43 protein-coding genes, 1 CRISPR repeat array and 1 other annotated feature are annotated in these 54,066 nt (G+C 43.5%); of the genes, 41 read left to right on the top strand and 2 right to left on the bottom strand.

The features are described from left to right. Positions 1-997 precede the first annotated feature (997 nt). From BLP57_RS12440 to BLP57_RS12240, 41 genes are all read left to right on the top strand, one after another. Positions 998-2,560 carry an alanine/glycine:cation symporter family protein gene (locus BLP57_RS12440; RefSeq protein WP_044962034.1) on the top strand — a complete coding sequence of 521 codons (1,563 nt, stop codon included), beginning with the start codon at positions 998-1,000 and terminating at the stop codon, positions 2,558-2,560. A gap of 100 nt (positions 2,561-2,660) precedes the next feature. Further along, on the top strand, positions 2,661-4,238 hold the full coding sequence (guaA, locus tag BLP57_RS12435; protein ID WP_021652384.1) for a glutamine-hydrolyzing GMP synthase: 1,578 nt from the start codon (positions 2,661-2,663) through the stop codon (positions 4,236-4,238). Positions 4,239-4,688: 450 nt separating this feature from the next. Beyond that, complete coding sequence (locus BLP57_RS12430) at positions 4,689-4,958, top strand: DUF3892 domain-containing protein (RefSeq protein WP_092072115.1); 270 nt, start codon at positions 4,689-4,691, stop codon at positions 4,956-4,958. 157 nt (positions 4,959-5,115) lie between these two features. Next, positions 5,116-7,569 (top strand): CRISPR-associated helicase/endonuclease Cas3, encoded by a 2,454-nt coding sequence (locus tag BLP57_RS12425; protein ID WP_092072112.1) that lies wholly within the window; start codon positions 5,116-5,118, stop codon positions 7,567-7,569. 14 nt (positions 7,570-7,583) lie between these two features. Beyond that, a complete protein-coding gene (gene cas5c, locus BLP57_RS12420; RefSeq protein WP_092072109.1) occupies positions 7,584-8,321 on the top strand; it encodes a type I-C CRISPR-associated protein Cas5c in 738 nt (245 codons plus the stop codon). Further along, positions 8,318-10,222, top strand: a complete 1,905-nt coding sequence (cas8c, locus tag BLP57_RS12415) for a type I-C CRISPR-associated protein Cas8c/Csd1 (protein ID WP_092072106.1) — start codon at positions 8,318-8,320, stop codon at positions 10,220-10,222. The genes cas5c and cas8c overlap by 4 nt, the downstream gene beginning before the upstream one ends. Positions 10,223-10,225: 3 nt before the next feature. Continuing rightward, a complete protein-coding gene (gene cas7c / locus BLP57_RS12410; protein WP_092072103.1) occupies positions 10,226-11,083 on the top strand; it encodes a type I-C CRISPR-associated protein Cas7/Csd2 in 858 nt (285 codons plus the stop codon). After that, a complete protein-coding gene (gene cas4, locus BLP57_RS12405; protein ID WP_334292743.1) occupies positions 11,073-11,741 on the top strand; it encodes a CRISPR-associated protein Cas4 in 669 nt (222 codons plus the stop codon). Before cas7c ends, cas4 begins: the two co-directional genes overlap by 11 nt. Beyond that, positions 11,738-12,769 (top strand): type I-C CRISPR-associated endonuclease Cas1c, encoded by a 1,032-nt coding sequence (cas1c, locus tag BLP57_RS12400; protein ID WP_092072098.1) that lies wholly within the window; start codon positions 11,738-11,740, stop codon positions 12,767-12,769. The genes cas4 and cas1c overlap by 4 nt, the downstream gene beginning before the upstream one ends. 8 nt (positions 12,770-12,777) lie before the next feature. Beyond that, positions 12,778-13,068, top strand: coding sequence for a CRISPR-associated endonuclease Cas2 (cas2, locus tag BLP57_RS12395; protein WP_092072094.1), 291 nt, complete (start codon positions 12,778-12,780; stop codon positions 13,066-13,068). 168 nt (positions 13,069-13,236) lie between these two features. Further along, positions 13,237-13,668: a CRISPR direct-repeat array (repeat unit 32 nt; unit sequence GTCAGCCTCTTCGTGAGGCTGTGAGTTGAAAT). Positions 13,669-13,690: 22 nt separating this feature from the next. Next, positions 13,691-13,936 (top strand): glycoside hydrolase family 113, encoded by a 246-nt coding sequence (locus tag BLP57_RS12390; protein ID WP_442855623.1) that lies wholly within the window; start codon positions 13,691-13,693, stop codon positions 13,934-13,936. A gap of 243 nt (positions 13,937-14,179) precedes the next feature. Further along, a complete protein-coding gene (locus BLP57_RS12385) occupies positions 14,180-14,953 on the top strand; it encodes a NifB/NifX family molybdenum-iron cluster-binding protein (protein ID WP_092072091.1) in 774 nt (257 codons plus the stop codon). Positions 14,954-15,161: 208 nt separating this feature from the next. Beyond that, positions 15,162-15,872 carry a sulfite exporter TauE/SafE family protein gene (locus BLP57_RS12380; RefSeq protein ID WP_092072088.1) on the top strand — a complete coding sequence of 237 codons (711 nt, stop codon included), beginning with the start codon at positions 15,162-15,164 and terminating at the stop codon, positions 15,870-15,872. Positions 15,873-15,916: 44 nt separating this feature from the next. After that, positions 15,917-17,110 carry a PucR family transcriptional regulator gene (locus BLP57_RS12375; protein ID WP_175442983.1) on the top strand — a complete coding sequence of 398 codons (1,194 nt, stop codon included), beginning with the start codon at positions 15,917-15,919 and terminating at the stop codon, positions 17,108-17,110. A gap of 241 nt (positions 17,111-17,351) precedes the next feature. Next, positions 17,352-18,689 (top strand): aminotransferase class III-fold pyridoxal phosphate-dependent enzyme, encoded by a 1,338-nt coding sequence (locus tag BLP57_RS12370; RefSeq protein ID WP_015525486.1) that lies wholly within the window; start codon positions 17,352-17,354, stop codon positions 18,687-18,689. Between the two features lie 18 nt (positions 18,690-18,707). Beyond that, a complete protein-coding gene (locus BLP57_RS12365) occupies positions 18,708-19,835 on the top strand; it encodes an iron-containing alcohol dehydrogenase family protein (protein ID WP_092072082.1) in 1,128 nt (375 codons plus the stop codon). Positions 19,836-19,948: 113 nt separating this feature from the next. Next, positions 19,949-20,284 carry a P-II family nitrogen regulator gene (locus BLP57_RS12360; protein WP_015525489.1) on the top strand — a complete coding sequence of 112 codons (336 nt, stop codon included), beginning with the start codon at positions 19,949-19,951 and terminating at the stop codon, positions 20,282-20,284. Between the two features lie 27 nt (positions 20,285-20,311). Then, positions 20,312-21,847: an APC family permease gene (locus tag BLP57_RS12355; RefSeq protein ID WP_092072079.1), complete on the top strand. Its 1,536-nt coding sequence runs from the start codon at positions 20,312-20,314 to the stop codon at positions 21,845-21,847. 373 nt (positions 21,848-22,220) lie between these two features. After that, the gene (locus tag BLP57_RS12350; protein ID WP_092072076.1) at positions 22,221-24,839 is read left to right on the top strand and encodes a cation-translocating P-type ATPase; all 2,619 of its coding nucleotides are present in this window, start codon (positions 22,221-22,223) and stop codon (positions 24,837-24,839) included. A 2-nt stretch (positions 24,840-24,841) separates the two neighbouring features. Then, positions 24,842-26,056 carry an AI-2E family transporter gene (locus BLP57_RS12345; protein WP_242827006.1) on the top strand — a complete coding sequence of 405 codons (1,215 nt, stop codon included), beginning with the start codon at positions 24,842-24,844 and terminating at the stop codon, positions 26,054-26,056. A gap of 60 nt (positions 26,057-26,116) precedes the next feature. Further along, positions 26,117-26,530, top strand: a complete 414-nt coding sequence (locus BLP57_RS12340) for an EamA family transporter (RefSeq protein ID WP_015525494.1) — start codon at positions 26,117-26,119, stop codon at positions 26,528-26,530. Positions 26,531-26,567: 37 nt separating this feature from the next. Continuing rightward, the gene (locus tag BLP57_RS12335) at positions 26,568-28,541 is read left to right on the top strand and encodes a bifunctional metallophosphatase/5'-nucleotidase (RefSeq protein WP_092072073.1); all 1,974 of its coding nucleotides are present in this window, start codon (positions 26,568-26,570) and stop codon (positions 28,539-28,541) included. A 170-nt stretch (positions 28,542-28,711) separates the two neighbouring features. Next, positions 28,712-29,134, top strand: coding sequence for a MarR family winged helix-turn-helix transcriptional regulator (locus BLP57_RS12330; RefSeq protein WP_015525496.1), 423 nt, complete (start codon positions 28,712-28,714; stop codon positions 29,132-29,134). Between the two features lies 1 nt (position 29,135). Next, the gene (locus tag BLP57_RS12325) at positions 29,136-29,396 is read left to right on the top strand and encodes a hypothetical protein (RefSeq protein WP_330389450.1); all 261 of its coding nucleotides are present in this window, start codon (positions 29,136-29,138) and stop codon (positions 29,394-29,396) included. Continuing rightward, complete coding sequence (locus tag BLP57_RS12320) at positions 29,393-30,070, top strand: hypothetical protein (protein ID WP_092072070.1); 678 nt, start codon at positions 29,393-29,395, stop codon at positions 30,068-30,070. The genes BLP57_RS12325 and BLP57_RS12320 overlap by 4 nt, the downstream gene beginning before the upstream one ends. Positions 30,071-30,205: 135 nt before the next feature. Next, positions 30,206-30,973, top strand: coding sequence for a class I SAM-dependent methyltransferase (locus BLP57_RS12315; protein ID WP_330389449.1), 768 nt, complete (start codon positions 30,206-30,208; stop codon positions 30,971-30,973). A 100-nt stretch (positions 30,974-31,073) separates the two neighbouring features. Next, positions 31,074-32,045, top strand: coding sequence for a hypothetical protein (locus tag BLP57_RS18315; protein WP_242872623.1), 972 nt, complete (start codon positions 31,074-31,076; stop codon positions 32,043-32,045). A gap of 4 nt (positions 32,046-32,049) precedes the next feature. Further along, positions 32,050-32,982: a DMT family transporter gene (locus BLP57_RS12305; RefSeq protein ID WP_021652647.1), complete on the top strand. Its 933-nt coding sequence runs from the start codon at positions 32,050-32,052 to the stop codon at positions 32,980-32,982. Between the two features lie 232 nt (positions 32,983-33,214). Next, positions 33,215-33,751 carry a nitroreductase family protein gene (locus BLP57_RS12300; RefSeq protein WP_092072068.1) on the top strand — a complete coding sequence of 179 codons (537 nt, stop codon included), beginning with the start codon at positions 33,215-33,217 and terminating at the stop codon, positions 33,749-33,751. Positions 33,752-33,963: 212 nt separating this feature from the next. Further along, the gene (locus tag BLP57_RS12295; RefSeq protein ID WP_015525502.1) at positions 33,964-34,992 is read left to right on the top strand and encodes an alpha/beta fold hydrolase; all 1,029 of its coding nucleotides are present in this window, start codon (positions 33,964-33,966) and stop codon (positions 34,990-34,992) included. 201 nt (positions 34,993-35,193) lie between these two features. Continuing rightward, positions 35,194-36,591 (top strand): alanine/glycine:cation symporter family protein, encoded by a 1,398-nt coding sequence (locus BLP57_RS12290; RefSeq protein WP_092072065.1) that lies wholly within the window; start codon positions 35,194-35,196, stop codon positions 36,589-36,591. A gap of 86 nt (positions 36,592-36,677) precedes the next feature. After that, positions 36,678-36,924, top strand: a binding site (T-box leader). Between the two features lie 85 nt (positions 36,925-37,009). After that, positions 37,010-37,513 (top strand): TRAP transporter small permease, encoded by a 504-nt coding sequence (locus BLP57_RS12285; protein WP_015525504.1) that lies wholly within the window; start codon positions 37,010-37,012, stop codon positions 37,511-37,513. Then, positions 37,514-40,846 (top strand): TRAP transporter large permease subunit, encoded by a 3,333-nt coding sequence (locus tag BLP57_RS12280; RefSeq protein ID WP_092072062.1) that lies wholly within the window; start codon positions 37,514-37,516, stop codon positions 40,844-40,846. It abuts the gene before it with no gap. A gap of 225 nt (positions 40,847-41,071) precedes the next feature. Continuing rightward, complete coding sequence (locus BLP57_RS12275; protein WP_092072059.1) at positions 41,072-42,004, top strand: GTP-binding protein; 933 nt, start codon at positions 41,072-41,074, stop codon at positions 42,002-42,004. Next, positions 41,988-43,100 (top strand): DUF3878 family protein, encoded by a 1,113-nt coding sequence (locus BLP57_RS12270; RefSeq protein WP_021652868.1) that lies wholly within the window; start codon positions 41,988-41,990, stop codon positions 43,098-43,100. Before BLP57_RS12275 ends, BLP57_RS12270 begins: the two co-directional genes overlap by 17 nt. A 136-nt stretch (positions 43,101-43,236) precedes the next feature. After that, complete coding sequence (locus BLP57_RS12265) at positions 43,237-43,470, top strand: hypothetical protein (protein ID WP_015525508.1); 234 nt, start codon at positions 43,237-43,239, stop codon at positions 43,468-43,470. A gap of 212 nt (positions 43,471-43,682) precedes the next feature. Further along, entirely contained in the window at positions 43,683-44,879 is a 1,197-nt protein-coding gene (locus BLP57_RS12260; RefSeq protein WP_092072055.1) for a CobW family GTP-binding protein, read from the top strand. A 122-nt stretch (positions 44,880-45,001) separates the two neighbouring features. Continuing rightward, positions 45,002-45,952 carry a TIGR03943 family putative permease subunit gene (locus BLP57_RS12255; RefSeq protein WP_092072052.1) on the top strand — a complete coding sequence of 317 codons (951 nt, stop codon included), beginning with the start codon at positions 45,002-45,004 and terminating at the stop codon, positions 45,950-45,952. A gap of 79 nt (positions 45,953-46,031) precedes the next feature. Continuing rightward, positions 46,032-46,610 carry an aminoacyl-tRNA hydrolase gene (gene pth, locus BLP57_RS12250; RefSeq protein WP_015525511.1) on the top strand — a complete coding sequence of 193 codons (579 nt, stop codon included), beginning with the start codon at positions 46,032-46,034 and terminating at the stop codon, positions 46,608-46,610. A 7-nt stretch (positions 46,611-46,617) separates the two neighbouring features. Beyond that, positions 46,618-49,944: a transcription-repair coupling factor gene (gene mfd / locus BLP57_RS12245; protein WP_092072049.1), complete on the top strand. Its 3,327-nt coding sequence runs from the start codon at positions 46,618-46,620 to the stop codon at positions 49,942-49,944. A gap of 213 nt (positions 49,945-50,157) precedes the next feature. After that, on the top strand, positions 50,158-51,414 hold the full coding sequence (locus tag BLP57_RS12240) for a hypothetical protein (RefSeq protein ID WP_092072046.1): 1,257 nt from the start codon (positions 50,158-50,160) through the stop codon (positions 51,412-51,414). A 105-nt stretch (positions 51,415-51,519) separates the two neighbouring features. Here BLP57_RS12240 and BLP57_RS12235 read toward each other — a convergent pair whose 3' ends face one another. Then, positions 51,520-52,317: an HAD family hydrolase gene (locus BLP57_RS12235; protein WP_242872622.1), complete on the bottom strand. Its 798-nt coding sequence runs from the start codon at positions 52,315-52,317 to the stop codon at positions 51,520-51,522. A 10-nt stretch (positions 52,318-52,327) separates the two neighbouring features. Further along, positions 52,328-53,542: a DUF4317 domain-containing protein gene (locus BLP57_RS12230; protein ID WP_092072040.1), complete on the bottom strand. Its 1,215-nt coding sequence runs from the start codon at positions 53,540-53,542 to the stop codon at positions 52,328-52,330. Positions 53,543-54,066 lie beyond the last annotated feature (524 nt).

Genomic DNA, 54,066 nt, shown 5'->3' with positions numbered 1-54,066 from the left:
GTTGACAGTTGGAGAAAAAACAGATAAAGTTTTATTAAAATATAAAAGGATTATACTATATAATCAGGAAGTCTAAATTAACAAAATCTGATAAAACCCTTTGTGACTTCAGAATTTAGCATGAATGGAAGCCGATGTGCGACTCTTAATCAGGGTGTCCAGGGTTCGAACCCCTGAAGACGCACTAAAGGCACTGTTTTTGCAGATATAGAGCTGCGGGGACGGTGTTTTTTTGTTGTGTTTATTCGGGTTTCAGGGGGGATAAGGATATCTGGGCGTGAAGTGATGCGGAGTAAATGGACCGAGATGAAAATGTCGATCATCAGATAGAATCAGAATGTCTAATATAGACACCATGATTATAGGTATAGATCCTTTTAAATAAAGAAAGGATGGTATACTATGGGAGTTTGTAAGAAGATAAAAAGGAGGGCCGGGTCTTGGAAGGGACCCGGCAGAGTATGAAAAGAAAAATAAGTAATGATCTATAAGATGAAAAAGCTTTGTGCTTTATTTGATTAATAATATACCGTCAAAATGTGATGGAACTGTGAGAAGCGTTTTAAAAATTTGTGAGGAAAGTCTAAATATCTTATAAAGTCTGACAAACTGTGAAGCAGTTATTCGGTGTAGAGCCGCGTAGCGAAGCGGATTGCGAATATCCGCTTGACTCGAATCAAGTAAGTCCCCTGCGGGGGGTGCGAAAAGCAATAGCAGTCGGTGGGGCTTGTAAGAATAGAAAATTCTGAAATTTGTACAAAAATAGTGAAAATAAATAAGACTTTTTTAAGCCGATACGGTATAATAAACCATAGCATAAAAATCCGGAGGGGAAATGAACGAGGATGGATGTGGTACACATGTTATATGAACAGGTGCGGAAATTTTTCTGAGGGGTATAAATGAATATATCTATATTTTATGTCCAGCGGAAAATGTGATATCCGGAAAGATGGTTCAATTCTGAGGTATTCAGATGAAAAGGGAGGAGATGGCTATGGAGAAAGTGTTTGAGGCGATCAATGGAGTGTTCAGCTTTATCGGTCCACTGTCTGATTTTCTGTGGGAGTTCCCCACGAATTTTGACTGGTACAGCAGTATCCCGATTCTGGGAAATATATCCTTTGCGATCATACTACTTCTTGGGTCCGGGATTTTTTTCAGTTTCAGGATCGGTTTTATGCAGGTGACTTACTTTAAAAAAGGAATCAGGACCATGACGGAGAAACGTGTTGTGGAAACAGGAATTTCGCCGCTTGCATCGTTTTTTCTGAGTTCAGCTATGCGTGTAGGACCGGGAAATATCCTGGGCGTAACAGGTGCTATTGCAGTGGGTGGACCGGGGGCCCTGTTCTGGATGTGGATATCTGCGTTTTTCGGGATGGCAGTTGCATACATGGAGGGTGTCCTTGCTCAGATTTTCAAGGAGAAGAAGGACGATGAGTTCGTAGGAGGTCTTCCTTTTTATGGGAGAAAGCTTCTTGGAAATAAGGTATGGATCGGTGTTTTTCTTTCGGTATTGTATATTCTGTATGCGCTTTGCTGTCTGCCGGCACAGGGCTTTAACGTTGTTTCATCAGTAGGACGCATGGCAGAGATCGTAACCGGAAAAACCATCCCAAGCGGATCAGCCTTCTATTATATAGTAGGTACGCTGATCGTAATCCTCACAGCAGCTATCGCATTTGGCGGAATCAAAAAAGTATCCAAATGGACAGATATGATGGTGCCGGTGATGGCGGTGCTCTATATGGTAGTAGTGTTACTTCTTATCATATTGAATTTTACCCGTATTCCGTATTTCTTCGGAAGCGTGTTTGCAGGAGCCTTTAAGCCGGATGCATTTTTTGGAGGTGTTTTTGGAACGGTTCTTGCACAGGGCGTAAAACGAGGCCTGATGTCCAATGAGGCTGGTCAGGGAACGATCACCATGTCAGCGGCAGCAGCTGACGCAAAGCATCCATGTGAGCAGGGTGTGATCGCTTCTCTGGGAGTTTTTCTTGATACCATTGTGATCTGCACACTTACCGGATTTGTGGTAGTTATGGCACATTGCTGGACGGGAGCAGATGCGGAAAGCTGGCAGGCTCTTGATAAACTTCCCAAATATACGGAGTCCATTGCTGTGCTGACTCCGGGAACTGCAATGAACGGGATCGTTACATTTCTTGTAACCTTATGTTTCTGCCTGTTTGCATTTACCTGTCTGCTTGGAATGATCAGCTTTTCGGAAATCGCAGCAAACCGTATCCGCAAGGATAAGATCTGTATTAATTTTGTACGCTGTATCGGTCTTTTTGTTGCCGCATTTGGTATCCTCTGTAATATCGCAGGACTGGAGCTTGGAAATCTCTGGGCATTTTCTGATCTTGGAAATATTCTGATCGTATTTTTCAACGTACCGATCGTTTATGTCGGTGCGAAATATGTTTTCCGGGCGACCAGACATTATAAGAAGAATGACGGTACTCCGTTTACATCGGAGGTAATTGGAAGAAATGACTGCGCTTACTGGGATGAGCAGGCAAAAAAAGTAGTGAAAAATTTTTCCGGAAAATAAAAATTCCGGCGGGAGATAAAATTAGCATTGTAAAAGTGCATGTACTCATTTATAATGAGTAACAGATTCTAAAGATGTTATAAATAACAGGAGGAAAGCCTTGAAAAGAGAATTAGTTATTGTCATTGATTTTGGCGGTCAGTACAATCAGCTGGTTGCAAGACGTGTCAGAGAATGCAATGTATATTGCGAAATTTATTCTTACAAGACAGATCTTGAGAAGATTAAAGCGATGAATCCTAAGGGAATCATCCTTACCGGCGGACCAAACAGCTGCTATGAGGCAGATTCACCGACTTACCAGAAGGAATTATTTGAGCTTGGTATTCCGGTACTTGGACTTTGCTATGGAGCACAGCTTATGATGCATGTCCTTGGCGGAAAAGTTGAGAAGGCAGATGTCAGCGAATACGGTAAGACAGAGCTTCTCATCGATAAGAAAGATTCCAGGATCTTCAAAAATGTATCCGACAAAACAATCTGCTGGATGAGCCATACAGACTATATTTCCCAGACTGCACCGGGATTTGAGATCGCTGCACATACTGCAGACTGTCCGGTAGCAACTGCACAGAATGAAGAGAAGAAACTGTATGCGATCCAGTTCCATCCGGAAGTACTGCACACAGTAGAAGGAAAGACAATGCTGTCCAACTTCGTACTTGGTGTCTGCGAATGTGCCGGAGACTGGAAGATGGATGCCTTTGTTGAACACACGATCAAAGAGATCCGCGAGAAAGTCGGTGATGGAAAAGTTCTCCTTGCCCTGTCAGGTGGTGTAGATTCCTCCGTGGCAGCAGGACTTCTTTCCAGAGCGATCGGCAAGCAGCTTACCTGTGTATTTGTAGATCATGGCCTTCTTCGTAAGGATGAAGGTGATGAGGTTGAAGGTGTATTCGGACCGAATGGTCAGTTTGATCTGAACTTTATCCGCGTGAACGCACAGCAGAGATATTACGACAAGCTTGCCGGTGTTACAGAGCCTGAAGCGAAGCGTAAGATCATCGGTGAGGAATTTATCCGTATTTTCGAAGAAGAAGCCAAGAAGATCGGTGCTGTAGATTTCCTTGCACAGGGAACCATTTATCCGGACGTTGTAGAGAGCGGTCTCGGCGGAGAATCCGCAGTGATCAAATCCCACCACAACGTAGGAGGCCTTCCGGATTTCGTTGATTTCAAAGAAATCATTGAGCCGCTTCGTGACCTGTTCAAAGATGAGGTCCGTAAAGCTGGCCTTGAGCTTGGAATTCCGGAAAGACTGGTATTCCGTCAGCCATTCCCGGGCCCGGGACTTGGAATCCGTATCATCGGTGAAGTCACCGAGGAAAAAGTACGCATCGTACAGGATGCAGACTACATCTACCGTGAAGAAGTCGACAATGCAGCCGCCGACTACAAAAAAGAACACGGAGAAGATCCGTCCTGGATGCCGAACCAGTACTTTGCAGCCCTTACAAATATGCGAAGCGTAGGTGTAATGGGAGACTTCAGAACATACGATTATGCAGTGGCGCTTCGCGCCGTTAAGACCATTGACTTCATGACTGCGGAGTCTGCTGAGATTCCTTATGCAGTACTTAATAAGGTGATGAACCGTATTATTAATGAAGTTAAGGGTGTAAACCGCGTATTCTATGATCTTACAAGTAAGCCGCCTGGAACGATTGAGTTTGAGTAAAGGCAAAAAGGCTGAAAAATAGAAAAATTTACAATAAAGGCTGCAGAAATGGATAATTCTTGCAGCCTTTATTTAGTGTCAGATGGAAGTCTGTGAGTTGAAAAATATTATTATATATTTGTTAAGGAAAAAGCAATTGAAAATAGTTCAATTGCTTTTTGAGTTTATATTGTTATTCATTTGGTTATATCTTTATATTATTATTAATTTGTTAAAAACTATTGACACGGAAAGATAAAAGGAATATTATAAAGCTGTAATGAAAAAGAGCTACCTAGTACTGGTAATACTAAGTAGCTCATCATAGGAAATGCAATCCAAATAATTTGAATAGCATCCAGCACATCTATTCTAAATTATTTCTCGATTTTTGTAAACCCTTTCTATGATATTTTCATTACAACAATGAATCTGCGGATTCAATAAAAATATCATAAGGAGGCTTTTATCATGAAAGCAATTAAAATCAAAATGAAGCGTAACTGTGGTAATTCTGGAAATGTACAGGACATTGATTCTATCTATATAGATCAGACAAGTACATACTGGAAGAAATCAGAAGTTTACGACTATCTGCAAAAATTTCCTAAAACCATTACCGTAAATATTTCACCATATCCATATCTTATTCCAGCAGTAAGTTCACAGGGTGAGAAATATGTTCGTTCTGTGGCGAATAGTACATCGAAAGATAATCTGATGATGTTACCACGGGAATAATGATTAACGGTTTGGCAGCAAGGCAGATATATAAATCGAACATTTTTTCGGTATATGTCTTGCGTTAAGGCTATAATCCTGATAAAATATAGTAAAAATATATAAAAAATACAAATTTAATACTGCAAAAATAGGCATATAACACAAGGAGTACTGAATGAAAGATAAAGAAATAAGTATTCCGGAAACGGAAGAGTGTACACTGGCCCATGTAGACTATGAAACACAAAGAATCCAGTCTATGCAGGAACACGCAGGAAATGTTGTTCTTTTTTTAAGTAATGTCTGTGAACTTCCAGAATTGAAAAACCTTGTAGAATTAGCTGGAATTCTTCATGATGCAGGAAAGCTTGGCACAAAAAATCAGGATGATTTTAAGAATATTCGGAAGTTGGGTGATAAGGTACATAAACATGGACTGGATCATTCTACTGCCGGTGGAAGACTTGCGCTTGAATTAATAAAGGAATGGCCTGTCTCGGAATTTATCAGTACATTGATTTATTTTCATCATGGAATGGAAGATTGTATTAATCTGGAAAATGGCCAGAGTTTACAGGAACGACGTTTGAAAAAAGAAATTGAGTATGCATACATTAAAGAAAAATTTTTCCGGATTTTTGATATAAAAACGTTGAAGAAATCCGGAGAGGAGGCAATTCAGTCATATCAAAAAATCTTTAATAATATAAATGAATTTGTTAAAAAACAAGATTCTTCTGGAAAAAAATATGGAAGCAGATATTTTTATCTGGGAATGTATCTGAGAATTGCGTTGTCTTTGCTGATTGATGGTGACTGGACAGATACAGCATGTTTTTTTCAGAATATCCCTTTATCGAAAAGAATTTCGCAGGAAGAGACTCAGGAAATATGGCAGAAGTGTATATATAATTTTGAACAGTATTTGAAAAATGAAATTCAGAATAATCCGGACAATGGAAATCGGCTGAACAGTTTTCGACAGGAGATATCTGACTCCTGTCGGAAGGCAGCAGAAACGAATCAGAAACTATATCGTCTAACGGTGCCAACTGGTGCTGGAAAAACGCTCAGTAGTCTTCGATTCGCACTCTATCATGCGAGGAAAGAACAAAAAAATCGTATTATTTATATAGCCCCCTTCACATCTATTTTGGAACAGAACGCAGAGGAAATTCGAAAAGCAACGGGATTGCCCTCTGTTGTATTGGAACATCACTGTAATGTGATCTGTGAAGAAGGAGAAGAGGAAAAATATCGAAATCTTACAGAGACCTGGGACTCACCAATTATTGTAACGACAGCAGTGCAGATTTTAAATACGTTATTTTCTGATCAGAAGAGTTGTATTCGTAGAATGCATAATCTATGCAACAGCGTTATTATATTTGATGAAGTGCAGGCAATTCCGGTTAAATGCACAGAACTTTTTAATCTGGCTGTGAATTTTCTTTCTCAATTTTGCGGAACAACAGTGGTATTATGTTCTGCTACACAGCCGACACTGGCTTCTCTTGAAGAAAATAATATCTGCAGGTGTGTGGAGATGTCAGGAGAATCTGAAAAATATGCAAAAGCTTTTAAACGAGTTGAGATTATCGATGAAACAGAAAGATACTCTGGAGGGATGGAAACAGAAGATTTAAGAGATTTTGCATTAGAAAAAACAGAGGAATATAGAAGTACTTTAGTGATTGTGAATACTACAAAATGTGCATTTGAAGTATTTCAAAAACTGGAAGACAGCTGTACGGAAGAATATGAGATTTTTCATCTGAGTAATAATATGTGCCCACAACATAAACTGGATACTTTGAGAGAAATAAGAAATGCATTAAGAGAAAGAGCAAAGAAGATTATTTGTGTCAGCACACAGGTTGTGGAAGCGGGAGTGAATTTTTCTTTTGGATGTGTGATCCGGTCAAAAGCTGGTCTTGACAATGTTATTCAGGCAGCAGGAAGATGCAACCGACATAAAGAGCTGGGAAGAATGGGGGCAGTTTATATTGTGCAGATGTCCCGGGAAGCGGAAAAACTGGAACATTTGAGAGAAATAAGAAACGCACAGGCGGCTTTGCAAAAGGTGCTTGATGATTTTAAGCATGATAAGAAAAAGTTTAATTATGCATTGGACTCAGAAATAGTTATAAAATTTTATTATTCAGTGTATCATACACAGTTAAGAAAGTCAGAAACGAAATTTCCGGCTGAAATATATAATGTGCCTGTAACTTTAGTGGATCTGTTGGGAAAAAATCAAACAGGTCAGAATCAATACAGACGAAAACATGAAGAAAAAATGCATATAAAACTTCCGCAGGCTTTCCAGACAGCAGGACATGAGTTTGAAGTGATTTCTGATACTTATAAAGTAAGTGTTGTTGTTCCATATGAAACTGAGTCGCATCAGTTGTTGGAAGAACTATTACAAGTGCGAACAGAAACAGAAAAGAAAAAGATATTGAGAAAATTACAGAGATATACGGTCGGCATCTCGGAAACCAGAAAAAGCAAACTGGGAAATGCCATATATGAAAACAGCGAAGGGATTCTGGTATTGAGTGATGGATATTATGATAAAAATATAGGGGTTGTAGATGAACCAAAGATGAGTTATTGCAGCATATAAAGGTGGTGAGAAACATGAAAAAATATAGAAATACAATAGAGTTTGAAGTATATGGACCATATGCACTTTTTTCTGATCCCGTTATGCGTGTCGGTGGAGAAAAGACAAGTTATCATATTCCCACATATGAAGCCTTGCGAGGAATTGTGGAAAGCATTTACTGGAAACCTACGATCATGTGGATCGTAGATGCAGTAAGAGTAATGAATCCGATTCAGACAGAAACAAAAGGTATCCGTCCGATCGCATATAATGGTGGCAATGAGCTTGCATACTATACGTATCTGAAAGATGTTCGTTATCAAGTGCGTGCGCATTTTGAAATAAATTATAATCATACAGAATTGAAAGATGATCGAAATGAGTATAAACATCATAATATTGCCAAAAGGATGGTCAAGCGAGGCGGACGCAGAGATATTTTTCTTGGAACAAGAGAGTGTCAGGCTTTTGAAGAACCTTGTACATTTGGCGAGGGAGAAAGCTTTTATGATACGATGACCGGAGAAGTAGATTACGGTTTTATGTATCATGGCATAACATATGCGGATGAAGCTGTTTTGGAAGAAGATAAGGGTAAAATGACAGTGCGTTTCTGGAAACCGGTTATGAAGAAGGGGGGAATTATAGAATTTATAAGACCGGAAGAATGTACACAGAAAAGACATATCAGAGAAATGGAACGTAAAATTTTCGGAAAAGATAATTTCACAGGTTTAAAGGAATTTACCAGTGAGGAGGTGGGAGAGTGAGCTGGGTAAACGAACTCATTGATCTGTATGAGATAAACAGTGACAAAATAGGTGTCATTGAGTATCGGGGAGAAATGCCATACGTTCTTTTGCCACCGTTTCATACTACTGTGACTGCACAGATAACAGTAACTATTGATCAGGATGGTAATTTTATGAATGCAGAACCGGTAGATCTTAATGATAAATTGACAATCATACCGGTTACAGAAAAATCGGGAAGCCGTACAGCAGGAAAGGAACCACATCCTTTGTGTGATAATCTGAGATATCTTGCAGGAGATTATACCAAATATTATAAGGATGATGGAATCTGTCATGAACTGTATATTTCTCAGCTGAAAGAATGGGTAGAATCGGAATACTGCCATGAGAAGGTTCGGGCAATTTATTTATATCTGAAAAAAAATACTCTGATCTCTGATCTGGTTGATAAAAAGATTATAAAATTGGATGAACAGAATCAGATTGATGACAAAGAAAATATTCAAGGAATTGTGCAGACGAAAGCATTTGTACGTTTTATTATTCGTTCGTCAAATTCAGATCTTTTTGAATTAAAAACAGATGAATGCTGGAAAGACAGAACACTTCAGGATTGTTATATAAATTATGTGCGGTCCCGGGAAAAAGAGAAAGGCTTGTGCTATCTTACCGGAAATATGGAGGCTATTTCTTATCTTCATTCTAAAAAAATCCGTAATGAAGGTGACGGAGCAAAGCTGATCTCATCAAATGACAGTCAGAATTTTACTTATCGGGGACGGTTTGTAAGTAAGGAAGAGGCTTTTGCAGTAGGAAATGAAACCTCTCAGAAAATTCATAATGCATTGAAGTGGATCATTCGGAAACAGGGAACGTTTTTTGATACGTTGGCAGTTGTTACATGGGAATCTAATCGACTGTGTATGCCAAGATGGAATGTAGATACAGAGATGATTACATCGGAATATGCCTGGGATGATGAAGAACCTGAAGAAGAAACCATATCAGATGGAAATGCAGTCACAGCTGAAAAATTTTACAAAGCACTTCGAGGATATGGAAAAAAGGTAGATAATACATCCGCAATGATCTTACTTGGTTTTGATGCGGCCACACCGGGAAGATTGTCCATGGTTGAGGAGATGACGCTGGATTCTGCGCGATATCTGGAGAATATAAAGAAATGGCATGAGAGCTGCAACTGGATTCATGAGAAATGGAAAGGTAAAGAAAGAATAGAGTTTTCCGGAATGGTTGGTGTTAAAGATGTAGCAGAGATTCTGTTTGGCATAGAAAGTAAAGGCGGACTTGCGATTGCGGACGCAAACGGAAAGAAAATGTATGCGGAAGTTGCGAGAAGATTAATTCCATGTATCTGGAATGGAACCGAAATCCCGCATGATTATGTGAACAGAGCTGTGCTTAAGGCGTCCAATCCATTAACATATAAAGATCGCAAAAATTGGGAAAGGGTTTTAACGTTAGCATGTTCGCTGGTGAAAAAAGATAGAAAAATGGAGGAATGGAATGTGGCATTAGATAAAAATCAAAAAGACAGAAATTATTTATACGGACGTTTACTGGCAGTGGCAGATCGGATTGAATATCGTACTTATGATGATGGAGATAAAGCAAGGGTTACAAATGCAAAAAGATACATGAGTACTTTTTCCCAGAGACCTTTTGAAACATGGAAGGTGATTGAAGAAAATATCCAGCCATATATGAATAAATTGGGGATTGCGGAGAGGCGTTTTTATGAAAATCTGTTAAATGATATTTATGAATTATTTGAAATAGATAGTTTCAAGGATAATAAAAAATTGGATGGTTTATATCTTCTTGGTTTTCACAGCCAGGCTTATGATCTGAAACTGAAAAAGGAAGATTCCAAAGAGAAGGAAGAGGAGGAATAAACGATGAGTGAATTAAAAGGAAAAATTGATTTTACTTTATTTGTAAGTGCTGATAATGCGAATCCAAATGGAGATCCGTTAAATGGAAACCGTCCAAGAATCAACATGGATGGATATGGTGAAATATCGGACGTGTGTATCAAAAGAAAGATAAGAAATAGACTTCAGGATCTTGGACAGAAAATTTTTGTACAGTCAGATGATCGTACAGATGATCCTTATACCAGTTTGAAAGACCGTGCAGATGGATGTGAGGAACTGAAAACTCAGATAGGAAATAAGAAAAATGCAAATCGCGATGCTTGTGCGGCGATTGCCTGCAAAGAGTGGCTGGATGTCAGAGCTTTTGGTCAGGTTTTTGCGTTTAAGGGAATTCCTGTATCATTTGGAGTAAGAGGCCCCGTTTCCATTCATCAGGCGATCAGTCTTTCGCCAATTGATATCATCAGCATGCAGATTACTAAGAGTGTGAATAGCGAATCCGGAAAAGAAAGCAAGGCCTCAGATACCATGGGGACGAAGCATAGAGTAGGTTTTGCAGTATATAAAGTAATGGGAAGTGTAAATGTTCAGCTTGCTGAAAAAACAGGATTCAGTCAGGAAGATGCGGAATTACTGAAAGAGGCATTGAAAACCTTATTTGAAAACGATGCTTCTTCTGCAAGACCAGAGGGAAGTATGGAAGTCTGCAAAATGTACTGGTGGCAGCACGATGAAAAAACGCCGGCTGTTTCCAGTGGAAAAATCCAGAGAGGCTTTGATATTAAATGTAAAGAGGAACATCCAAGAGAATTTAAAGATTACAAAATTTCATGGCATGTAGACGGATGTAAAGAACCGGAGGAGTTTGATTTTGTATAAGGAAGAAGATTTTCTTCAGTTATCCGGAATCCAGCATTTTGCATTTTGCCGAAGACAGTGGGCATTGGCTTACATAGAGTTGCAGTGGCAGGAAAATGTCAGAACAGTAGAAGGGAAAATTTTTCATGAAAACGCACATGATGTAAGTATGAAAGAAAAAAGAGGAGATCTTTTGATCGTACGTGCAATGCCGATTCACTCCTGGGAAATGGGAGTGAGCGGCGAATGTGATGTAGTGGAATTTCATAAAGTAAAAGATGGAATTCAACTGGCAGGGAAAGAAGGGCTTTATAAGGCTGTTCCGGTAGAATATAAAAGAGGCAGGCCGAAAACAGATGATTCGGATATTCTTCAGGTAGCGGCACAGGCAATGTGTCTGGAAGAAATGTTATGCTGCGATATATCTTATGGCTATATCTTTTATGGAGAAACCAGGCATCGCATGAAAGTAGAATTTACAGACGAAGTACGGGAAAAGGTTCGGAAGATATTTTCGGAGATGCATAAATATTATGAGCAGCGCTACACACCGAAGGTAAAAACAAGTAAAAAGTGTAATGCCTGTTCATTGAAGGATATTTGTATTCCTGCTTTGAATAAAAAGAAGTCTGTTTCCAGATATATCGACAGTATAATTGCAGTAGAGGAAAAAGAATGAAAAGGCTTTTGAATACATTGTATGTAACAACTGGGAATAAGTATCTGTCTTTGGATGGAGAAAATGTAGTTGTTTTGGAAGAACAGAAAGAAATCGGCAGAGTTCCTTTGCATAATCTTCAGGCAATCATTACATTTGGCTACACGGGGGCCAGTCCAGCACTTATGGGAGCATGTGCGCAGAGAAATATAGATCTTTCTTTTATGTCCAGAAATGGAAGATTTTTGGCCAGAGTTACTGGTGAGGTAAAGGGAAATGTAACATTGAGAAAGCAGCAATATCGAATCAGTGACAACAGGGAAGAAAGTATACATATAGCCAGAAATTTTATTCTCGGAAAAGTGTATAATTCCAGGTGGGTTTTGGAAAGAGCTACAAGAGACTATGCAATGCGTCTGGATGTAGAAAATATAAAAAAGAAATCTCTGTTTCTTGCACAGAACATGGGGAAAATAAGAGGATGTGAAAGAGAAGAAGAATTATTAGGGCTAGAAGGAGAAGCTGCTTCTGTATATTTCTCTGTGTTTGATGAACTGATATTACAGCAAAAGGAATTTTTTTACTTTCATGGAAGAAATAAGAGACCGCCTTTGGATAACGTTAATGCCATGCTGTCGTTTGGATATTCTTTGCTGGCAGGAATGTGCGGATCTGCGCTGGAAGCAGTGGGCCTTGATCCGTATGTTGGATTTTTTCATACAGACAGACCAGGACGTATGTCGTTGGCCCTGGATCTGATGGAAGAATTCAGAAGTGTTATGGTAGATCGTTTTGTTTTGACATTGATCAATAAAAAAATTATGAAGGAAAAATATTTCATAAAAAAGGAAAATGAAGCGGTCGTTATGACAGATGAAGGTCGAAAAGCCTTTTTGTCAGCTTGGCAGTCCAAAAAACAGGAAACTATTAAACATCCATTTCTGGATGAAAAGATAGAATGGGGAATGGCTCCGTATGTTCAAAGTATGTTGCTGGCGAGATATCTAAGAGGAGATTTGGATGAATATCCGCCATTTTTCTGGAAGTAGGTGAGATAATGCTGGTTTTGATAACATATGATGTGAATACACAAACGGCAGCAGGAAGAAAACGTCTGCGTAAAGTTGCGAAAGAGTGTACCAATTATGGACAGAGAGTGCAGAATTCAGTATTTGAGTGCCAGATGGATGCGACAAAATGCAGACAGGTGAAGAATATTCTGGAGAATATTATAGATAAAGACGTGGACAGCCTGAGATTTTATTATCTGGGTGAAAAGTACAAAAATAAAGTAGAACACATTGGTGCAAAGCCTGGATTTGATGTTACAGATACTTTAATATTATAGTGCGAAAGGTAAGCTTACAGAAATACTTCAGGACATTCGCACCAGAAAATGTGTGTATTTTACTAGAAAAAAATTTACAATATAATGATTTGAATAAAAAACAAGATTGATATGTGCAATAAGCGTAAAAAACAATTTTAGATAAATGTATTTTTGTCTAAAATTGCCGTCAGCCTCTTCGTGAGGCTGTGAGTTGAAATTGTTTCCGGAACATCCGCCTGTAAACTTGATATTGTGTCAGCCTCTTCGTGAGGCTGTGAGTTGAAATGTTGGTGCTGATTGTTCCGGCGAGAAGATCTGCGTCAGCCTCTTCGTGAGGCTGTGAGTTGAAATGAACCCGATACAAAGGTTGGCCCACTCTCCTTAGTCAGCCTCTTCGTGAGGCTGTGAGTTGAAATACAAAAATATTGTTCTTCCGATGTTGACATGGATTGTCAGCCTCTTCGTGAGGCTGTGAGTTGAAATAACGGTGGAAAAATTCAGTATGTCAGATATCCGATGTCAGCCTCTTCGTGAGGCTGTGAGTTGAAATAAGAAACACGACAACTACTATGTAGCAGGACCGGTCGTCAGTCTTTTCGTGAGGCTGTAAGTTGAAATACGAACAATCTTACGGCTATAAATTCCAAATAACTGGGAATTGCAGGGAGAACTTCGCCTGGAAGAACAGTGTGAATGGTATCGTGCAATGTTTGAGGCCTGTAAGAAACGACCATGGCTTTGTGGCTTTGCTTTATGGGAGTGGGCACCAAAGCTGCCTTCTGCTTCCGAGGCATGGAAGGACGACAGCTATGAAATATGTGAGAAACCGGTGCAGGAGATAATAAAGAGATTCTATGAGCATGAGGCAGGAACCTCATTAATGTAATATTTGTAAAGGAAAAAGAACAGTCTGTTTTGATGGGATTAATTTCTGTTATGACAGACTGTTTTTTCTATTCCATTATCAATAGTTGATTTGCGGAAAAACATCGAAATATATGTGTCGTGAGGAGAAGTTTATGCTGTATATAATACTATTAGCTGAGTTATATGGGCATATGTCAAAAACATTATTGACATATGCCTTTTATAGAACTATTATATAAGAAAAGCAAGAAAGGAGCAGTTTATGCCGAGACCAGTAAAATGCAGAAAAGTTTGCCATTTCCCCAATGTTTTAGAATTCTTTCCGGCAGATGATACTGAGAAAAAAACACCTATTGTTCTGACGGTAGATGAGTATGAAACCATCCGTCTTTTGGACAAGAAAGGTTATAGTCAGGAGCAGTGCGCAGCATCTATGCAAGTCGCAAGAACAACCGTTCAACGAATTTATGAGATTGCCAGGAAGAAAATAGCAGATGCACTCATTGATGGATATCCGCTTAAAATTGAAGGTGGAGATTTCAAAATCTGTGATGGTCAGAGCGGTAACTGTAGGCTTGGAGGATGTTATAAGCAGGAGCTTCATCAAAAATATGCAGCAGAAAAAGGAGAAGGTATCATGAGGATAGCAGTAACATATGAAAATGGACAGATTTTTCAGCACTTCGGACACACAGAAACATTTAAGATTTACGATGTAGAGGAAGGAAAAGTAGTACATTCAGAAGTAGTAGATACCAATGGAAGCGGACATGGCGCATTGGCAGGAGTTCTTAAAGCATTGAATGCAGATGTTTTGATCTGTGGCGGAATCGGAGGCGGTGCACAGACAGCGTTAGCGGCAGCCGGCATTAAGCTTTTCGGAGGAGTTTCCGGAGATGCGGATGAAGCAGTAGAAGCTTTTATCAATGAAACACTGGAGTATAATCCGGATGTGAAATGTTCTCATCATGAGCACAGCCACGGGGAAGAACATACATGTGGCGAGCATGGATGTGGAAGCCATAGCTGTCATTAAGAAAAATAGCAAAAAATAATAATACAAAAGAATGTGTTAAGGTAATGGAGAAAGGCAACTGTTGACTTTTGACTTTTAGCGTGTTAAAATCGAGAATGTAGAAAAACAAAGGCGTTTTGCAGTCATTATTGCAAAGCGTCTTTTTATTTTATCAGCAGTGATAAAGAGTGTGCGGTAAACAGATAATACAGAAAAGGAAGAATGCTTTATGAAAGAATTGTTATTTTTGTTTGTATTGTTTGTTTCTAATGTTATTCAGGCTATCACAGGGTTTGCCGGTACGGTATTGGCGATGCCGCCTTCCGTTTATTTGCTTGGGCTGGATCATGCAAAGGTGGTCCTGAATGTTATGGCCTGGCTGTCCGGACTGATGATCGCAGTGACCGGATATCGACATATAAACTGGAAAGAATTGCTTAAGATGTCTGCGGTCATGTTGGTTGGAATGTTTGCAGGGATACAGATCTGCCGGATCGTGAAATCTGAAAATATTCTTCTGACAATATATGGAATCATAATCGTCGTAGTTGCATTAAAGAATCTGTGCATCCATACAGAGAAAAAACTTCCGGATCTCATTTTGTGGATAGTTCTGATCCTGGCAGGGATAATTCATGGTATGTTTGTATCAGGAGGGGCTTTACTTGTGATCTATGCAACACAGGTACTGAAAGAAAAAGAAGAATTTCGTGCGACAGTGGCCCCTGTATGGGTGGTGCTGAATTTTTTTCTGATGGTTACCCAGTTCAGGAGCGGCCTGGTTGGAACGGCAGATATTCGACTGATCTGTATCAGTATCTTGCCATTACTTATAGCTACATGGTTAGGTAAAAAGCTGGTATGTAAAGTATCTCAGAAGGTATTTCTGAATCTGACTTATATACTGCTTCTGATATCTGGAGTATCTTTGACCGTCTGATGCAGTTGATCACAGGAAGCTGCGGTGGAGAAAGGTGTATAAATATGGCAGTAACATTGCGTGAGATCATAAAACAGGTACAGCATCTGGAGATGAAGCTGGTAGCAGGTGAGACAGGACTGGATCATGAAGTGTCATGGACGCATATGGTAGACAGCGACACGATTTCTGCATTTCTGCAGGGACAGGAACTTACCTTTACAACAGGATTAGGATTGAATGAAAATCTGACTCTTCTTCGTCTGGTAAAGGAAGTATGGCGAAACAAAGCCAGTGGAATCGTGATCAATACAGGGCCTTATATCAGTGAGATCGGACAGGATGTTATTGATTTTGCAAATGAAAAGGGATTCCCGGTATTTGAAGTACCGTGGAGGGTTCGAATGGCTGAAATCATGCGGATCATATGTTTTGCAATAACAAAAGAGCAGCAGAACGCAATTGAGGTTGCGACGGCACTGAACAATGCCTTTTTATGTCCGTCCCAGGAAGAACTGTATGTTTCGGCACTGATGAGAAAAGGGTATTTTACAGACAGTGCATATACGGTTGTGAATGTGTGTGTTCTGGAAGACAATGATCGTGTAACAGGAACAAGGCTAGAGCAGATTTTATCTAAACTGAGCAGTCATATCCGCTGTAATTATAATGGGATTTTGTGTTGTGCCCAGGATAAGCAGATTCTTCTGGTTTTGTGTGATTATTCTGATGAAGCATGCAGAAAAACTACAGAGAGGATTTTTCAGATACTATGCAGGATGGTATGTCAGAAGGAACAGATTTTTGTAAGTGTAAGTAAGCAGATTTCCGGGATCAGGCAGATTTATAAGAGCTATCAGTTTGCGGAAAAAATGTCTGATCTATTATGTGTCTGTCAGGTTCCGGGCGAGCAAAGCACAGATGGCGGAAAGATTATTTTTTACAAAGATCTTGGGATTTACAGGGTACTGCTTACACTTACAGATAAGGAAGCAATAAAAGAATATCTGGCAGATACAGTAGCTCCATTGTATGAATATGATGAGATGAACCACTCAGATCTGGTCAGAGTACTTCAGTGCTACCTGGCTAACGACTGCAGTGTCAAAAGTGCGTCACAGGAATTGATCGTACATCGAAATACAATTAATTATAAGCTTGGAAAGGTTGCTGAGATACTTGGAAAAAATCTTTCTGATTTTGATGTGCGTTTTCAGCTGAGGCTGGGTTTCCTGTTATATCAGATGAATGAAATGTAAAAGGAAAATGCGGCAGCAGAATAATAACGATTGTGCTGCAGCACAAAAATAATTGGATAGATGTCTATTGCAGACAGCCAGTGTCGAGAGTAATATATGACTCAGATAAGACAAAGGCGTCTGGTTCACAAATGAATGTGGGCCGGGCGCTTTTCTTATTCTACAACAAATAATAAGTTTGTTTACCGCAAAAATGAACAATATTTAAAACTGAATTACAGATAAAGAGGAGGAAGTTATTATGAGTTTAACAGGAAAAGAAGTAGCACAGATGCACAAAGATTATGTGATGCAGTCATGGGCAAGATCAGGAGCAGATACTTTACCGGTAGAAAGAGCTGAGGGAATTTATTTTTACGATTATGATGGAAAAAAATATGCAGATATGGCTTCACTTCTGGTGTGTTCCAACCTCGGACATGAGCTTCCGGAGATCGTTGAAGCGATCAAGGAACAGGCTGATAAGATGTGCTTCATGGCACCGGCATATGCATCCGAGCCTAAGAGCATGCTGGCAAAAATGCTTGTAGAAGCAGCAGGAGCAGATACATACAAGAGAGTTTTCTTCACAAATGGTGGAGCAGAATCCAATGAGAATGCTATAAAAATGGCACGTATGGTAACCGGAAGAACCAAGATCTTTTCCTGCTACAGAAGCTATCATGGAGCTACACTTGGAGCATCCAATGCTTCTGGTGATTGGAGAAGATATGCAGCAGAGATCGGTGGTGCAAATGGGTTCGTACACTTTATGAACCCTCAGATGTATCGTGACGGATATACAAAAGGAGTTGATGATGCAGAGGTAACGAAAAAATATCTGGATGCGCTGGATCTGCAGCTCAGATATGAAGGCCCCGGAAATGTGGCAGCGATCCTGATGGAGTCTATAGTAGGTGCAAACGGTGTCATTCTTCCTCCAGACGGATATATGGAAGGTGTTCGTGCACTTTGTGACAAATATGGAATCCTTCTGATCTGTGATGAGGTTATGGCAGGATTTTACCGTACAGGAAAAATGTTTGCATTTATGAATTTCGACATGAAACCGGATATCATTACATTTGCAAAAGGTGTTACCTGTGGTTATGTACAGCTGGGCGGATGTATTGTAAGTAAAAAGGTTGCGGAGTATTTTGAGGAAAATGTTCTTCAGTGCGGACTTACTTACAGTGGACATACACTTGCATGTGCGGCTGGTGTAGCAGCAATGAAATATTATAAAGAACACGACATCGAGGGCCATGTAGCTGAGATGCACGAGATCGTTGCTCCGTTTATGGATGAGATGGTAAAGAAGCATAAATGTATTGGTGAAGCAAGATGTATCGGTTTGTTCGGTGCACTTGAAGTAGTCAAGAATAAAGAAACCAGAGAACCGATGCAGGAATACGGCGTACCCGGACCGGTAATGCCGTGGATATTTGCAGAATTAAAAAAACGTGGCTTTGCAACCTTTGGACGTGAGAACTTTATTGAAATCTGTCCGCCACTGATCATCACGAAAGAGGAGCTGGAAGAGTATCTCCCGATCCTTGATGAAGTGCTTACAATGGTCGATGAAAAATTTTGTGACTGATAAAGCAGGAGGTAGCCTATGAACTGGGATTATCTACAGCCGGTAAAAATTCATTTCGGCAAAGGCAGAGTAAAAGAAATCAAAGAAATAGCCAGAGAGCTTGGCTGCGAAAGAGGCCTTCTGGTGGCAGGACCGTTTTTCTTTAAAAGCGGTCTTGCCGAAAAGGTCATAAAAGAGTCAGAAGGAATGATCGTTGCTTCTTTTGGAGATGTTTCTCCAAACCCGGACGTTGCAGAGGTAGATGCCTGTGCGGAAGTGATCCGGCAGAAAAATATCGGATTTGTGGTAGCACTGGGTGGAGGCAGTCCCATGGATTGTGCCAAAGCAGCTGCCAGTGTAGCTCTGACTTCGGATTCCATCCGTAAGTATCATGGAACCGGAGTAGCAATGCCGGAGAAACATCTTCCACTGATCGCAGTTCCTACGACTGCAGGAACAGGAAGTGAAGTGACCTGTGTATCAGTTCTTTCGGATCATGCAAATGGAAAAAAAGCGCCGATCGTATCAGAGGGATTTTATCCGGCAGCAGCTATCATTGATCCGGAACTTACTTATACAATGCCACCGCAGGTTACGGCAGGAACAGGAATTGATGTTCTTTCCCATGCGATCGAAGGCTATTGGAGCAAAGGTCATCAGCCGATCTGTGATGTACTTTCGATGCATGCAGCAGAACTGGTATTTAAATATGTTTACAGAGCATACAGGAAGCCCGATGATGAGGAAGCAAGGGAGAAAATGTGCGAAGCATCTTTGATCGCAGGATTGGCGTTTACTTTACCGAAAACCACTTCGTCCCATGCATGTTCATTTCCATTGACCAATATTTATCACATCCCCCATGGCGAGGCGTGTGGCCTGACCCTGGATTATTTTATAAGAATCAATGCAAAAGGCGAAGGTGGTGAACGTGTAGAGGAATTTGCCAGAAGGATTGGATTCAAAGATGCAGAAGAGATGGCGGATGCAGTTCTTGAATTAAAGAAAAAAATAGGATTGCGGTGTGATCTGAAGGATCTGGAGCTTGATGATGATCAGATTGCGGAGCTGGTTCGCATCAGCAGACACCCGAACCTTTATAACAATCCGGTAGAGATCACAGACGAGATGCTGGATGAGATGTATCGATATCTGGCCGGAAAGTGAAAGATTTTGATTGAATATTGAAAAAAATAATGATAATATAGAGAGAGACGATGGAGTCCGGATACTTTGGTATCTGGGCTCTTTTTGTATTTGTGGATGGGAGATGAAGGATTATGAAACTGATCACAGCAATCGTAAGACCTGAGAAAGTGATGGACGTCATCAAAGCACTGGAGCAGGAAGGATATTTTGCTTTTTCAAAATGGGCAATTTCAGGAAGAGGTAAGGAAAAAGGAATTCAGGTAGGGGATGTCCTTTATCAGGAAATGGCAAAAAACATGCTGTATATTACTGTTGGGGACAAAGAAAAAGATGAGGTTGTAGATATTATCATTAACAGTGCAAAGAGTGGGCAGTATGGACATTATGGTGATGGAAAAATTTTTGTTTCCGATATCAGTGAGGCATATACGATCAGTGAAGAAACCAGAGAAGATGATGATGAATGATATGATTGATGAAGCAGGAGGATATATATGGGTGAAAGAAATAAAAGAACAAAATTAAAAAAATCCATGGGACCTGGTTCGATCTGGGCAGTTGCAGTCGGTTCCATCATTGGATGGGGATGTTTTATACAGGGTGGTCTCTGGACAGAACGTGCAGGTGGACCGCTCCCGCTGTTTCTGGGATTTCTGGCAGGCGGTCTTTTAATGATCGTGGTAGGCTACAGCTATTCTTATATGATCGCAAAATTCCCGGTAGCGGGTGGTGAATTTGCCTATGCATATAAAGGCTTTGGAAGAACTGCTTCGTACATATGCGGATGGATGCTGTCGCTTGGATATCTGTCTATTGTAGCTTTGAATGCAACGGCACTTCCGGTATTGGCATCCTATATTTTCCCTGGAGTTTTTAACAGAGGTTACCTGTATACAATTGCAGGATATGATGTATATATGGGTGAAGTCGGATTATCCCTGTTCTTTATCGTACTTTTCGGGATCATGAATTACAAAGGTGCGAAATCTGTAGGAAATCTTCAGCTTGCGATGGTCCTTATCATGTGTGCAGCGGTTGTTGTATCAGTCATTGGTGTGATCGCAACAGGACATTTTGATGCTTCAAACTTGCAACCGGCATACGGAGCCGAAGGCAAGTCTCTTGGAAGCGGTTTTGTATCTATCCTGGCATTGGCTCCGTTCCTTTACGTAGGATTTGACTGTATTCCACAGGCGGCAGAAGAATATGATTTTCCACCACAGAAGTGCAAAATGCTGATCATTTCAGCATTGATCGTAGGTGCTTTGATATATGGTGCAATGGCACTGGTGACAGATTGTGTTGTTCCCTGGCAGCAGGTTCTGACTATGACAGATGCGAATGGAACTCTTGTAAAATGGCATACAGGTGCAGTTCTTGATCTTGCAATGGGAAAAGTTGGTGTGTGCTTTGTGGCACTGGCAGTGTGCATGGGGATTTTTACCGGTATGAACGGATTCTTTATGACATCCAGCCGTCTTTTATTTGGTATGGCAAGAGCAAAAATGCTTCCGTCAGCTTTTGAAAAGGTTCATCCGGAGCATAAAACTCCGTCCATATGTGTTGGGTTTACCATGATCATCTGCTGTATCTGCCCATTTTTCGGCAGAGAAGTGATCGGCTGGGTTGTAGATATGTGTTCCGTAGGTACTGCGTTCGGATATTTCTTTACCTGTGCAGGTGCTTATATTCTTCTGAAAAAATATGGCGATGATACAGATACAAATAAAATCCATCCGGCAGTAGCAATGGGTGGCTGCGTGATCTCTGTTGTAATATTGCTGCTCCTGATCGTGCCCGGTTCTCCAGCATTCATGGCTCCACAGTCCTTTGCAGCACTGATCGTGTGGGTGTTGATGGGAGTTACCTTCTATTTTGTTTCAAAGAAAAATTTTGCGAAAATCACTAAGAGAGAAATGGATTATCTGATTCTTGGAAATGTGCAGGTAGTTCGAGGACTGAGAAAAGGAAAAGATCAGGGAAGAGTTGTACAGGGAAATATTGTGGCTGATCAGAGTAATAAATCTTAAAAGGTAATAAAACGGCTGCAGGCCTATAATACTTTCAGGGTAACAGAAAAACTTCCACTCAAAAAATGGGAGTTTTTCTGTTACCGGAGTATCATATTTGCAAGGTGTGATTTATAAAGTATCTTGACAGAGGTACCAATCCTGTTATACTATTAAAACTGATAAAGGGGAGTAACCTACGTTTGGAAATCTGCGTTTGCAGTGTCGTCAGTACGGTGGAAACATCCGGCGCTGCAGGGAAATGGTGAGACTTTTATTGCATTTTTTGTTGTGCAATAAGGGTTTCTTTTTTTATATCCTTTTATCAAAAAAATCCTTTATTGCATAAAAAAATTACAGTTGGTGAATATTTGCAAAAAAGGAGGCAAAGGTAATGAAAGAAATTTATCAGCAGACAGCAGAAGAAGTTCTCGAGCGTGTGGAAAGCAGGGAATCAGGGCTTACCGATGAACAGGTCAGACGGTCCAGAGAGAAGTGCGGATGGAATGAGCTTGCAGAAGGAAAGAAAAAAAGTATTTTGCAGATCTTCTTTGAACAGTATAAGGATTTTCTGGTGCTGATCCTGATCGCATCGGCAGTGATATCCGGTATGCTTGGAGATGTGGAAAGTGCAGCAGTTATCGTGATCGTTATTACGATCAATGCGATTTTGGGAACTGTGCAGACAGTAAAGGCTGAGCAGTCCCTGCAGAGCTTAAAGAAGCTTTCCGGACCGGAGGCAAAGGTATTACGTGATGGTGTGGCGGTACAGCTCCCGGCAAGAGAACTGGTTGTAGGAGATGTGATCCTTCTTGAAGCAGGTGATATGATCCCAGCCGATGGAAGACTGATTGAAAATGCAAGTCTTAAGGTCGATGAAAGTGCCCTTACCGGAGAAAGTCTTGCGGTTGAAAAGAGTATGGACACTATTTTGGAGGAAGCATCGCTTGGTGATCGGACAAATATGCTGTTTTCCGGAAGCTTTGTCACATATGGGCGTGGCAGAGCGGTTGTAACGAATGTAGGAATGCAGACAGAGGTTGGAAAGATTGCGGGACTTCTGAAATCGACTTCGGAAAAACAGACGCCACTTCAGGCGAATCTGGATGATTTTGGAAAGAAGCTTTCCATTCTGATCCTGATATTTTGCGGAATTCTGTTTGCGATCAGTGTATTCCGCGGTGAGAAGATCAGCAGTGCATTTATGTTTGCAGTAGCACTTGCAGTCGCAGCGATTCCGGAAGCTTTAAGCTCTATCGTGACGATCGTCCTTTCTTTCGGAACACAGAAGATGGCAAAGGAGCACGCGATCATTCGTAAGCTTCAGGCTGTGGAAGGTCTTGGAAGCGTATCTGTTATCTGTTCGGATAAGACCGGAACACTCACACAGAATAAAATGACAGTAGAAGATTATTATATTGATGGAAAAAGAATCACAGCAGATGCAATTGATGTAGCAGATCCGGCGCAGAGATGTCTTTTGGACTACAGCATTTTATGTAATGATTCAACAAATGAAAATGGAGTGGAGATCGGAGATCCGACGGAAACGGCATTGATCAATCTGGGCAGCCGGTACGGAATCGAGGCTGCTGGTGTAAGAAAGCTTTATCCAAGGGAAGGAGAGCTTCCCTTTGACAGTGACCGTAAGATGATGTCAACACTTCACAGAATTGATGATGAGAACCGGATGATCGTAAAAGGTGCGGTTGACCGGCTTCTGGAGCTGACAGACAGGATCTGGACAAAGGACGGAGTTCGGGAAATCACAGAAGCAGATAAAGAAAAGATCCGGCGCCAGAATCAGGAATTTTCAATGGAAGGGTTACGGGTACTGGCATTTACCTATCGTGAAATTCCGGAGAAGCATGTATTGACGACAGAAGATGAGAATCATCTGGTATTTCTTGGCCTGATCGCTATGATGGATCCGCCGAGGGAAGAATCAAAGGCTGCAGTTGCAGAATGTATAAAAGCGGGGATCCGGCCGGTCATGATCACGGGAGATCATAAGATCACAGCAGCGGCAATCGCAAAAAGGATCGGGATCCTACATGATCTGTCAGAGGCCTGCGAAGGTGCTGATATTGAAAATATGAGTGATGAGCAGCTGAAGGAGTTTGTCCCGAATATTTCTGTGTATGCAAGAGTGTCACCGGAGCACAAGATCCGTATTGTCCGTGCATGGCAGGAGAAGGGGATGATCGTGGCAATGACCGGAGACGGTGTGAATGATGCTCCGGCATTGAAGCAGGCAGATATTGGTGTTGCAATGGGAGTGACCGGAACCGAGGTCGCAAAGGATGCCGCAGCAATGGTGCTTACAGATGATAATTTTGCAACAATTGTAAAAGCAGTGGAAAACGGACGAAATTTATATCAGAATATCAAGTATGCGATCCAGTTTCTTCTGTCAGGAAACTTTGGTGCCATCCTGGCAGTTCTTTGTGCATCCCTTGCAGGACTTCCGGTTCCCTTTGCACCGGTACATCTGCTGTTTATCAATCTTTTGACAGACAGCCTTCCGGCGATCGCATTAGGCGTGGAGCCGCACAGCAGTGAGGTGATGAATGAGAAACCAAGATCAGCAGACGAGTCAATACTGACAAAGGATTTTCTTGGTAAAATCGGTCTGGAAGGACTGGTGATCGGTCTGGTGACGATGATAGGATTTTTGACAGGATATCATCAGAATGGTGCACTGCTTGGCAGTACTTATGCCTTCGGAACACTTTGTCTGGCACGTTTGTTCCATGGATTCAACTGCAAATCGGATCATCCGGTTATCTTTACAAAACGTTTCTTTAATAATAAATGGCTTCAGGGAGCATTTGCACTTGGGGCAGTACTCATTACCGTTGTACTGATGGTTCCGGGATTTCATCTCCTGTTTAAAGTAGAGACGCTGGATCTGATGCAGCTTGGCTGTGTATATCTGTATGCGTTTGCAAGTCTTCCGATCATTCAGCTGCTTAAATGGATACGCATGAAATTAGGAAAAAGAGGAGAATGATAGTGGATATAAGTAAAATATCTGTAAAAAAAATCAGGGAGCTTATTGTGTTTACAGCATTTCTTGTGGTCGCCCTGTGGAAGTTTGATGTGGTGCTCGATGTGCTGAAAGCAATATGGGGGATCGCATTTCCTTTTGTACTTGGCGGAGCGATCGCATTTGTGACCAACGTGCCAATGAGCTTTTTAGAAAAGAAAATTTTTGGAAGGGTAAAAAAAGAAAATAAGATAGGTGCAAAACTGGCAAGACCGATAAGTCTGTTCCTTACGATCGTATTTGCGGTTGGCGTGATCGTACTGGTAATGTTCGGTGTGATCCCGCAGCTTACGCGGACAATGGGAACTCTGATGATGAGTATCGCTGATTTTATTCCGCAGATGCAAAGCTGGATCCGGGAATTCTCCCATAATAACCAGGAAATCATGAAGCTGGTAGATCAGGTACAGTTTAATCCGGATCAGGCGATCAAGTGGGGGATAAGCCTTCTTGGAAACGGTGCAGGAAATATGATGAATACCACAATGTCAGCAGTGGGTTCCATAGTCAGTGGATTGGCAACCTTTTTTATTGCTTTTTCATTTGCCTGCTATGTCCTTTTTCAGAAGGAGAAGCTGCATGTGCAGATCCGAAAAGTATTTTTTGCCTTTCTCCCAAAGAAAAAGGCAGATGCTTTTCTTAAAGTCTGTTCTCTGACTTATCGGACATTTGCAAATTTTCTTGCAGGTCAGTGTCTGGAAGCTGTGATCCTCGGCTGTATGTTTGTTGTGATACTGAGTATTTTGAGGATGCCATATGCACTTTTGATCGGAGTTTTGATTGCGTTTACCGCATTGATTCCGATTTTCGGGGCCTTCATCGGGTGTGCGGTGGGAAGCTTTTTGATCTTTATGGTAAATCCGAAACAGGCAATTTTATTTATTATAGTATTTCTGGTGCTGCAGCAGATCGAGGGAAATCTGATCTATCCTCATGTTGTGGGTGAATCCGTAGGACTCCCGTCGATCTGGGTTCTTGCAGCAGTTACGATCGGCGGAAACCTTATGGGAATTGTAGGTATGCTTGTTTTCATTCCGCTGCTTTCCGTGTTCTATACTATCTTTCGGGAATTCGTATATCTGCGCCTGAAGAAAAAGCATATCAAACAGGTGACAAAGACAGAAATAGAGGAATATACGGCGGAGGAAATTGTAAATAGTGACATATCAGAGGGGAAATGATATGATGGACTTGTATTGGGATAGTTAAGAAAAATCTTATATTTAAGTGGGGGAGTTACTATGTGGTTTGTGTTTGCCTTGCTGTCTGCTGTATTTGCGGCGCTGACCTCCATACTGGCCAAGATAGGTATTGTCGGTGTTAATTCGAATCTTGCAACAGCGATTCGAACGATGGTGGTGCTGGTTATGGCGTGGGGAATGGTTTTCCTCACAAATACCCAGGGCGGGATCGCAGCGATCAGCAAAAAAAGCTGGCTGTTTCTGATCCTTTCAGGTCTGGCAACGGGTGCTTCGTGGTTATGCTATTATCGTGCTCTGCAGATAGGCGATGCATCCAAGGTTGTGCCGATAGACAAGCTGAGTGTTGTGATCACACTGGTACTGGCATTTGTTTTTTTGCATGAGAAATTCACAGCAAAATCGATGATGGGATGTATTTTGATCGGTGTGGGAACATTATTGATGGTTTTGTAAAAAGGCATAAGAAAACTATATACAAAAGGAGAGTGTTATGAAAACACGAAAGAAAATTTCAGCAAAGCTGCTGGCGATCATGCTTATTGCTGCATTGCTGCTTCCTCTTGCATGGAATGTCCCGGTGGAAGCAGCCGAGGCAAAACAGATCGATGTTTTGTTCAGCCATGATACACATTCGCATTTGAACAGCTTTTCAACCATCGTAGATGGAGAGCAAAAAGAGGTTGGCGGATTTGCAAGGATCAAAACCCTGATCGATGAAAAGAAGCAGGAAGATCCGGACACCCTGGTGCTGGATGGCGGTGATTTTTCCATGGGAACCCTGATCCAGACCGTATACGATACGGAGGCGGCAGAGCTTCGAATGCTGGGATATCTGGGGTATGATGTGACGACTCTGGGGAATCATGAATATGATTATCGTTCAAAGGGACTGGCAAATATGCTGGAGGCTGCGAAGGCTTCCGGTGAGACAGTGCCGGCACTGGTAGTGTGCAACGTGGACTGGGACAGCATGGAGCAGGATGGATTAAGCGATGGTCAGAAGCAGATCCGGTCGGCATTTGAAGCCTACGGTGTGAAGGATTATGTAGTAGTTCAAAAAGGAGATGTAAAGGCTGCGGTAGTCGGTGTGTTCGGTAAGGATGCCCTGGAATGTGCACCGACCTGTGAATTAAAGTTCAAGGATCCGGTTGAGGCCGTAAAACAGACGGTAGAAGAGATCCGAAAAAATGAAAAAGTGGATATGATCGCTTGTGTGTCCCATGGAGGAACCTGGGAGGATGAGAACAAATCGGAGGATGAGATCCTTGCAAAAGAGGTGCCGGATATCGACTTGATCATCAGCGGACATACGCACACAGAGCTGAAAGAGGCAATTCAGCATGGGAACACATATATCGTATCCTGCGGCGAATACGGAAGAAATCTGGGATCACTTTCCATGACACAGAAGCAGGACGGACGGTGGGAGCTGACATCCTATGAGCTGATCCCTGTTTCTGAGGATGTAAAACCGGACCAGGCGACACAGGAACAGATCGATGCCCTGATGGATACGGTGGATAAGAATTATCTTGCCGATTTCGGCTATACAAGGGAAGAGGTTCTTGCTGAAAATGATGTTGAATTCAACAGTCTGGAAGAAATGGGCACGAAGCATGAAGAGTTGAATCTTGGTGATATCATGTCCGATGCATACATATATGCAGTGGAAAATTCCGAGTATTATGATGGTGATCCGGTTGATGTAGCCGTTGTTCCAAGCGGAACCGTGCGGGATACATACACAAAGGGCGATATCACAGTAGAGGATGTTTTTAATTCCTTTTCACTGGGAATCGGAAAGGATGGTGTTGCCGGATACCCGCTGATCAGTGCATACCTGACCGGAAAGGAGCTGAGGCTGGTAGCGGAGGTGGATGCTTCTGTATCAGATTTTATGACAACGGCAAGGTTATATTGCAGTGGATTGAATTTTGCATACAATCCACATCGGATGATCCTGAATAAGGTGACAGATTGTTATCTCACCAGGGCAGACGGAGAGCGGATCGAGATCCAGGATGACAAGCTGTATCATGTTGTGACAGATCTGTATACCGGCCAGATGCTTGGTTCAGTGATGAAAATGTCCTATGGACTGCTGTCTCTTGAACCGAAGGACAGGGATGGAAATCCTATTGAAAATCTGGAAGATCAGGCAATCATGGAGGACGACAGGGAATTAAAGGCCTGGGATGCGATCGCAAGATATATGCAGTCCTTTGAGGATACAGACGGCGACGGAATTGCCAATGTGCCGGAATATTATGAGACGACACATGGACGTAAGGTTGTGGAGGACAGCAGAAATATCATTGATTTGGTGAAGCAGCCGAATAAGTTTTCGGCAATGATCGCAGGTATTTGTCTGATCTTTATCGTGATCATTGTGCTTGTGGTATTTCTGATCCGAAGGATGATCCGCAGGATCAAAGTCAGAAAAGGAAAGAGAAATTCAAAATAAATATACGGCTGAGAAGAAAGCTGTCGCTTTAGCGGTTGATAGATCGCAAAGCGGCAGCTTTTATTTGTGGCAGATATATAAATGGTGAAAGAAGATATTTTATAGTTGACAAATAGAGAACAATGCCATACAATCGTTCTAAATAGAACGAAAAGATATGGAGGAAGGCTATGTTTTTCTGGGATCAGCATAAAACGATAACAAGCTGTTATGAAAAAGTCACAGGGAGTGTATGTGAGAAATATCAGCTGACGCATATGGAATATGATATCCTTATGTTTTTACACAACAATCCACAGCATAATACTGCGGCTGAGATCGTTAAGGTCCGTAAGTCGACGAAATCCCACGTGTCCTCTTCTCTGAAAAATCTGGAGAGCAGAGGTCTGATCGAAAGGATCCAGAGTGCGGATAATAAGAAGCATATCGAGATCGTTTTATTAAATAAGGCAGATCGGATCATTGAAGATGGAATAAAAGCACAGAAGGAATTTGCAAAAATCGCTTTGGACGGCCTGACAGTGGAAGAGAAGCGTATTTGTAAAGAGGTATTTCATAAGATCTGCGAAAATGCGGATAAATATATGAGGTGAGATGATGAAAAAGAGATTTCATGTAAAGAAAAGGACTCTTTTGCTGATCGCGGGTATTGTATGGCTGATTGCCGGATTTAATGTTGCCAGACTTGGGATATTATCATACCGGGTGATCGATCGGAAGTGGTATCTGTATCTGTTTTCGGTCGTTGCTTTTTTCTATTCCGGTCTCGGCTGTGCACTGGCCCTGGCGGGGGTGGTATTTACCAGAAATTATTTTTGTTATAAACAATTGATCGTAAAGGAGCAGGAAGCATGAGAGAAAATAGTAAGAAAAACATGCCGGACATAATGGAGGCAATATTTGACGCAGGATATTTGATATTCGATCTGATCGCAGGAATTTTTTTCTTTGTATTTTCGAAGGGTAATCCTTTGTTTATCCTTTACGGAGTACTGACATTGACACTTTGTGGCGGAGATGCTTTCCATCTGGTGCCAAGGATCATCAGAGCTGTCCATGGAAGCAGCGAGAAGATCAGGAAACAGCTGGGAATCGGATTACAGGTATCCTCGATCACGATGACTGTATTTTATATTATTTTACTGTATGTATGGAAGCTTACCTTCCCGGAGCTGAATGCACCGGCAGCAGTGGAAGCAATGATCTGGATCTCTGCGATCATCAGGATCGTGGTATGCTTCCTTCCTCAGAATAACTGGTGTACAGATGATGGAAATATGAAATTATCCATCCTGAGAAATGCAGTTTTTGCAGTTACCGGTATCGGTGTGATCATTCTGTATGCGATCTCCGGAAATGCGAATGGGTATCACATGACAAGAATGGTTGCTGCGATCATCATTTCCTTTGGATGCTATCTTCCGGTAACCTTATTCAGCAAAACAAAGCCCAAGGTCGGATTACTGATGATCCCAAAGACCTGTGCATATATGTGGATCATTGCAATGGGACTTCAGCTTCTGTTTTAGGACAGCAAGCATTAAGTAATCGCCTGACTATGGATCAGACATTGGATGTCTGCAGCGTATTTTGGTACGTCTGCGGACATCTTTTTTTGAGATGAATTGCAATTTTTTTTGTAAAATTGTAGAATGAAAGAGCTTATGAAAAAGAGTCATGAAAGAGAGAATCAGGAAATGAATGATAAAATCGCAGTCTGTCTTGGAAAGGGCGGACAGAGAGATATGGCGGAAGCCTTTTGCAGGAGGACCGGAGCGCAGCTTCAGGATAAGCCGGGAGATTTTCTGACGGTGCGGTTTGATTCCAGGGGCGTTTCGCTGTCCGGTTTCGGGCTGACCTATCAGGGGGATTTTGTGGAGACGATGCTTCACAGAGTTACCAGAGGCAGACTTCAGCATGAGATGCTGGTGAAGGCGGTAAAGTCAGATAAGGAGGGAAGGAAGGCCATCGATGCTACGGCAGGAATGGGTGAGGATGCCTTTCTTCTGGCAGCCCAGGGCTATGAGGTGACGCTGTACGAGCAGAATCCGGTGATCGCAGTCCTTCTTAAAGATGCCATTCGCCGTGCCAAGAAAAATATGGATCTGAAAGATATTGCTGGTCGTATGAAGGTGATCGAGGGAAACAGTGTAGAAGGTATGTCAAAGCTTCTGGATCCTGTAGACGTGATCTATCTGGATCCTATGTTTCCGGCAAGACAGAAATCCAGCCTGATCAACAAGAAACTTCAATTGATCCAGAAGCTGGAACCACCGTGTTCCGGGGAAAAGGATCTTTTTGATGCAGCTATCAGAGCAAATCCGGATAAGATCATCGTCAAGCGTCCGCTGAAAAGTGAATGTCTTGCCGGCCGGGAGCCGTCTTATACATTGAAGGGGAAGGCAATACGATATGACTGTTATGTATTATAAAGTCAGACACTATCAATACAAAAATCGAATCGGAAATCTTAAGTCTGAAGCTGTAGGCGTGGTAAGCGGGGAAAAACATTTCCCCATATTTCCTGGAAATATGATTTTCAAGCCACTGACGAAATCCAAACCATTTTCCACGCCACTATATGCTTATGCAGAGGTGTTCTGGTCAACGATCATTAATGAATATTTTATGCCTGCGCCCAGGTATGAACTGGCCATCTGTGAAGGGTATGAGGCAGTAAATGAAAAATATCTTGACTACGGAACGGCAGTACCCATGGCCTATAAAGAAGGGGAATCCCTTTTGAATCTTCTGGAGTTTTTCAGGAAATATCCGGATGAAAAGGTAGATATAGATAATTATGTAAACTATTGTCAGATGTTTTATGATTATAGAGATATTTTTGAAGCTGATTTTTTGCAGGAGCATCAGGAAATGGCGGAACAGCTTGCCATGCAGGTACTGATCTCTGTCCTGAAGGGAGACCAGAATTATCATTATGAAAATGTAGCATTTCTCTGTGATAAAGATGGCGGGATCATAAGTCTTGCACCTATGATCGATCATGAATTTTCTACGTATTTTATGTTTCCGGACGATGTTTCCCGTCATGTATACTGGCTGATGGAATTAAGCAAATCCATCCGCGGATGGGAAGTCCGGCCTGGGGAATATGATAATTTCAAAGATCCGGAAGAACGGAAACTAATGGAAAAAAGTGCCACCTGTATTCATAAAAATCTCCTCTATATAAAAGAACATTATCCGCAGACAACGGAAGAATTTCTGGATAAAGCAGAAAAACTGAAAACAGCATTGACGGAAGCTTCAGAGGATTTTCTGATCCGGGGAAATACGGAATATCCGGACTGTGCGGATTCCAGTGCCTGGCTGATCGGAAAAGCCCGATACAAGGATAAAGATGAAGAGAAAGCCAGCGCTTATGAGGCGGAATTATACGGAAAGGGGAAAAAGCTTGATTTCCGGGACGTAAGTATCAGTGCAATAAATGAAATAAAAGCTGTGATCAGTCAGATGGAAGAAGTTTTGAGAAAGAGAGAATAAACAAATGGAACAAACAAAAACAATATTAAAAAAAACCTGGGTGGTGGCAGCGCTTGCCTGCGTCTGCTGTCTTCTCTGGGGGAGTGCGATCCCGCTGATCAAGACAGGATACCGTCTGATGCAGATGGATTCTGCAGATACGGCAAGTCAGATCGTTTTTGCAGGTGTGCGTTTTGCACTGGCAGGAATCCTTGTACTGATCTTTGCATCTTTGCGTGAACGCAAGGTTCTGCTTCCGGATCGAACTGTTCTGAAATATGCGGTGCCGGTATGTATGGCTCAGACGGTATGTCAGTATTTCTTCTTTTATATAGGTGTGGCACATACCTCCGGTGTAAAAGGCGCTATTATCACAGGTCTTGGGAATTTTATTGCGATCCTGCTGTCCTGCCTTGTTTTTCACAAGGAAAAAATGACCGGGCGAAAGATGCTCGGCTGTATCCTCGGTTTTGCTGGCGTGGTCGTGATCAATCTCATGGGAAATTCTCTGGATGCAGGTTTTAGGCTTACAGGAGAAGGATTTATTCTGATCGCGCAGTTTTCTTACGGAATGTCCACGGTGCTGATCAATATTTTTTCCAGAAAGGTATCTCCGGTGGTACTCAGCGGAACGCAGTTTACCATGGGCGGGATCATTCTGTTCCTGATCGGAAAAGGGATGGGAGGACATTTCGGAGTGGTAAATGCCGCCGGTATTGGAATCATCTTTTATCTGGCAATGGTGTCTGCAGTGGCCTATACACTGTGGTCAGTGCTGCTTGCCTGGAATGATGTATCCAGGGTAGCGATTTTTGGTTTTGTAAATCCTTTGTTCAGTGTGATCTTGTCTGCACTGGTTCTGGGAGAGGTACGTCAGGCATTTAATATGGGAAGTCTCATCGCACTGTTTCTTGTCTGTGTGGGAATTTATGTGGTAAATCAAAAAAAATCTTCATAAGTGGTATTGCAGTTATTGTTCCCAGGCAATATTTTTTGAAACGTGTTGCTGAGAACGGAGTGAACAGTAACGGTCGCAGAATGAACAGTAACGATGCCGGGGTTTTGAAATTGATTTCAATACGGCATTGTGTTAAAATGGCTCCATAAAAAGTGTGAACATAAAAATCCGTGCCGGAATAACTGCAGGATTCGGAAGCAGATCCTGCACCGGACAGATAAGGAGGAAAAATATGGAATTTCAGAAACTGATCGAAGAGAGAAGGACCATCCGTAAATACAGCCCGGAGAGCAGGATCACAAAAGAAGATCTTCTTGCAGTGATCCGGGCCGCTCAGGAAGCACCCAGCTGGAAAAACTCCCAGACCGGAAGATATTATTGTGTAATGTCCGAAGAGATGGTGGAGAAGGTCAGCAGAGAATGTCTGCCGGAAATGAACCAGGCAAAAGCAGAGAATGCCTCCCTGATCGTTACAACCTTTGTACATAACCATGCCGGATTTCAGAAAGACGGAACACCGGATAATGAGCTTGGAAACGGCTGGGGCTGCTATGATCTGGGACTTCAGAACGAGAATCTGATCCTGAAGGCAAAGGAGCTTGGATATGGAACCCTGATCATGGGACTTCGTGCCGGAGACAAGCTCCGTGAGATCCTTTCCATTCCGGAAACAGAAACGGTAGTGGCAGTGATCGCCATCGGAAAAGCAGCCGAAGAGCCTGCAAGACCGAAACGTAAAGATGTGGAAGATATTGTGAGATTTTATTAAATAATAGAAGAAATGCCCGGTACATATCAAAATGTTCGGGCATTTTTTAATGAGAATTAAAGAGCAAAATGGTCTGAAAAGGATTGCCTGGAGGAGTGAATTCTGTTATCCTGTAAGAAAACAGCTGTAACAATATGGAAGGGTTTTGAAAAGCAGAGTTTGGGAGAAGCAAAAAAGCAATACAGTAAAAGCAAGGGAGGTTTTTAACCAATATGCAGATCATACATGAAAATGAATACGAAGAAACCATGAAAAATATCGTAACGCCATATCTTCTGTCTCACAGAAGGGAACTTTATGTACCGGGTGCGGATTATCCGTTTCGTAACGAAAGCAAACGGATCACAGGTAAGATCCATATGCTGCAGTATCTGTCTGATATTGATATGCCTAAAGGTGTGGTAGTCATCAGCCACGGATTCACAGAATCAGCAGTAAAATATGATGAAGTGGCCTATTATTTTCTTAAGGAAGGCTATCATGTATATATTCCGGAGCATTGCGGTCATGGCCGCAGCTATCGTCTTACCGCAGACCCGTCTCTGGTCCACATCGATACATGGAGAAGATATATCCGCGATTTTCTGAAAGCATGCCGCTACATAAAGAAAGCACATCCGGATCTGTCACTTAACTTGTATGCACATTCCATGGGTGGTGCCATCGGTGGTATTGCTGCAGCTTGGGAGCCGGACTGGTTTCACAAGGTGATCCTTTCTTCTCCGATGATCCGTCCTCTTACAGATAATGTTCCGTGGCCGGCAGCCACCGGCATAGCTCTGGAGAAATGCATTTTCGGAAAAGATGAGGAATATGTAGCTGGCCGAAAGCCTTACGATGGCAGCGGTTCTTTTGAGACAAGCTCCGCAACATCAAAACCAAGATACGAGCGATACAAAAATCTCCGTGCAGAACATAAGGAGCTCCAGACCTGGTCTCCATCCTACGGCTGGCTCTGGGCTTCTGCGGAAATGAGCTGGTATCTGCGTCTCTACGGATGGAAAAAATATACGGCACCAATGCTGCTCATTCAGGCCCAGACTGAAGATCTGGTGTCTGTCCGTGCCCTGAAAAATTTTGCCGGAAAGATCAATCGCCAGGGAAAAACAAGCTGTGATTATATCCATATGATCGGAACAAAGCATGAGATCTATGGAAGCAGAGGTAAGATTCTGGAGAAATACTGGGGATATATATTTACATTCCTAGACGATACGGAAAATGATATTGATCACAGATAAGTATTTTTACTACAGGTGTATCACATATTTAACAACAGGATTGGCAGCTTTTATTCACTTTCTTTCTTTATCATAGTAAAATTATAAAGCTTTTCTCTTATACATTCGACAAAAAATGTGATATAATCTAACGAATCGTCTTTTTGTACAGACAAACGTACAATCCAAAAAGACAAAATTAAATAAGGGAAGGATTATAGAATGTTATCTGTTATTGAATCAGTGAATGCTGCCGTAAACAATTTTATCTGGGGCGTTCCTGCGATGATCTGTATTATTGGTGTAGGTCTTTATTTAAGTATCCGCATGAATTTTCTCCAGATTCGCAAATTTCCCTATGCCATCAGGGTCACTATCGGACGTATGCTTCGGAAAAGAGAAGCTTCCGATGGAAGTCTGACACCGTTTCAGGCTGTTTGTACGGCGTTAGCTGCTACCGTGGGAACGGGAAATATTGCAGGTGTGGCAGGTGCTATTGCCATCGGAGGACCGGGAGCCGTATTCTGGATGTGGATTTCTGCACTTCTTGGAATGTGTACAAAGTTTTCAGAAGTAACACTTGCGGTACATTTCCGCGAAACCAATGCCAACGGAGATCTGGTTGGAGGACCAATGTATTACATTAAGAATGGTCTAAAAAAACACTGGCACTGGCTGGCATATCTGTTTTCCGCTTTTGGTGTGCTTACTGTTTTCGGAACCGGAAATGCAACCCAGGTTAATACCATTACAACAGCTATTGATTCTGCACTGATCAATTACAATGTGATCGCTGCAGACAATACTTCTACGGTAAACCTTGTTATGGGGATCATCCTTGCGATCCTTGTGGCAATGATCCTGCTTGGCGGAATCAAAAGGATCGGCCAGGTTACAGAAAAGCTGGTACCGTTTATGGCATTGTTTTATATTATTCTTGCCGTTGGTGTAGTTATCATCAACTGGAAAAATGTTCCGGGTGTTTTCAGCGCTATCATCAGAGGGGCATTTAATCCGGCATCTGTGACAGGCGGCGTGGTAGGAAGCTTTTTCATGAGTATGAAAAAAGGTGTTTCCAGAGGTATTTTTTCCAATGAGGCAGGTCTTGGTACCGGTTCTATCGCACATGCCTGTGCAGACACCAGAAAACCTGTAAAACAGGGGTTTTTCGGGATCTTTGAGGTATTCACGGACACGATCGTGATCTGTACGCTGACAGCGCTTGTCATCCTCTGCAGTGGGGTGCCGGTTGGTTATGGCGCAGCAGCAGGAGCGGAGCTTACCATCAGCGGTTTTACCAGTACATACGGAAACTGGGTTTCCATCTTTACAGCAGTTGCCATGTGCTGCTTCGCATTTTCCACTATCATTGGATGGGGACTTTACGGAGCCAGATGTGCGGAGTTCCTTTTTAAGGAAAAAGCTATCAGACCTTTTATGGTACTGTACTCTTTGGTAGCGATCATCGGCGCAACTGTTGACCTTGGACTTCTCTGGAGTATCGCAGAGACCTTCAACGGTCTGATGGCGATCCCTAACCTGATTGCAGTATTCCTGCTTTCCGGTGTGGTTGTAAAGCTTGTGAAGGAGTACTTCGCTGGAGAAGGAAAGAACGCCTGAAGGAGTTTTTGAAAAAAAAACTTGACTATCAAAACAAACAGAGTTAGAATTGGTTTAGCTCATTAAAGAGTTAACACATAACAGAAGTAAATTCCATGAAGGGAATCAGTAAAGACAGAGGAACCGTCTTCAGAGAGCTGTGACTGGTGTGATGCAGCGTCGGAACTGCCTTGAATATCATCCCTGAGAAGGAAAGCCGAAAGTTTCAGACAAGTAAGTAGGTTTTCACGGGTGCTTCCCGTTACAGAAGTCGCGTATGCCGGTACGTTGCAGAATCGTGCTTGTTTCAATGGAGAAACAGGGTGGTTGCGGAATTTTATATCCGTCCCTGAAAGGGGACGGATTTTTTTTATCCAAAACATTTTAAACCACGCGGTAAGGATCTGAAACCGGAAAAATATACAAAAGGGGAAAGAGTATGAAAGTGTACAAAAAACTCATGAACGCACTTGCAGCAGTAGAAAAAATCGTACTGGTCATTTCCACACTGCTGATCCTTGTGCTGACTGTGGGAAATGTATTTTCCCGTAAGGTCATCCATCGCTCATGGTCTTTTACAGAAGAGCTTGTTGTAGCGGTGTTTGTTCTCATCACACTTCTGGCAGCAGCACTTGCCTGCCGTGAAAAAGGAGGACTGGTAAGTCTGACACTGGTTACGGACCGTCTTCCGAAAAAACTGGAAAAACCATCTGTGATCCTGATCACGGTCCTGAGTATTGTTTTTTCCGCAATTTTATTTAAATATGGAATGGACAAAGTTCTTACACAGCTGGCAAACGGCAAGAGAACTTTCGTATTGAACTGGCCGGAGTGGATCTTCTGGTCCTTCGTGCCGATCGGAGCAGGCTGTATGATCCTTCATTTTATTGAGTACTGCCTCGACTTCTGCCTGAAAAAAGATGATGAAAAGGAGGACAAATAAATGATCAGTGCAATCTTATTTATCTCCTTCTTTGTTTTCCTGATCCTGGGACTTCCCATTGCGATCTGCTTAGGTCTGTCATCTGTATGTGCCATCCTTTATTCCGGTACATCTCTGACGATCGTAGCTACAAATATGTACTCTGGAATCAGTAAATTCCTGCTTCTTGCTATCCCGTTCTTTGTTCTGTCCGGAAACATTATGGCAAAAGCCGGTATTTCCAAACGACTGATCAACTTCGTAGATACCTGCGTAGGACATAAAAAGGGCGGTATCGCCATTGTATGTGTTATCGTAGCCTGCTTCTTCGGAGCAATCTCCGGTTCCGGTCCTGCAACGGTTGCGGCACTTGGAGCAGTTCTGATCCCGGCTATGGTTGAGCAGGGCGGTTTCTCTGCACCGTTTTCCACGGCATTGATGGCAACCTCCAGTTCCATCGCTATTGTCATACCGCCGAGTATCGCATTCGTTGTATACGCTTCTATCACAGGGGTATCTATTGCAGATATGTTTATGGCTGGTATCGTTCCGGGACTTCTGATGGGTGTTGCTCTTGTGATCATCGTTATGATCGAGGCAAAGAAACATAACATTCAGCCATCCCGTGAAAAAGCTTCCGCAAAAGAGCGCTGGGATACATTTAAAGATGCATTCTGGGGATTCCTGATGCCGGTTATCATCCTCGGAGGAATTTACGGCGGTATCTTTACACCAACTGAGGCTGCAGCCGTATCTGTTGTTTACGGTCTGTTTGTTGGTATGGTGATCTACCGTGAGGTTAAGCTCAAAGATCTGTTTGACATTCTTGTGGATTCTGCAAAGACAACTGGTGGAATCATGCTGATCGTAGCGAGTGCTTCCCTGTTCTCTTTTGTATGTACCAAGTTTGGTATTGCAAATGCGGCATCTGAGCTTCTTGCCGGCATTGCACATAATCAGTTTACCTTCCTTCTGATCGTAAACATCATTTTCCTGATCGCAGGATGCTTCATTGATGCAAACTCTGCGATGTACATTTTTATACCGATCATGCTTCCGGTATGTAAGGCTCTGGGCTATGATGTGGTAGCATTCGGTGTTATGGCAACAGTTAACCTTGCGATCGGACAGGTAACACCTCCGGTAGGTGTAAATCTTTTCGTTGCCATCAGTATCAAGATCAAAAAAGGTCTGGAGGTTACTCTTCAGCAGATCTCCAGAGCAGTTATGCCGATGATCGCTGCATCCGTTGCAGTTCTTCTGATCATCACTTATATTCCGGCTGTTTCCACAGCTCTTCCGAAGGCTCTTGCAAAAGAGGGCTCCTATACAGGAGACCAGTCTTCTGACACAGAAAGCCAGAGTTCCAAGGATTCCGGAGATGGAAGTGATTCCTTTAATACCATCGCGGATTACAGTGATCTTGACTGGCCGGAGATGACATGGAACTTCGCATGCTCTACAACTGAAACAAGTACCTGGGCTGACGGAGGACGTAAGTTTGGTGAGCTTATGGAAAAAGCAACCGGCGGAAAAGTCAAGGTTAATATTTACGCAGCAGATCAGCTGACAAACGGAAATCAGTCCGAGGGAATCCAGGCACTGATGAACGGAGATCCGGTACAGATCTCCATGCATTCCAATCTGATCTATTCTGCATTTGACCCGAGATTCAATGTAGTATCCCTGCCGTTTATCTATGATTCCTACGATGACGCGGATGCAAAATTTGACGGTGAGGCCGGAGAAAAGCTGAAAGAGATCCTTGGTGAGTACGGACTTCATTGTATGGGAATCGCAGAGAATGGTTTCCGTGAGCTGACAAACAGCAAGCATGAAGTAAAAACAGTAGACGACATGAAGAACCTGAAGGTTCGTGTGGCCGGTTCCAACCTTCTTATGGAATGCTATAAGAGATGGGGGGCAGATGCCACAAATATGAACTGGTCTGAGACCTACACAGCACTTCAGCAGAATACGGTAGAGGGTGAGGAGAACCCGTTGCCTGCGATTGACGCAGCCAGTGTACAGGAGGTACAGCCGTACTGCTCCACGTGGGATGCAATCTATGATTGTCTGTTCTTCTGTATCAACCAGGATATCTATGACAGCCTGACACCGGAACAGCAGCAGGTTGTTGATGAGGCAGGCCAGAAGGCTGTTGAGTATGAGCGTTATATCAACCGTTCCGGCGACGAGGAGATCATGAGCCGCTGGGAGAAGAGCAACGGTGTGACCTTTACAAAGAAAGAGGATATGGATATCGATTCCTTCAAGAAAGCAGTAGACGGAATCGACGACTGGTTTGTAAAGGAGCTTAAGAGTGCAGGCTATGACGATGCACAGGATCTTGTAGATCTGTTTACAGAGGATTCGGTAGATACCGTGGAGGATTACAGTGATCTGAACTGGCCTGAGACAACCTGGAACTTTGCATGCTCCACAACGGAGACAAGTACCTGGGCTGATGGAGGACGTAAGTTCGGTGAACTCATGGAAAAGGCTACCGGAGGAAAGGTCAAGGTTAACATTTACGCAGCGGATCAGCTGACAAACGGAAATCAGTCCGAGGGAATCCAGGCATTGATGAACGGAGACCCGGTACAGATCTCCATGCATTCCAATCTGATCTATTCTGCATTTGATCCACGCTTCAATGTGGTATCCCTGCCGTTCATCTATGATTCCTACGATGATGCAGATGCGAAGTTTGACGGAGAGGCCGGAGAAAAGCTGAAGGAGATCCTTAACGGCTACGGACTTCATTGCATGGGTATTGCAGAGAACGGATTCCGTGAGTTGACAAACAGCAAGCATGAGGTAAAATCTGTAGATGATATGAAGAATCTGAAGGTTCGTGTAGCCGGCTCTAATCTTCTTATGGAGTGTTATAAGAGATGGGGGGCAGATGCTACAAATATGAACTGGTCCGAGACCTACACAGCACTTCAGCAGAATACGGTAGAGGGTGAGGAGAATCCGTTGCCCGCCATTGATGCAGCCAGTGTACAGGAGGTACAGCCATATTGCTCCATGTGGGATGCAATCTATGACTGCCTGTTCTTCTGCATCAACCAGGATATTTATGATGCGCTGACACCGGAGCAGCAGGCTGTTGTTGACGAGTGTGGTCAGAAAGCTGTTGAGTATGAGCGTTACATCAACCGTTCCAGTGATGATGAGATCAAAGCACGCTGGGCAGACAAAAACGGTGTGACCTTCACAGAGAAAAAGGACATGGATATCGATTCCTTTAAGAAAGCAGTAGACGGTGTAGATGACTGGTTTGTTCAGGAACTGAAAAAACAGGGCTATAATGATGGTCAGGATCTGGTAGATCTGTTTACAAAGTAATCTTCATATATGTTTATAAAAAGATAAAATAGCCGGAAAGAGGCAGTTCTGAGAGGATTTTTCAGGACCGCCTCTTTTCTTTGCGGAAAAAAGATTATATACTGATAGCAGTCCGGCATTTGTCGGGCAGGAGATTATTGAAATATGACCGGAACATAAGTAAAGCATATATTCGCATTTATTTTACTGTATGCTCCGGAGAGTTGATAAGGTAAAGGAAGAAATATGATAAAGATCGATCTGATAACCGGATTTCTCGGATCCGGAAAGACAACATTTATAAAAAAATATGCCTCCTATCTTCTGAAAAAAGGCATGAACATCGGGATCCTGGAAAATGATTTCGGGGCAGTGAATGTGGATATGATGCTGCTTCAGGATCTAATGGGTGACAACTGTGAGTTGGAGATGGTTTCCGGCGGTTGTGATGCGGACTGTCACAGACGGCGATTTAAGACAAAGCTGATCGCTATGGGAATGTGCGGTTACGACCGTGTCATCGTAGAACCATCCGGAATCTTTGATGTGGATGAGTTCTTTGACGCCCTCCATGAGGAACCGCTGGATAAATGGTATGAGATCGGAAATGTGATCGCCATTGTGGATGCGAAGCTGGCAGAGGATCTTTCAGCGGAAGCGGATTATCTGCTGGCTTCCGAGGTGGCAGATGCAGGCTGTGTATTATTGAGCAGGAGCCAGGAAGCCACGGTGGAAGAGATCAGCAGCACAAAAGAGCATCTCAACCGTGCACTTGGCCAGATCCAGTGCAGGCGCTGTCTGGACAGTGAGATCCTCACCGGAAACTGGGATGAGCTCACAGACACAGACCTGGAAAAGATCCTGGATTGCGGGTATGTGGCAGAGGATTACGTGAAGGAATCCTATGCGGAAGGCGGCGGATTTGATTCTCTGTTTTTTATGAACGTTCATAAAAGCGAGGAGGAACTTCATGAAACTGCAGAAAGGATCCTAAATGATCCATCCTGCGGAGATGTTTTTCGCGTAAAAGGTTTTCTCAGAAAAGAAGATGGACAGTGGCTGGAGCTGAATGCTACCCGCCATGAGATCTGCATCCGGCCGGCAAAGCTGGGACAGGAGATCATGATCGTTATTGGGGAGAAACTGAATAAAGAGGTAATTGATGGATACTGGAAATAATACTGCAGGAAAAACAGCACCGGAGAGATATGTCTCAGAGAAGGCCTTTGAAGAGCTGCCAGATACCTTTCAGAAGCTTGCAGAGCTGCTTGGAGAAGATCAGTTTGAACTGGTGGCAGTGAATGATGAGAAAGATCCGCAGGATCAGAAAGCAGCTTCAGAAAGTGCTTTTTCGGAAGCAATTGCGGAAAAGTCCGATGACAATATGTACAGAGTGGATTCTTATGTAAAAAACGGAGAAATCCGCCTTGTGTATCTTATGAATGATGCGGTAGAAAGCTTTCTTGTTTTTGGAAATGCCCGTATGACAGGTGTATACAAACCGGATTACGAGGGCGAGATCCTGGCAGATTTAAGCCGGCAGGGTAGAGAATATATTCTTGTGGTCCACCAGGATGATTCGGTGGTGACTTTGTTTTTTGAAACCCTGTCTCTGGAAAAACATCTCTACGATTACAGCCGGATCGGTCATTTCTGGGTAGAAGGGTATGAATACTTACGGCAGCTGGAATATCGGCTGGCGATCCTCCGCGACAAATATGATTATATAGGCGGGGACAGCTGCAACGCTCTGGAGGAGAAGCTTTCTGCACTGGTGGAATTTCCGCCATTGAATTACTGCTGTTATCCGGCTGTTCCGGAAAAGTATATTGTTCCCAGGGAAAATCCGTGGATTCCCTCGGAAAAGGCATTTGAGGTAATGGGAGAGATCGCAAGGCAGGCAGGAGACCGTACCTTTGTCAGGTGGCTTGAAATTTACCGGAAACTTCCGTTTAAATGGGTAGCACGGAAACTGGCAGGAATGCTTCACCGTACAAAACACATCCAGGTAACGATGTGCCTTTCTGAAAAGCTGCGGGAGGCTTCATCCGGATATGGGAATCGTTCTTTTGGAAAAGAAGCCGATGAAGAGCTTAGAGTTCTTACAGAAAAAGCCAGGACAAAGCAGGCAGAGCTGAACGAGCAGGGTATGGGATCCGAAGTACTCAGGGAAGAACCGTTTACCATTGCCAGAGATTCTCTGGGATTTAAGGTTTATCTCATGAAATGGAACAAAGGAAGAAAAGACTGTACCGTTGAAATTGAAGAAATATGACGAAATATATATAGATCCGTAGAGAATATCTGTGAAGTGTTTTTGCCCGGCAGGGATTGCTTTTTTAAAAACACTGGGGTATAATCTAACGGAAAGAGTTAAGAACAGCCCTTTAATAAGAAAGGAGATTTTTAAAATGAAAGTAACACATATTACAGATATTGATAAATTTTTTGAGGTAATTGACAGCTGCAAGGGTAGAGTAGAGCTTGTAACAGGAGAGGGAGACAGACTGAACCTGAAATCCAAGCTTTCCCAGTATGTATCTCTTGCAAACATCTTTTCCGCTGGTGAGATCCCGGAGCTTGAGATCGTTGCAGCAGAGAAAGAGGATATCGACAAGCTTATGAACTTTATGATCAACGGCTGATAGGAAGAACGATTTTCAGGGATGTGAGCTTTTCACATCCCTCTATTAATCTGAATATAAAGCAGAATAGGAATGTCTGTTTTGTAAAATGGATATAATGACAGCAGATACAGAAACAGGTAATTTTTTCTCTGTCATCATGAGCATAACAGGATACAACCAGGGGGTATAATACTTCCTGGTCAAACTACGTTAAAAGGAGTGTATACAAAATGGTTAAAATTGATATTATCTCCGGTTTCCTTGGCGCCGGAAAAACAACTCTGATCAAAAAACTTCTGAAGGATGGATTTCAGGGTGAGCAGGTAGTGCTGATCGAGAACGAGTTCGGTGAGATCGGTATTGACGGCGGCTTCCTGAAAGAGGCAGGGATCCAGATCCGTGAGATGAACTCCGGATGTATCTGCTGCTCTCTGGTAGGAGATTTCGGAACTTCCCTGAAAGAAGTCGTTACCAAATATAACCCGGACAGAATCCTCATCGAGCCATCCGGAGTTGGTAAACTTTCTGACGTTATCAAGGCTGTACAGGGCGTTCAGGATGAGGTTGATATCAAACTGAACAGCTATACAACTGTTGTTGATGCAAAAAAATGCAAAATGTATATGAAGAACTTCGGTGAGTTCTTTGATAATCAGATCCAGTATGCAGGTGCTATCATCATGAGCCGTACTGATATTGCAAGTGAGAAAAAGGTTCAGGAGTCCCTGGAGCTTCTCCGCAGCCTGAATAAGGATGCTGCTATCATTACAACTCCGATCGAGAATCTTGACGGTAAGAAGCTGGTAGAGGTTATGGAGCATCCGGTATCCCTGGAGCAGGAGATGCTTGAGGAGGAGCATGAGCATCATCATCACCACGACGGAGAGTGTGGCTGCGGCCATGATCATGAAGAGCATGAGCATCACCATCACCACGACGGAGAGTGCGGCTGTGGCCATGATCATGAAGAGCATGAGCATCATCACCATGACGGAGAGTGCGGTTGTGGCCATGATCATGAAGAGCATGAGCATCACCATCACCACGACGGAGAGTGCGGCTGCGGCCATGATCATGAAGAGCATGAGCATCACCATCACCACGACGGAGAGTGTGGCTGTGGACATGACCACCACCATCATCATGCAGATGAGGTCTTCACAAGCTGGGGCCGTGAGACTATTAAAAAATATACACGTGAGGGACTTGAGAAGATCCTTGAGGCACTTTCCGAGTCTGATAAATACGGTATCATCCTCCGTGCAAAGGGAATGCTTCCGGCAGAAGACGGAACATGGATCTATTTTGATATGGTTCCGGAAGAAACTGAGATCCGTGAGGGGGCACCAGAATATACAGGCCGTCTGTGCGTGATCGGTTCTAAGCTTGACGAGCATGCACTGGAGGAGCTTTTCGGGATCGCATAAAGCATATGATAAAATAAATGTCCGTTTTGACGCAAAGCCAAAGCGGAATACAGATATAGATTGTTACAGAAAGGAAATAGATACTGTACATTAAACCGTACAGTATCTGATGGGATGGATTTATGGAAGAGACCAGAGTACCCGTTTATCTGATCACAGGTTTTCTGGAAAGCGGCAAGACCTCTTTCCTGAGCTTTACCCTGCAGCAGGATTACTTTCAGATCGATGGAAAAACACTGCTGATCCTTTGCGAAGAGGGTGAGGAAGAATATGATGAGGAAGCACTGAAACAGTGCAATACCGTTGTGGAGAGCATTGACAGTGAGGAAGAGCTTACACCGGAACGACTTGCGGCAATGGAGATCCTGCATCAGCCGGAGCGGGTGATCATTGAGTATAATGGCATGTGGCTGGTAAGTAAATTCGAAGAAATGGAAAAACCGGAAGGCTGGGGCGTGGAGCAGCATATCACCTGTGTGGATGCAAGCACATTCCAAGTCTATATGGCGAATATGAAGTCCCTTTTTATGGACATGGTCCGCAATGCGGATATGGTTATCTTTAACCGCTGCCAGGAGAACGATCCGCTTCCTTCTTACAGAAGAAGCATTAAGGTGGTGAACCAGCGTGCGGAGATCATCTTTGAGGATGAAGAGGGCGAGCTTGGTGATCTTTTTGAGGATGAGATGCCATTTGATATTGATGCGCCGGTGATCGATATCCTTCCGGAGGATTATGGTATCTGGTTTGTGGATTCCATGGATCATCCGGACCGCTATGTTGGAAAAACCGTTCACTTTAAAGCACGTGCCCTGAAGCCGCGTGGAATGGGAAGCAAATTCTTTGTTCCCGGAAGAACAGCCATGACATGCTGTGCAGATGATACCACATTCCTTGGTTATATCTGCAAGAGCGCTTTTGCTCCGAAGATCGCAGAAGGCCAGTGGGTGGATGTTACTGCGAAGGTTGCGTTTGAGAAGAGAATGGAATATCAGGGAGAGGGAGTCGTACTTTACGCAGAGCATGTAGAAGTTTGTGAGCCACTTGCTGATGAGATGGTATATTTCAACTGATACGATCAGAGCATTTGTATGTCTTAAGGCATAAGAGGGCCTGACATTGAAACAGGTAGATTACAGCTGAGGAGTTTTTATGTATTTAATTGCAGGTTTGGGAAATCCGGGAAAGCAGTATGAGGCTACACGCCACAATATGGGCTTTGACACCGTTGACTGTCTTGTGGAGAAGCATAATATCCCGCAGGGCGGCGTAAAATTTAATGCCATGTATGGAAAAGGTATCATTGGCGGTGAAAAAGCTATTCTGATGAAACCGCTTTCCTATATGAATTTAAGCGGCGGTCCGATCCAGGAGATGTCCGGCTATTTCAAGATCGATCCGGAGACAGAGCTGATCGTGATCTACGATGATATCGATCTGGAGCCTGGGCAGCTTCGTATCCGCAAAAAAGGCAGTGCAGGCGGACATAACGGGATCAAGGATATCATCCGCCGCCTTGGAACTGAAAAATTTATCCGCATCCGTGTTGGTGTCGGTGCAAAACCGAAAGACTGGGATCTGGCAGATTTTGTGTTGGGTCATTTTTCGGACAGTGATCGCAAGCTTGTGGATGAAGGGATCAATGATGCGGCAGAGGCTGTGGAGATGATCCTGTCCGAGGGCGTAGATGCGGCGATGAATAAATATAACAGGAAAAAGCCTAAGAATTGAGGTTTGTATGGAAGCATTTTTGCATCCTCTGCAGGGTCTTGCAGAGTTTGGGGAAATAAAAAAGCGCTGTGGCGCAAACTGCGGAATTCTTAATGTTTCCGGATGCATGGAGTCCCAGAAGGTCCATCTGATGTATGGACTTTCCGGGCTTTTTCCATATCATCTGATCCTTGCGGATGATGAGCGCAACGCAAAGGAAATCTATGAGGATTACCGATTCTATGACAAAAATGTATATTTTTATCCGGCAAAGGATCTTCTGTTTTTTCAGGCAGATATTCACGGAAATCTTCTGATCCGGCAGCGGATGCGTGTGATCCGGGCACTTCTGGAACAGGAAGAAGTGACCGTTGTTACCAGCATTGACGGATGTATGGATTTCCTGATGCCGCTGGAAAAGATCAGAAGCAGACTTCTTCATTTTAAAAGTGACAGTGTGATCGATCTGGATCAGCTGAAGGAAGAGCTGGTAGAGCTGGGGTATGAACGCACTGGTCAGGTAGAGCTTCCGGGGCAGTTTTCTGTGCGTGGAGGAATCATTGATATCTATCCGCTGACAGAGGATAATCCCTGGCGTATCGAACTGTGGGATGATGAGGTGGATTCTATCCGGAGCTTTGATGCGGAAAGTCAGAGATCTCTGGAAAATGTAGATGAAATTACGATTTATCCGGCCGCAGAAAAGATGGACGGAGAAGATATGGTATCCTTTCTGGAGTATTTTCCGGAAGAAAAAACACTGGTATTTCTGGATGAACTGAACCACCTGGCAGAAAACGGCGAGGGTGTGGAGGAAGAGTACCGTCAGAGTCATATGCACAGAGAGGAAAAAGGCGAGGCAAATCTTCCGGAGCAGTGGCTATGTGGCTTTCAGGAACTGCAGAAGAAGCTGAACAGACGGAATTGTGTGGCTGTATCCGCACTTTCTCCCAGACGTTCCGGATGGAAGATCAATGAGGAATTTGATCTTACGGTGAAGTCTGTAGATTCTTATAACAGCAGCTTTGAACTTCTGGTAAAGGATCTCCTTCAGTATAAGAGTCAGGGATACCGGATCGCATTGCTCTCCGGTTCCAGGACCAGGGCGGAGCGTCTGGCAAAGGATCTTTCAGAGGAAGGACTGAATGCTTTTTACAGCCAGGACATGGATCGTATCATCAGTCCCGGGGAGATCATGGTGGTCTATGGTCACGCAAGACGTGGCTTCCAGTATCCGCTGATCAAATTTGCAGTGATGACGGAAACCGATATTTTCGGCAAAGAGCAGAAAAAGCGTAAAAAAAAGAAAAAGTACAGCGGAAACAGGATCCAGGATTTTGCAGAGCTTTCCGTTGGTGATCTTGTTGTTCATGAAAAGCACGGACTGGGTATTTACCGTGGAATCGAAAAGGTAGAGGTTGACCGTGTTGTGAAGGATTACATCAAGATCGAATACCGGGGCGGCAGTAATCTCTATATCCTGGCAACCCAGCTGGATGCTTTGCAGAAATATTCAGGATCCTCCGAAAATGCAAAAACGCCCAAGCTGAACAAGCTTGGCGGTCAGGAGTGGAATAAGACCAAGAGCCGTGTTAAGGGTGCAGTAAAAAATATCGCAAAAGAGCTGGTTGAGCTTTATGCAGTACGCCAGGAGAAAGAGGGGTATGTCTGCGGACCGGATACCGTATGGCAAAAGGAATTTGAGGAGATGTTTCCTTATGAGGAGACAGAGGATCAGCTGGCAGCCATTGAGGATACCAAGAGAGATATGGAAAGCACCAGGATCATGGACCGTCTTGTGTGTGGTGACGTTGGTTACGGAAAGACGGAGGTGGCTTTAAGAGCTGCGTTTAAGGCAGTACAGGAAAGCCGGCAGGTGGTTTATCTGGTCCCTACTACCATTCTTGCCCAGCAGCATTACAATACCTTTGTACAGCGTATGAAAGAATTTCCGGTGAAGGTGGAGCTTCTCTGCCGTTTCCGGACATCTGCCCAGCAGAAAAAGACCATCGAAGGGATCAAAAAGGGGCAGGTAGATATTGTGATCGGCACCCACAGAGTTCTTTCAAAAGATGTGGAATTTAAAAATCTTGGACTTCTGATCATTGATGAGGAGCAGCGCTTTGGTGTTACTCACAAGGAGAAGATCAAGCAGATGAAAAAAGATGTGGATGTACTGACGCTGACGGCAACGCCGATTCCGAGAACTCTTCATATGAGTCTCATCGGTATCCGTGATATGAGCGTTCTGGAAGAGCCGCCGATGGATCGTGTGCCGATCCAGACATACGTTATGGAGTACGATGAGGAGACTGTTCGGGAAGCCATCCGCAGGGAGCTTCGCCGGGGGGGACAGGTGTATTACGTGTATAATCGAGTCAATGACATTGCCGAAGTAGCCCTTCGGATATCCAGACTTGTGCCGGAGGCCAGAGTGGATTTTGCACATGGACAGATGAGTCAGAGGGAACTGGAGCAGGTAATGTATGATTTTATCAATGGAGATGTGGATGTACTGGTTTCCACCACTATTATTGAGACAGGACTGGATATTTCCAACGTAAACACCATGATTATCCATGATTCGGACAGATATGGCCTTTCCCAGCTTTATCAGCTCCGTGGGCGTGTAGGACGTTCCAACAGGACTGCTTATGCATTTCTGATGTATACCAAAAACAAGATGCTCCAGGAGACCGCGGAGAAACGGCTTAGCGCTATGCGGGAGTATTCAGACCTTGGAAGCGGTTTTAAGATAGCTATGAAGGATCTGGAACTTCGTGGAGCAGGAAATCTTCTTGGTGCTCAGCAGCACGGGCATATGAACGCAGTTGGTTATGACCTTTACTGCAAGATGCTCAGTGAGGCTGTCAAGGAGGCAAAGGGAATCCGGACTATGGATGATTTTGAGACGACCATTGATCTCAACATCGATGCGTTTATCCCGGATTCCTATATCAGCAACGAGTTCCAGAAGCTGGATATTTATAAGCGTATTGCCGGTATTGAAAGCCAGCAGGAATATGATGATATGCTGGAGGAACTGATCGACCGTTTTGGGGAGCCGACAAAAGCTGTGCTGAATCTTCTTGCCATTGCAAGACTGAAGGCTCTTGCCCATCAGGGATATGTGACGGAGATCAAGCAGCTTGGAAAAGATGTCCGGATCACGCTCTATGAAAAGGCCAAGCTGGATCCCGCAGGTATCCCGGCTATTATGGCGCAATACCGGAGAGGTTTGCAATTTAAGGCGGATCATGAGCCGAAATTTATCCTGACACCACAGGGAAGGCTGATCGAAGAGCTGATGAAGTTTGCGGGGGAGCTGGCAAAACTGGCAGAGCCACTGGAGTAAAGGGAAGAATCAGCTAAGCTTAGGGTTATCCACGGGAAAAAACATCCGGTTTGTGGATACCGGATATTTTCCCGGAAAGACTTGTGGATAATTTGTGAAATGTCGTGTAAGTTCGTGAAATTCCTTGCTCTTAAAGGTGAAAACGTTTATAATCAAGTATTATGGAATAAGAGCCGGACCGTGATTCTTATGGACGGATAGATGGAGGATGAAATGAGAAATTCAGTAAAGAAAGTGGCAGTTACTGCTCTTGTCTGCGTTACAGCGGCAGGAATGATGGCAGGCTGCGGAAATAAAAAACTCGATGGTACAAAGATCGCAGTGACAGTCAATAAGCAGGAAATCCCGTTTGGCGTTGTAAGTCTGGCAGCACGTATGCAGCAGGCACAGGCTGAGGCAATGTACAAGATGTATCTTGGCGGCGGAAACGATATGTCTATCTGGAGTACCAAAATGGATGATTCCGATGAGACTTACGGTGAAAATGCGGTAACAACTTCTGTTGAAACTGTTGAAAAGATGTGTCTGGAGAAAGAACACGCTTCCGAGTATGATGTTGAAATCACAGATGATGAGCAGAAGGCTCTTGAGGAAGCTGCCAAGAACTTCATGGCTGCCAATTCTGATGAGACAATTGCAGAGCTTGCGGTTGATGAAGATATGGTAAAGACTTTCCTCGAGCTTGAAACATACGATGTGAAGATGAAGGATGCCATTGAAGCCAAAGCGGACGTGAAGCTGGATGAGAAAGAATATCAGCAGATGTCCTTCAGCTATGCAAGTGCAAAGGTCAGCGGAGATGATCTTTCCGATGATGATATCAAGAAGAATAAAGAGAATCTTCAGAAGTTTTATGACAAGGTTAAAGAGGATCCGGCTGCAGATTTCAATACTCTTGGAGATGAGATCTCCAAGGATATGACCGCAACAACCGGAACATGCCCTACCTATGAGGAAGGTGATGACAGTGCTGCCAACGGAACTACTTATCCGGATGAGGTTCGTACCGCTTTAAGAAAGCTGGACGAGGGTGCACTGAACGAGGAAATCATAAAGACAGATTCCGTATGGTATGTTGTGAGACTGGATTCCAAGAATGATAAAACTGCAACGGAGAGTAAGAAAGAGTCTCTGACAAACACCAAGAAGGATGATTTCTATAATGATACAACAGATGGCTGGAAGAAGAAAGCTGATATCAAAGAAGAGAAAAAATTGATTAAGAAGATCAAGATCACAGATAATCACAGCTTTACAATCCAGACTCCAACTCCGACACCGGACCCGGATGTAACTGAGACACCGACAGCAGATTCTGCAGAGGCTGAGGCAACCGAGACACCGGCAGCTGAGGAGCAGACCGATGTGACCGAGACACCGGAGACAGAGGGAGATTCTGCAAAGGCTGATGAGGAGACTGCAGACAGTACAGAATCTGAGGCAGCTGCTACACCGGAAGCTGAGAAATAAGATACAATGTTTACAATGGAATGATAAGAGAAAAGACAACGAGCCGTGTACGGGTTTATCGTACACGGCTCGTTTTTGTAATGCTCATGCCTGCTTTACGGATCATCAGATCAGATTGAGATGCTCTAGTGCGTGAAGGATCCCGTCCTTGTCCACTGAGTCTGTCTGGTATGTGCAGTGCTCTTCGATGCCTCCGTAAGCATTTCCCATAGCAACGCTGACTCCGGCAGCTTTCAGCATGGGAAGGTCGTTGGGACTGTCTCCGAATGCATAGCAGTCTTCCTTGGGGATGGAAAGGCGGTCCAGGAGAAATTCCATGCCTGTGGCTTTGCTGGTACCCTTTTGTGTGACTTCCCAGATTCCGTCTCCGTGATCAAAATAGGTGTAATGATCATTACAGAAGCTGCGGAATTTTTCGACATCGGAATCTGGCAGCATATGTACCAGGAATTTGTCATAAGAGTAAGTGCAGGCATCCTCCCGATTGAATTTCGTGATGTCGACCATTGGAATTTCTTTTCGCATTTTGACTCCGAATTCGGACTGGGCCGGAGATGCGCCATCATACAGGATCTCAGTGTTGGATTCAAAAATTGCCTCGATCTTGCATTTGCGGAGAAGGTCTACGGTTTCCTTGCACAGAAGATTTGGGACTGTACGGAAAAAAAGCAATTTGTTGTCCATGTAAATGTGGGTTCCACAGCCGTATATATAGCCATCGAAATGAAGCTCTGAGAGTGCAGAGGGCATCATTACTTTGGTGCGGCCGGTGTTGATGAAAAGAAGATGACCGTTTTCATGGGCTTTTGTGAGGGCGCGGCTGGTGCTCTCCGGAACCTTGAAAGGGTGAGGCGTAAGCAGTGTGCCGTCTATGTCGAAGAACAGGATTTTTTTATCGTTCATAAGGTCTCCTTTAAAATGGGATTTCTTCTTCGGTGTTACTGTTATCAATGTCAGTAATATCATTAACAGGAAGCGGTTCTGCTGATGTATCTTCAACAGAGTTCAATGTGCTGACACGGATGCCGTTGAGTTCTATTTCACTTTCCATGGGGATCACAAGGCATTTTCGACCATCGATGATGCGGGTTTCTACCAGTTCTGCCCGGTCCGGTGCTACGTGGATCACCACGTCAGGGGTTTTGATCTCGAATTTCCGGGTGTTGGTGATGTTGGATGCTACCAGAGCTGATTTTTCTCCTGCGGCAAGCTCATACTGTTCATCGAAGTTCTGGAGCTTTTCGTCTTCTACGCCGCATTCTTCGAAGAGACGTTTGACTTCGGATTTGGTGAGGACAACAGGTTCCGGTTCGTCCTTCTGGGATTCGATGAGATCGTTGAGCTTTTCATGGATCTCAAGGACTGTGTCGTAGGCACAGTCATCACCAAGGGTTTCTTCCACCAGAGCATTGAAGGAGTCACGCTGGGTTCCGGCAGATAGTGGTGTGGTGCAGCCGAAGACTTCTTCCATCATGGTGGAGCGGAGATTTTCGGCGTTTTTGGTGTAGTAGAGAAGTCCGTGGATATCGGTACTGCGGTCGTTGAACTGTGGGAAAAGGAAGCCCCAGTCAGGCATTTCTACCAGCCAGTCCCGGATACGGTCTTCAATATTGTTTGTCTCTGCATTGTAATGCAGGCCTGCTTTGGAGAGCTTGACCGGGCAGATACTGCAGAGGATGTGATCGTAGATCTCATCGGAAGCGTCGAACATTTCGGCACCGTCGGAGGATTTGCCGGGGATGTCGTAGACTGCGTGGATGAGGATGATGTAGTAGTTTTCACCGTAGTCGTAGTTTTCTATGATTCTGTCGTAGAAGGCTTCGGTGAGGGTGTCGTCGGTGAGTTTGCTTTTGCGGAGTTTCATGAGGAAGTTTTGGGTTCCGCCTTCAGCTTCCTGATCCAGGGGAAATTCCATGTTGATGAGATTTTTTCCGATGGTGCCGGTGAGGGTTTTTCGGAAGATGTCGAAGTATTTGAAGGTTTCTTCCTCTGATAAGGATAAGAAGGCTTCTTTGAGTTCGGTTTTTTTGTTTTTTTCACCGTCTACGTAGCAGCCGCAGATGCGGGTGATGGAGCAGCGGTCAGGGGTGAATTGTTTTTTTATTTCTGCGATTTCTTTTTTGTTCATGTGTGGTTTACCTCGGTTTTTTAATTAGTTTGATTATAGCACAGGTGTTTGGTGGGGGCAAGATGACACGGACGGACGTGTGAGATTTGCAGCAGAAGTCCGGGTGCCGTCGTTTCGCCTGGTCATACTAAGCGTTTGAGGTGTCTCACGGAGCGGCCGGCCCATAACTCGCCATGTACGCTGATGCGTACCTGGCTCAGACAGATGGGCCTTACCCTGCGGCTTGTGGCCGCCGGGTACCTCTCCGTGAGACACCTCAGACGCTAAGTATGGACCAAGGCTCACTCCAAAGCACCCGGACTTCTGCTGCAAACCTCACACTGTGCGGTCATGGTGGGAGGGATAGAGTGGTCTGACGGGAGTTGGATGAGCCATCAGCGCTGCGCTGGATGGCTGGGAGGAAAGGCTGAGTTTCCTTGTGGTTTGGAGGGGAGGTTGTGAGCGTCGGCGCGTTGCTGGACGCCTGTAGTTTGGAAGCTTGAGATTCTATGTGTTTGCCGGGAGGTTGTGAGCGTCGGCGCGTT

It is taken from the genome of Blautia sp. SF-50, from assembly GCF_900101315.1.
GTDB classification, from domain to species: domain Bacteria; phylum Bacillota; class Clostridia; order Lachnospirales; family Lachnospiraceae; genus Blautia_A; species Blautia_A fusiformis.
The sequence above is the reverse complement of the archived record's forward strand: the minus strand, read 5'-3'. Positions and strand labels throughout refer to the sequence as shown.

Bases quoted from the DNA above. Each gene is read 5' to 3' on its own strand.
- BLP57_RS12425 (WP_092072112.1), top strand. From the start codon at position 5,116: ATGAAAGATAAAGAAATAAGTATTCCGGAAACGGAAGAGTGTACACTG.
- BLP57_RS12365 (WP_092072082.1), top strand. From the start codon at position 18,708: ATGAACTGGGATTATCTACAGCCGGTAAAAATTCATTTCGGCAAAGGC.
- BLP57_RS18315 (WP_242872623.1), top strand. From the start codon at position 31,074: ATGATTTTCAAGCCACTGACGAAATCCAAACCATTTTCCACGCCACTA.
- BLP57_RS12335 (WP_092072073.1), top strand. From the start codon at position 26,568: ATGAAAACACGAAAGAAAATTTCAGCAAAGCTGCTGGCGATCATGCTT.
- BLP57_RS12235 (WP_242872622.1), bottom strand. From the start codon at position 52,317: ATGAACGATAAAAAAATCCTGTTCTTCGACATAGACGGCACACTGCTT.
- BLP57_RS12280 (WP_092072062.1), top strand. From the start codon at position 37,514: ATGATCAGTGCAATCTTATTTATCTCCTTCTTTGTTTTCCTGATCCTG.
- BLP57_RS12230 (WP_092072040.1), bottom strand. From the start codon at position 53,542: ATGAACAAAAAAGAAATCGCAGAAATAAAAAAACAATTCACCCCTGAC.
- mfd (WP_092072049.1), top strand. From the start codon at position 46,618: ATGGAAGCATTTTTGCATCCTCTGCAGGGTCTTGCAGAGTTTGGGGAA.
- BLP57_RS12305 (WP_021652647.1), top strand. From the start codon at position 32,050: ATGGAACAAACAAAAACAATATTAAAAAAAACCTGGGTGGTGGCAGCG.
- pth (WP_015525511.1), top strand. From the start codon at position 46,032: ATGTATTTAATTGCAGGTTTGGGAAATCCGGGAAAGCAGTATGAGGCT.
- BLP57_RS12275 (WP_092072059.1), top strand. From the start codon at position 41,072: ATGATAAAGATCGATCTGATAACCGGATTTCTCGGATCCGGAAAGACA.
- BLP57_RS12380 (WP_092072088.1), top strand. From the start codon at position 15,162: ATGAAAGAATTGTTATTTTTGTTTGTATTGTTTGTTTCTAATGTTATT.
- BLP57_RS12255 (WP_092072052.1), top strand. From the start codon at position 45,002: ATGGAAGAGACCAGAGTACCCGTTTATCTGATCACAGGTTTTCTGGAA.
- BLP57_RS12430 (WP_092072115.1), top strand. From the start codon at position 4,689: ATGAAAGCAATTAAAATCAAAATGAAGCGTAACTGTGGTAATTCTGGA.
- BLP57_RS12300 (WP_092072068.1), top strand. From the start codon at position 33,215: ATGGAATTTCAGAAACTGATCGAAGAGAGAAGGACCATCCGTAAATAC.
- BLP57_RS12355 (WP_092072079.1), top strand. From the start codon at position 20,312: ATGGGTGAAAGAAATAAAAGAACAAAATTAAAAAAATCCATGGGACCT.
- BLP57_RS12315 (WP_330389449.1), top strand. From the start codon at position 30,206: ATGAAAAAGAGTCATGAAAGAGAGAATCAGGAAATGAATGATAAAATC.
- BLP57_RS12270 (WP_021652868.1), top strand. From the start codon at position 41,988: ATGGATACTGGAAATAATACTGCAGGAAAAACAGCACCGGAGAGATAT.
- BLP57_RS12350 (WP_092072076.1), top strand. From the start codon at position 22,221: ATGAAAGAAATTTATCAGCAGACAGCAGAAGAAGTTCTCGAGCGTGTG.
- BLP57_RS12385 (WP_092072091.1), top strand. From the start codon at position 14,180: ATGCCGAGACCAGTAAAATGCAGAAAAGTTTGCCATTTCCCCAATGTT.
- cas1c (WP_092072098.1), top strand. From the start codon at position 11,738: ATGAAAAGGCTTTTGAATACATTGTATGTAACAACTGGGAATAAGTAT.
- BLP57_RS12265 (WP_015525508.1), top strand. From the start codon at position 43,237: ATGAAAGTAACACATATTACAGATATTGATAAATTTTTTGAGGTAATT.
- BLP57_RS12440 (WP_044962034.1), top strand. From the start codon at position 998: ATGGAGAAAGTGTTTGAGGCGATCAATGGAGTGTTCAGCTTTATCGGT.
- BLP57_RS12320 (WP_092072070.1), top strand. From the start codon at position 29,393: ATGAGAGAAAATAGTAAGAAAAACATGCCGGACATAATGGAGGCAATA.
- cas2 (WP_092072094.1), top strand. From the start codon at position 12,778: ATGCTGGTTTTGATAACATATGATGTGAATACACAAACGGCAGCAGGA.
- BLP57_RS12330 (WP_015525496.1), top strand. From the start codon at position 28,712: ATGTTTTTCTGGGATCAGCATAAAACGATAACAAGCTGTTATGAAAAA.
- BLP57_RS12295 (WP_015525502.1), top strand. From the start codon at position 33,964: ATGCAGATCATACATGAAAATGAATACGAAGAAACCATGAAAAATATC.
- BLP57_RS12360 (WP_015525489.1), top strand. From the start codon at position 19,949: ATGAAACTGATCACAGCAATCGTAAGACCTGAGAAAGTGATGGACGTC.
- BLP57_RS12325 (WP_330389450.1), top strand. From the start codon at position 29,136: ATGATGAAAAAGAGATTTCATGTAAAGAAAAGGACTCTTTTGCTGATC.
- BLP57_RS12290 (WP_092072065.1), top strand. From the start codon at position 35,194: ATGTTATCTGTTATTGAATCAGTGAATGCTGCCGTAAACAATTTTATC.
- BLP57_RS12260 (WP_092072055.1), top strand. From the start codon at position 43,683: ATGGTTAAAATTGATATTATCTCCGGTTTCCTTGGCGCCGGAAAAACA.
- BLP57_RS12240 (WP_092072046.1), top strand. From the start codon at position 50,158: ATGAGAAATTCAGTAAAGAAAGTGGCAGTTACTGCTCTTGTCTGCGTT.
- BLP57_RS12375 (WP_175442983.1), top strand. From the start codon at position 15,917: ATGGCAGTAACATTGCGTGAGATCATAAAACAGGTACAGCATCTGGAG.
- BLP57_RS12370 (WP_015525486.1), top strand. From the start codon at position 17,352: ATGAGTTTAACAGGAAAAGAAGTAGCACAGATGCACAAAGATTATGTG.
- BLP57_RS12285 (WP_015525504.1), top strand. From the start codon at position 37,010: ATGAAAGTGTACAAAAAACTCATGAACGCACTTGCAGCAGTAGAAAAA.
- cas5c (WP_092072109.1), top strand. From the start codon at position 7,584: ATGAAAAAATATAGAAATACAATAGAGTTTGAAGTATATGGACCATAT.
- cas7c (WP_092072103.1), top strand. From the start codon at position 10,226: ATGAGTGAATTAAAAGGAAAAATTGATTTTACTTTATTTGTAAGTGCT.
- BLP57_RS12340 (WP_015525494.1), top strand. From the start codon at position 26,117: ATGTGGTTTGTGTTTGCCTTGCTGTCTGCTGTATTTGCGGCGCTGACC.